This is a genomic window from Herminiimonas sp. Marseille-P9896 (assembly GCF_903993245.1).
In the GTDB taxonomy this organism is placed as follows: domain Bacteria; phylum Pseudomonadota; class Gammaproteobacteria; order Burkholderiales; family Burkholderiaceae_D; genus Oxalicibacterium; species Oxalicibacterium contaminans.
Map to the genome: position 1 here is coordinate 286,783 of NZ_CAJEVT010000003.1, position 57,671 is coordinate 344,453.

Genomic DNA, 57,671 nt, shown 5'->3' on the forward strand with positions numbered 1-57,671 from the left:
GCCCAGCTCATTATAAAAATAATGATTCAGCATACGCAGCTTTTGCAGTGTCGATGCGTCGTCCGGCAAACGTTGTTTCAGTTTGACAGCAAGCGTATCGACTTCCGCTTGCGATGCGGCCAAATCAAGATTCGGCTCGGCATCCTGTGCAATGGCGAGTGCAGCTTCGAACAAGGGAATGCTGTCGTCCTGCTGCACCAGCGTGGAGAAATACTCTAGAGATTGGATCGTCATATGCCTCCATCATAGCGATGATGCCGTGATTGTGCAGACCTTCGTTCCGACTCTGGCGATGAGTGTGGATCAGCGCGCGATGCGCTTGAAATCCCGAAAGCGAAATCCCATGGCTAATAATGCGCCGAAATAACTAATTCCGCACGCCGCCATGACAATTAATAATGCGCCTATCCGTATAAATGGTGTGGCATGCAGCGCAACCCAGTCGAACTGTCCTGCAGTCCAGAGCGCCACGCCAGCCATCAGGAAGAGCGCGCCGCTGAGGCGGATAAAGAAGGTGCGCCAGCCGGGCAGGGCGTTGTAGATGCCACGGCGTTTCAGGCCCCAGTACAGGAAACCTGCGTTCAGGCAAGCACCCAGTCCGATCGACAATGCCAGGCCGGCATGGGCGATCCACGGCACGAAGATCATGTTCATCAATTGCGTCGCAATCAATACGCCGATGGCAATCTTGACCGGGGTTTTGATATTTTGCTGTGCGTAAAAGCCAGGCGCCAGGATTTTCACCAGGATCAGGCCGATCAGGCCGACACCGTAAGCGACCAGTGCGCGCGATGTCATCTCGACCGACAGCTCATTGAATTTGCCGTAATGGAAGAGTGTCGCTGTCAGCGGTTCCGAGATGGTGGCCAGGCCGACCGCGCATGGCAGCGCCAGCAGGAAAGTCAGGCGCAGGCCCCAGTCCAGCAAGGATGAGTATTCTTCGGTATTGCCTTCGAAGTTGGCTTTCGACAGGCTAGGCAACAGGATGGTACCCAGTGCTACACCCAGCAGTGCGGTCGGGAATTCCATCAAGCGATCTGCATATGACAGCCAGGACACGCTACCGCTTTCGAGGCGTGATGCGATATTGGTATTGATCATCAGGCTGATCTGCGCTGCCGATACGGCAAAGACAGCAGGCCCCATTTTGCTCAGCACCTTGCGCACACCGGCATCACCGAGACTGGCGAGAGGATTGCGCGAGATACGTGGCAACATGCCTATCTTCAGCAAGGCAGGGATCTGGATTGCCATTTGCAGCAGGCCGCCGACGATGACCGCGATCGCCATCGCATAGATAGGCTGGTCCAGATGCGGCGCGAGGAACAGCGTCGCCACGATGAAGGACAGATTCAACAGAACAGGTGTAAACGCCGGAATCTTGAATTCGCGCCAGGTATTCAGGATGCCGCCACTGAGCGCGACGAAAGCCATGAAGCCGATGTAAGGGAACATTACGCGGGTCATCCAGACCGACGCGTCGAATGCTTCGGACTTGGCTTTTAGCCCGGTCGCGATCAGATAAACAATAAACGGCGAGGCGATCACGCCTATCAGGCAGGTCAGCAGCATGGTCCAGATCAGGACAGTTGCTACATGGTCAACCAGGCTTTTGGTCGCTTCTTCACCTTTCTGGCTTTTGTATTCCGCCAGGATGGGGACGAAGGCCTGCGAAAACGCACCTTCAGCGAATAAGCGGCGCAGCAGGTTGGGGATGCGGAATGCGATATTGAACGCATCGGTATAGGCGGATGCGCCAAATGCACGGGCAAACAGGATCTCGCGGATCAGTCCTGTCACACGAGAAACCATCGTCATGCCGGAGACCGCCGCAAGCGTTTTGTGCAAGTTCATGGAGCGGAATTATATCTGTTCAAGGTGAAACGATGGTGCATAGGAGGCCTGCATATAAGAGATAGCGCTTAGTACGTGCCGGCATGGGATAATTCCGTGCACGGCGATATTTATTAATATTCCTGCATCCCAGCCAGCACGTTTAAAAATATTGTTAAATAAACACATTTTCGCGATTGCAGTCAGCTTGCAACAATCTTGCAAGGGAGTCAGCATCTATTTGCCTGATTAGGAAAATACGGCTATAATCTGCAGCTTCACAGAATTCTGTCTCACTAACATGCGTGTTTGCGAATGCGCGTAGACCTGTTTTTAGGAAATAATATTCATGGCAAATACCGCACAAGCACGCAAACGCGCTCGTCAAGCAGTTAAGCAAAACGCTCACAATTCCAGCCAGCGTTCCACGCTGCGTACAGCTGTTAAAGCTGTTCGTAAGGCAATTGAAGCGGGCGACAAAGCTGCTGCAGCGCAAGTTTTCCTGGCTTCCGTGTCGACCATCGACCGTATCGCTGACAAGAAAATCATCCACAAAAACAAAGCAGCACGTCATAAAAGCCGCCTCGCAGCTGCTTTGAAAGCGCTGGCTTAATCGTTTTTGTCGGCTGCGCCCCGGCGCCGCACTGAGCAAGACATTAAAAACCCCGCACGATTCAGGTCGTGCGGGGTTTTTGCTTGTCTGCTTGATTAGTGCAGTTTAGGCAGGCCTTCTATGACGCTGCCCGGCTTCAGGTTCTTGTGCTTGAACCAGCCTTCATTCATTTCCAGTGCATACGGCACTGGTTTTTTCGAGCAGTGCGAATCCAGGGTTTGCGGCTTCATATCTTCTATATTCACAATCTTGCCGTCGGCATCAATAAAGGCGACGGACAAGGGGATCAGGGTATTTTTCATCCACATGCAGACGCCGGCCGGTGCGCCGAACAGGAACACCATGCCTTCATTTGGTCCCATGCTGGCGCGGTTCATCAAACCTTGCTGACGTTCGGCTTCATTCGATGCGACCTCGGCTTTGATGATATTCATCCCTGCGGTTAATGAAATGACTGGGAATTTTTTGTCTTGCTGCGCGTAGCTAACGCTTGCGGCGAGGGTGGTCGCGCAGGCAATGGCGATCGCGCAAGTGCTGAGGAATTTGTTCATGGGGTGGATTGAGTAAGTAATAAAGCTAAGAGGTGACGTCGGTCAGTGTAAATGAAAAAGAGAAAAGCGCGTGCCATGTCTGCTACGAGAACTCTGCTTGGATGATTTAGCCCAGGCCTAGTTCCTTGACTGAAATCTCGCGCCATTCACCCGGCCATAATGGATGGCTCTCCAGCGATACCGGTCCGATGGCGATGCGCACCAGGCGCAAAGTCGGATAACCGACCGCACCTGTCATACGCCGTACTTGCCGGTTTTTACCTTCTGACAGTGTGATGGTCAGCCAACTGGTGGGTGCGTTGGCGCGCTCACGTATCGGCGGATTGCGTGGCCATAACCAATCGGGTTCTGCTACGCGTTTGACTACACATGCGCGCGTGACGAAATCGCCGAGATCGAGTGGTGCGCGCAAGCGCTCCAGTGCATCGTTATCGGGTATGCCTTCAACCTGTACCAGATAAGTTTTGGTGTGCTCTCTATCCGGGTGGCTGATCGCGTGTTGCAGCTTGCCGTCGTCAGTCAGTAGCAACAAGCCTTCGCTGTCAGCATCCAGTCGTCCGGCAGGATAAATATTCGGTATGTCGATGTGGTCGGCCAGTGATTTGCGCGTAGGGTGCGGCGAAAACTGGCACATGGTCTGGAAGGGCTTGTTAAACAGAATCAGGGGCATGATGAAGTTGCGGTGACGTGGTGACGACTGAATTGCGATGGTAAAGAGATTTTGTCGAACGCGATATCAAAGTATTGCAAAAATATCGCAACGAAATAAGGTGCAGAAATATTTTCGGAGTGTTGCAAATTTGTCGCGCGGCGTGAAACCGGCGCTGCAACTGTATCCCATATATATGGGAGAAATGATTTTGCGTGCGAAAGTCGCTACGCAGTTATATGCGAGATAAAGCGCTTGCGATGAAGTTAAAACGTCGTAAAGATCGTCATAAAAAAGACAATAAAAAACCCCGCCGAAGCGGGGTTTTTCGCAAGTCCTTAAAAAATTAAGGAGCTTGAATGTTGGAAGCTTGCTTGCCTTTAGGGCCTTGCGTGACTTCGAACTGAACTTTCTGACCTTCTTTGAGGGTCTTGAAGCCGTTCATTTGGATTGCGGAAAAGTGTGCAAACAAATCCTCACCGCCGTCGTCCGGGGTGATAAAGCCGAAGCCTTTGGAGTCGTTGAACCACTTGACGGTACCTGTTGCCATAAAAAGCGTCTTTCTAATATAGACTTAATCACACGAGCCGCAAAAGAAAGAAGCCTCGTTTACGTTGCCCCTCCTAAAACCTGCTCACTTCGTATTGACAAGCCATTGTTGTCAAGCATGTCAATAAGATTCATTCTTTACGCAAAAAATACAAAAGTCAAGCGCTTTTCGTGAGGCCTGGAAAACTTTATTTTCAGGGGGAAAGTGGGTGACTCTTGAATTCTTACGTTTGATCGTCATCTGCGTATTCAGAAGAAAACGCGTAATATTAAATTAATTTGTTTCTCTGTTCTTCTGGGCATTGTGCACACGGTCGAACGTATTAGAATAGACCTATGGCAATTAAGCATGACGATGGTACGGTCCTTATGCGGCAAGAGCAAAAACTCAAGCCGCCGTCTATGTATCAGGTGTTATTGCTGAATGATGACTACACGCCGATGGAATTCGTCGTGATGATTCTTCAGGAATACTTTAGTAAAGATCGTGAGACAGCAACGCAAATCATGCTCATGGTTCACCGCGACGGAAAAGGTATTTGTGGCGTGTATCCGAAAGATATCGCGTCTACGAAAGTTGAGCTGGTTTTGAACCACGCCCGAAAAGCGGGGCATCCCCTGCAGTGCGTGATGGAGGAAGTATGATTGCGCAGGAATTAGAAGTCAGTTTGCATATGGCGTTTGTCGAAGCAAGACAGGCGCGCCATGAGTTTATCACCGTCGAGCATTTGCTCCTTGCGCTGCTGGATAATCCATCAGCTGCCGAGGTTCTGCGTGCTTGTGCGGTCAATATTGAAGACCTGCGTAAAACGTTGACCAATTTTATTGGCGACAATACGCCTACGGTGCCTGGTGCCGCTGAGGTCGATACCCAACCTACACTTGGTTTCCAACGCGTGATTCAACGCGCGATCATGCATGTCCAGTCTGCTTCCAACGGCAAGAAGGAAGTGACAGGCGCAAACGTGCTGGTTGCCATCTTTGGCGAAAAAGATTCACACGCTGTTTATTACTTGCACCAGCAAGGTGTGACACGTCTCGACGTAGTCAATTTCATTTCGCATGGCGTGCGCAAGGATCAACAAAGCGATGCGCAAAAAGCACCTGAAGGTGCCGAGGATGCGCCGTCGGCTGAAGGACAGCAAAAAGAAAGTGCGCTGGATCAGTTCACGCAAAATCTGAACAAGATGGCGAGCGAAGGCAAGATCGATCCGCTGATCGGCCGCGAAGGCGAGGTCGAGCGCGTGATCCAAACCTTGTGCCGTCGTCGCAAAAACAATCCGCTGCTGGTAGGTGAAGCTGGTGTCGGCAAAACCGCTATCGCGGAAGGCCTGGCATGGCGCATCACGCAAGGCGATGTCCCTGAAGTCCTGCAGAACGCTGTCGTCTATTCACTGGACATGGGCGCTTTGCTGGCCGGTACCAAATATCGCGGTGACTTCGAGCAACGCCTGAAAGCAGTGCTCAAGCAACTGAAAGATAACCCTAACGGCATCCTGTTCATCGACGAAATCCACACCATCATCGGTGCGGGTTCGGCTTCGGGCGGCACGCTGGACGCATCCAACTTGCTGAAACCGGCTTTGTCGAATGGTCAGTTGAAATGCATAGGCGCGACTACCTTTACCGAATTCCGCGGTGTCTTTGAAAAAGACCATGCCTTGTCACGTCGTTTCCAAAAGATCGATGTGAACGAGCCTACCGTCGAACAAACCATACAGATTCTGCGTGGCTTGAAATCGCGTTTCGAAGAACATCATGGCGTGAAGTATTCGGCTTCGGCGCTGACTTCAGCAGCTGAGTTGGCAGCACGCTTTATTAACGACCGTCACTTGCCGGACAAGGCAATCGACGTGATCGATGAGGCGGGTGCAGCACAACGCATCCTGCCGAAGTCCAAGCAAAAGAAAACCATCGGCAAATCCGAGATCGAGGACATCATTTCCAAGATCGCGCGTATTCCTGCGCAAACGGTCAATCAGGATGATCGATCCAAGTTGCAGACCATAGAGCGCGATCTGAAGAATGTCGTGTTTGGTCAGGATCCTGCGTTGGAAGCGTTGGGTTCGGCGATCAAGGTCGCACGCGCTGGCCTGGGTAAAGCAGACAAGCCTATCGGCTCCTTCCTGTTCTCCGGTCCTACCGGTGTCGGTAAAACCGAAGCAGCGAAACAGCTGGCTTTCCTGATGGGCATAGACCTGATTCGTTTCGATATGTCCGAGTATATGGAACGTCATGCGGTCAGCCGCCTGATCGGTGCGCCGCCGGGTTATGTCGGTTTCGATCAGGGTGGTTTGCTGACCGAAGCGATTACCAAGAAGCCGCATGCAGTCCTGCTGCTGGATGAAATCGAAAAGGCACATCCGGATATTTTCAATATCCTGTTGCAAGTGATGGATCACGGCACCTTGACTGATAACAATGGTCGTAAAGCGGATTTCCGCAATGTGATCATCATCATGACGACGAATGCTGGTGCTGAAAGCCTGCAGAAACGTACTATCGGTTTCACCGAGAAGAAAGAAACCGGCGACGAGATGGCGGATATCAAGCGCATGTTTACGCCTGAATTCCGCAATCGCCTGGATGCCATCATCAGCTTCCGTGCACTGGATGAAGAAATCATCCTGCGTGTGGTTGATAAATTCCTGATGCAGTTGGAAGAGCAACTGCACGAGAAGAAAGTAGAAGCCATCTTCACCGAGAAGCTGCGTACTTTCCTCGCGAAGAAAGGATTTGATCCGCTGATGGGTGCACGTCCGATGTCGCGTCTGATCCAGGACATGATACGCAAAGCACTGGCTGATGAGTTGCTGTTCGGTCGCCTGGTCACTGGTGGCAAGGTCACGGTTGATCTGGACGATAACGATCAGATCAAGCTGGACTTCAGTGAAGGTGATACGGCTCCTCCGGCTGCAACACCGGAGACAGTCGAAGTCGAATAAGCACTGCTTGCACGATAAAAAAAGCCCGAACCACTCAGTGGTCCGGGCTTTTTGATTTTGTGCGCGAGGATGCGCGGATTCAAATCAGGCGATCTGTCCTCAGGCGTGCAAGGCAGCGGCGCATTCCTTGACCAGCGCCGGGCCACGATAAATCAGGCCGGTATACAGTTGAACCAAGGAAGCACCCGCGGCAACCTTTGCTTGCGCATCGCTTCCTGACAGGATGCCGCCTACGCCTATGATAGGCAGCGCGTCACCGAGCTCGCTCTTGAGTGCACGTATGACTTTATTTGACGCTTCGAATACTGGCGCGCCGGACAAGCCACCGGTTTCCTGGGCATGTTTCAGATTCTTGACCGCGTCGCGGCTGACGGTTGTATTTGTCGCGATAACGCCATCCATCTTGTGACGCAACAAGGCTTGCGCGATCGTCTGGATTTGTTCCAGCTCCATATCAGGTGCGATTTTCAAGGCAATCGGGACGTAGCGCTTGTGTTGGTCGGACAGGCGTTGCTGTGCTTCTTTCAGTTGCGATAGCAAGGCGTCCAGTTCGGATGCTCCTTGCAACTGACGCAGGTTTTTGGTGTTGGGCGATGAGATGTTGACCGTCACGTAGCTGGCGTATGGGTACACCTTCTCCAGGCAGATCAGGTAATCATCGACTGCGCGCTCGATCGGTGTATCGGCGTTCTTGCCGATGTTCAGGCCAAGTACACCTTCCTTGTTTTGATAAAACTTCGAAGCCCTGACGTTGGCAACGAAAGCATCTGCGCCGCCATTGTTGAAGCCCATGCGGTTGATGATGGCGTTTGCCTGCGGCAGGCGGAACATGCGTGGCATCGCGTTGCCAGGTTGCGCGCGTGGAGTGACGGTGCCGACCTCGATCGAACCGAATCCCAGCGTCGCCAGGCCATCGATATAGGCGCCGTCCTTGTCCAGGCCAGCAGCCAGGCCGACTGGATTCGGAAAAGTGATGCCCATTACGGTACGTGGATCGTGCGCTGGTTTGACGATGGACGAAGTCAGGCCCAGTGCAGCGGCGCGGCGTAGTGCTGGCAGGGTCAGGTTGTGGGCGGCTTCCGGATCGATGGCGAACAGGAAAGGGCGCGCGAGGGCGTAGAGAAGTTTGTCGGACACGGTAAGGATCAGGTTGGTAGATCAAAGGGCTGGTCAACTGGGCGCAGGCATGCGAACAGCTGATTTGCGAACCCTGTATTTTACCGCGTGGACGAGGGATCGACGAGCGGAAGCGGGATCCATTCACCTTGTTGCAAGGCTTCCAGCGGCTGGAAATTGGTTTTATAGGACATTTTCGGGCTTTCCTTGATCCAGTAGCCCAGATAGATGTAGGGCATCTGCAGCGCCTGCGCCTGGGCGATTTGCCACAGGATGTTGTAGGTACCGTAGGAAGCGTTTTGTGGTGCCGGATCGTAGAAGGTGTAGACCGACGACAAACCGTCGTCCAGCACGTCGATGATGCTGACCATGCGCAGCGTGCCGTCGTCTTCGCGGAATTCCACCAGGCGTGTGTTGACTTTGCTTTGCAACAGGAACTGCGCGTATTGCTCGCGGCTGTCCTGGTCCATGCCGCCACCAGCATGCCGTGCGGTCTGATAGCGCAGATACAGGTCGTAGTGTTCAGCCAGATAGGTCAGCTTGGTGACGGACGTTTGCAAATCACTATGCTTGGTCTGCGCGCGGCGCTGGCTGCGGTTCGGTACGAATTCCGCGACTTTGATGCGCACTGGGGTGCAAGCCTGGCAGCCGTCACAGTAGGGGCGATAGGTGAAGATGCCGCTACGACGGAAGCCGTTCTTGACCAGTTCGGAATAAACGTCAGCGTTGATCAGATGGGAAGGAGTGGCGACTTGTGAGCGCGCCTGCCGTCCATCCAGATAGCTGCACGGGTAGGGTGCAGTTGCGTAGAACTGGAGCGTGGAGAACGGTAATTCCTTAGGGTGCGTCATGATTGCGTACTTAGTTAAGTTCCGAATTCGCTCGTTCCGAATTCGTAAGTTCCGAGTTCGCGACTTCGTCGGCTAAATCAATATCAGACAGCTGTTCTAACAATAATACTTCAGGAGTTCGGAAACAATGCAATTGGCTGCCAATCTTTTATTTGCGGGCCGCCTGCAGCCTGGCGCAAGCGTGAAATAAATTCCGTACGTGCGATCGGTGCTGCACCCAACGAGGCCAAATGCGCGGTCTCTTGCTGGCAGTCTATCATCGAAACCCCATGCTTACCCAGGAAGTGTACGAGGTAGCTCAATGCAATCTTGGATGCATCGGGTACCCGTGCAAACATGGACTCGCCATAGAACATATGTCCTATGCTGACGCCGTAAGCGCCACCGACCAGTTTCCCTTCCAGCCACAGTTCGGATGAATGTGCATAACCCAGCTTATGCAGACCGACATAACCGGCAACGATTTCATCAGAGATCCAGGTGCCGCCTTCGCCATCACGTGGCTCCGCGCAGGCACGCATGACTTCCTCAAATGCGTGATCGAAGCGGATTTCCCAACGGCCATCGTGACTGTTGATGCTGCGCTGGATTTGTTTGAGTTTCTTTTTAAGGCTGTGTGAGATCTTGAAGTCTTTGACGAACAAGACCATGCGCGGGTCTGTGCTCCACCAAAGTATGGGCTGGCCTTCCGAGAACCACGGGAAAATCCCGTTGCGATAAGCCTCCAGCAAACGCCCCGGGGACAGGTCGGCACCCGCCGCCAGTAAGCCAGCTGCGCCATCTGCTTCCGTTAAGGCGCTGGAAACATTCGGGAACGGATCATCCGCTTCCAGCCATGGAATCATGCGGCTTCCCTGTTTTGGCTCATTGCTTCGTTCATTTTTGGTGCGTTATCCGTGTTTCTTTGAGGTAAGTAAATATTATCTTTAAAAATCAATGCTTTATAAAAATCACCAAAATGGAACGATTTTTGCTTTTATGGTGCGTTCGATTATCCGCTACGCACACATATTGGGAGATTTTTGCATGGATGCACTCAAACACGGCACAGACGCATTATTCATCATGCTCGGTGCTGTCATGGTCCTGGCTATGCACGCCGGTTTTGCTTTTCTTGAGCTGGGGACAGTGCGCAAGAAAAACCAAGTCAATGCTTTGGTCAAAATATTAGTCGATTTTGCTGTTTCGACCATCGCCTATTTTTTTGTTGGTTACAGCATTGCGTATGGCGTGAGCTTTTTTGGCAGTGCCGAAGTGCTGACTGAGCGTAACGGATATGAACTGGTCAAATTCTTTTTCTTGCTGACGTTTGCCGCTGCGATCCCGGCGATTATTTCGGGCGGCATTGCTGAGCGTGCGCGCTTCCATCCACAGTTATTGGCGACCGCTTTAATCGTTGGTGTGGTGTATCCATTTTTTGAAGGCATCGCATGGAATCAGCACTTCGGCATACAAGCCTGGCTGAACAGTACTTTCGGTGCCAACTTCCATGATTTCGCCGGTTCCATCGTGGTGCATGCGGTGGGTGGCTGGATCGCTTTGCCTGCAGTGCTACTGCTGGGTGCGCGTCGCGGACGTTATACCAAGGAAGGCACGATCGCTGCGCATCCACCGTCCAGTATTCCTTTCCTCGCGCTGGGCGCATGGATACTGACAGTGGGCTGGTTTGGTTTCAATGTGATGAGTGCGCAGACCATGGAGCAGATGAATGGCCTGGTTGCAGTGAACTCATTGATGGCGATGGTGGGTGGTACGTTGGCCGCATTCCTGGCTGGTAAAAACGATCCGGGCTATGTGCACAACGGACCATTGGCGGGTCTGGTCGCTGTATGCGCAGGTTCTAACGTGATGCATCCGCTGGGTGCCTTGATAACAGGCGCTATCGCTGGTCTTATTTTTGTCTGGGCTTTTGCGCTGACACAAAACAAATGGAAGATCGATGACGTGCTCGGTGTCTGGCCTTTGCATGGTTTGTGCGGCGCATGGGGTGGTCTGGCAGCTGGTATCTTTGGTTTGAAATCACTGGGCGGCCTGGGTGGCGTTTCCTTCATGTCGCAACTGATCGGAACCGGCCTGGGTATTTCGATTGCACTGGCTGGTGGCTTCCTGATTTATGGCGCGTTGAAAATGACGGTAGGCATACGCCTTGATCCGGAGCAGGAATTCAATGGTGCTGATTTGTCGATACATAATGTCAGTGCGACACCGGAGCGCGAAACGTATTGGTGATAAAGCTGGGAATAAAAATCATCGTTAAGAAAATGGCGACTCATTTAGTGTGAGTCGCCATTTTTGTTTGCGCGCGAAATCAATCATGTATGAGTAAATGCTTCCGGACTCAACATGGGTTTCAGTATGTCCATCGTGTGGAAACCATAAGAGCCGCCATTCTTGCGGTTGGCATGATCCTGCAGGAAAAATTGCAGGGTGTGGTGCACGGTAGGGAAGGCGATGTCTTCCCATGGGATATCTTCCGGCGCGAATAATTTGACTTCGAGGCTTTCAATTCCCGCTTCGAAATTCAGGTCGAGCAGCGTGGCGCGGTAAAACATATGCACCTGATGTACATGCGGCACATTCAATAAAGAAAACAATTCATGCAGGTGGATATTTGCGCCAGCTTCCTCTGTGGTTTCGCGGATTGCAGCGTTGCTGGTGGTTTCATTGTTTTCCATGAAGCCGGCCGGGAGCGTCCAGTAACCGAGGCGTGGTTCGATCGCGCGCTTGCATAACAGTATGCGCATGTCACCGTCTTCATCCCAGACCGGGATGGAGCCTAATACCATCTTGGGGTTCTGGTAATGGATGGTGCCGCAACTGCTGCATACATAACGTGGACGGTTGTCACCCTCGGGAATCAATAAGGTTACTGGGTGCGCGCACTCGGAACAAAATTTCATAAGGATTACAAATCGTTGAAAAGCCTGGTTATCCGGATCATTACAGACATGATTACAAGGTGAGCAGTGTATCACTGCATAAAGAAGCTGCAATTAAGATTGCTTTGCTCGGCGATACCCTATATAATTCATATCTTCAGACGCGGGGTGGAGCAGTCTGGCAGCTCGTCGGGCTCATAACCCGAAGGTCGTAGGTTCAAATCCTGCCCCCGCAACCAAAGTCTTACAAGTCTTATCAAATCCCGCCCATCATTACATCTCCTCTAAAACGGGCGTCGGATAGCAGTATCAACTGGTTCTCTAACCGGACAATCGATTCCAAAGATGATTGTCGTTGAATATAATTTCTGCACATTGCAACTAAACAGTCGTAAATATCGTAAATGAATATTGCTGAGGCGAAGAAGGTCCTCGAAACAGCGCTACTTTGCGCTCACGAGCCCCTGTCCATAAACGACATGAAGAAGCTTTTTGTCGAAACGGGCGAGACTGACGGACAGATAGGCACAGATGAAATCAAGCAAATGCTTGAAGAGTTGCGTGACGACTGGATAGACAAGGGCATCGAAGTAGTCAGTCTGTCGACCGGCTGGCGCTTCCAGAGCCGTCCGGAGATGAAGATCTATCTGGAGCGTCTGAATCCTGAAAAGCCGCCGAAGTATTCGCGTGCGACGCTGGAGACGTTGGCCATCATTACTTATCGCCAGCCGGTTACGCGCGGCGATATTGAAGAAATCCGTGGTGTCACGGTCAATTCGCAAACCATCAAGATGCTGGAAGACCGTGGCTGGATAGAGTCCATCGGTCATCGCGACGTACCTGGTCGCCCGGCCTTGTTTGCAACCACTAAACATTTCCTTGATGATCTCGGCCTGACTTCGCTGGATCAATTGCCGCCTCTGCAGCAAGTAGAGAAGGGCGATATGCAGGGCAGTGCCTTGCTCGAGATGCAAGGGCTGGAAGCAGAATTGCAAGAACATCTGGATCAGACCGCGATCGATTTCGCTGGTGCTGATGCCGCCAACGCTGAAGTCGCTACAGAAGTGACAGCGGAAGCCGTCGCGACCGAGGTCGTGGCTGAGGCTGATATAGATACAGCAGAGATTGAATCAGTTGCTACTGAAACAGTCGAAGCTGAAGTAACCGATGCTGAAGAAGTCGAAACTGTCGCCGCAGAGCAGGCAGAAGGCGCTGAGGAAGCGGTAACAGAACCAACAGAATTGAATCCTTCGGAATCCGAAGCAGCTATTCCTACCGACGCAGCAGCGCCTGACTTGACGGTCGTTGACGACCCGAGTGAGCACAACCAAGAATTGAATAATGAATCGCCCAACGAAAAATAATACTTCTGATGCATCTGGTCATTATGCGTCTCCATCTGAGCATGCCGGTGAGCAGGCTCCTGCTGCGGCAGAAGGCAGTGGTACGAAACCCGTAAAACGTGGTTTGCGCGGCCCGCGTACATTGCGTCGCGCCCGTAATACGCCGCGTGAAACCAATGAGTCAACAGGCGTAAAAGCAGATGGCGTCGAAGTTGCACAAAATGCAGAGCAAGGCGCAGCGCCAGTTTCTGATGAGGCGCGTAAAGAACGTCCTGCTAATCGCCGCGGCGAGCGCCCACATGGTGCAAAAGGTGGTGCCAAGCAGCAAGGTCGCGGCAAGTCCGCTGGCGCACAACGTGGCGGCAAGCCACATGGCAAGGCAGATAATGCCGACGACGTATTTTCCTTTGTTACTTCGGATGATTTTGACTCGCTGGCGTCGGAAGACAGTGCTGGTGGCAAACGTCGCCATGAACAAAAAACCGTACGCCGCGATTTGACCGCGGATGACGATGCACCGAAATTGCATAAAGTACTGGCGGAAGCCGGTCTCGGTTCGCGTCGTGACATGGAAGAATTGATTATTGCCGGTCGTGTTTCGGTCAATGGCGAGCCTGCCCATATCGGTCAGCGTATCTTGCCGACCGACCAGGTGCGTATTAATGGCAAGCTGATCCAGCGCAAAGTAAGCAAGAAACCGCCGCGCGTACTGGTGTATCACAAGCCTGCCGGTGAAATCGTCAGCATGAACGATCCGGAAGGTCGCCCATCCGTATTTGATCGTCTGCCTTCGATGAAGGCGGCAAAATGGCTGGCCGTTGGTCGTCTCGATTTTAATACCGAAGGTTTGCTGCTGTTTACTACTTCCGGTGATCTGGCGAACCGCCTGATGCATCCACGTTACGGCATCGATCGTGAATACGCAGTGCGTACGCTGGGTGAGCTGGAAGAAGGAATGCGTCAGAAATTGCTGGCTGGCGTTGAGCTGGAAGACGGCATGGCGCAATTCTCCAAAATCGCTGACGGCGGTGGTGAAGGCGTCAATAAATGGTACCGCGTGACCATCGGTGAAGGTCGTAACCGCGAAGTGCGTCGTATGTTTGAAGCGATCGGCCTGACCGTATCGCGTCTGATCCGCACTCGCTATGGTTTGCTGACCTTGCCGAAAAACCTCAAGCGCGGTCGCTGGGAAGAAATGGAAGAACACGCAGTGCGCGGTTTGCTTGCACTCAGTGGTCTTGACAAGAATGCAGGTGAAGCAGGCTCATCCAATAAAGGGCGCTCCGGCAATAGCGGTGAGCGCGTAAACGGTAACCGTGCGCCGCGCAACGAAGCTGGACTCGGTCAGGCACGTGGCCCAGGTCAGTGGCAGGGTGCCGGACAGAACGCAGGGCAGGGCCGTACACAAGGACAAAATCCAGGCAAGCCTAACCGCCAGGGGCAGCAACGTAGCCGCCAGCCAGATCCATTGCAAACATCGTTGGGTTTTCCAGGCATGGGCCAGCCGCGTCGTAGCAACGGACCGCATCGTGGTCCGGGCGGTGGTAACGGTCCCGGCCGTGGTGGCAATGGCCCGCAAGGCGGCCAGCGTCGTCGCTCCAAAGTGTAATTAATTTACTTTTTGTCTCGTTCCATGGCACGTCGTTTGACGAGCCGGATTTAAAAAAGACTGATTTGTTAGCTGTCCGATGGGGCGCCGCGGGGATTCCAACATTGCGGTGCACCAGCTAATCGACTATAATTCGGCAGTTAACGAAGGTCGCCAGCCAAAAAATTATGTTTTTGGCATTGAATTCGGTGGTCAGAATGATAAAAAAGATGGGCAGATGCCCATTTTTTTTTTGTTAAACAGTTTGCATTGTTGTATTCAATTTCGACCTGGTCGTGATTGACGTTATTCGGAGAATTCTTTTGCAGTTGTCGGCACTCATTGAAAAAACCGTGGTTGGCATGGGCTATGAACTGGTCAATTTTGAACAGGCAGCCCGCGGTCTGGTGCGCGTGTTTATCGACTTTACTCCGGAAGATGCGGATAAAGGTTCGATCACGGTAGAGGACTGCGAAAAGGTAACGCACCAGTTGTTGCATGTATTGACGGTTGAAAACGCCAATTATGAGCGCCTGGAAGTGTCGTCACCCGGTCTCGACAGGCCGCTGAAGAAGTTGTCGGATTATGTGCGTTTTGCCGGTGCTGAAGCACTCGTCAAATTGCGCATGCCGATGCCGAATGCGGCGAATCGCAAATCGTTCCAGGGCATTTTGCAGGAACCGGTAGGCGAGACACTCGCGTTGGAATTTGAAGGAAACGATGGGCCGGCGAAGCTCGAATTTACGCTCGCTGATGTAGACAAGGCACATTTAGTGCCACAAGTGAATTTTAGGAGTCGCAAAGCATGAGTCGCGAAATTTTATTGTTGGTTGATGCGCTAGCGCGCGAAAAAAACGTCGATAAGGATATCGTTTTCGGAGCCTTGGAACACGCGCTCGCGCAAGCGACCAAGAAGCGCTATGAAGGCGATGTCGACATCCGTGTATCCATCGATCGCGAAAGCGGCGAATTCGAATCCTTCCGTCGCTGGCACGTCGTGCCTGATGAAGCGGGTCTGCAATTGCCTGATCAGGAAATCCTGCATTTCGAAGCCAAAGAACAAATCGGCGATATCGAAGTGGATGACTATATTGAAGAGCCGATTGAATCGGTCGAATTCGGTCGTCGTTTCGCGCAAGATACCAAACAAGTGGTATTGCAACGCATCCGTGATGCAGAGCGCGAACAAATCCTGGCAGACTTCCTGGAGCGTGGTGATTCGCTGGTTACCGGCACCATCAAGCGTATGGAACGCGGCGACGCGATCGTTGAATCCGGTCGTATCGAAGCACGTCTGCCACGTGACCAAACGATTCCTAAAGAGAACCTGCGTATCGGTGATCGCGTCCGTGCCTACATCCTGCGCATAGATCGCAATGCACGTGGCCCGCAAGTCATCCTGTCGCGCACCGCGCCGGAATTCATCATGAAATTGTTCGAACTGGAAGTTCCGGAAATCGAACAAGGTCTGCTGGAAATCAAATCGGCTGCACGTGATGCAGGTGTACGCGCCAAGATTGCAGTATTCACCAATGACAAGCGTATCGACCCTATCGGTACCTGCGTTGGTATGCGCGGTTCCCGCGTTCAGGCTGTCACCGGTGAACTCGGCGGCGAACGTGTAGATATCGTCTTGTGGTCGGAAGATCCGGCGCAGTTCGTCATTGGTGCGCTGGCTCCGGCCAACGTTTCGTCCATCGTTGTGGATGAAGAAAAGCACGCAATGGACGTCGTGGTCGACGAAGAAAACCTGGCGATCGCTATCGGTCGCGGCGGTCAAAACGTACGCCTGGCTTCGGAATTGACCGGCTGGCAAATCAACATCATGACTGCGGAAGAATCGGCTGATAAATCGCAACTGGAAACAGCTGCGATCCGTGCGCTGTTCATGGAAAAACTGGACGTTGATCAGGAAGTTGCTGACATCCTGGTGGATGAAGGTTTTGCGAGCCTGGAAGAAATTGCTTACGTACCTATCAGCGAAATGCTGGACATCGAATCGTTCGACGAAGATACCGTCAACGAACTGCGCAACCGCGCACGTGATGCACTGGTAACAGAAGCGATTGCTTCCGAAGAAGGTCTGGAAGGCATGGAAGATGCGCTGGCGAATCTGGAAGGTATGGATCGCGTGATGGCAGGCAAACTTGGTTTGGCTGGTGTCAAAACGCTGGCAGCATTCTCGGCCCTGGCCTATGACGAATTTGGCGCGATTCTGGCATTACCGACAGACCGTGCGCGTCAACTGATTGAAGATGAATTTAAAGATGTAACTGACGAAGAGATGAAGCTCATCGATGCTAAATACGATGACCACGCCAAGGCGCTGCAAGCCAAGGTATGGAGCCTCGCGGAAGCGAAGTAATCCCCGAAGCTTGAATTTCATCTAACGCGTTACATAGAAAAGAGGACTGAATGGCGAGTAACAATGTAGCCCAATTTGCCACCGAGCTGAAGATGCCAGCAGACGTATTGCTCACGCAACTGCGGGATGCTGGCGTCGAGAAAAGCTCAACGTCCGACGAATTATCCAAGGCCGACAAGGACAAACTCCTTGATCACCTGCGCCGCGCGCATGGTGTTGCACCAGACGGTGAGAAGAAAAAAATCACACTGACCCGTAAAGAAACGACTGAAATCAAGCAAGCGGATGCCACCGGCAAATCGCGCACGATCCAGGTCGAAGTGCGTAAAAAACGGACTTTCGTAAAACGTGACGAATCCACGCCTGAAGAAGCGCCAGTTAAAGCCGCTGCACCTGTCATCGATGAAGCTGAAGTTGAACGTCGTGCTGAAGAAGCACGTCGTCAGGCGGAGCTGATTGCACGTCAGGAAGCTGACCTGCGCGAAAAACAAGAGCGCCTGGCCAAGCTGGAAGCGGAAAAAGAAGCTCAGGCGCAAGCGTTGAAACAAGCTGAACAAGCTGAAGCAGAAGCACGCAAGGCAGACGCAGCCAAACCGCCGGTAGAAGCGAAAGCGGACGAATCGGCACAGGAAGAGAAAAAACGCGTCGCGGCTGAAGAGAGCAAAAAGAAAGCAGCACAGGCAGCAAAAGATGCAGCCAAGGAAGCGAACGAAAAAGCCGTAGCGACCGAAGCTGCGCGTAAAGCAGTGGCCGATGAAGTAGCGCAGATCAAAGCCATGATGAATGCGCCACGTCGCGCCATCAAAGCGCCTGAGCCTGCAGCACCGGCCGCAGCGAAACCTGCTGAAGGTACTTTGCACAAACCTGCTGATAAAAAAGCCGGTGAGAAAAAAGACGAGAAAAAACCAGCGGTAGCGGCAGACAAGAAGTCGATCAAATCGGCGAATGTCTCGTCCACCTGGCAAGATGACGCGAAAAAACGCGGTGCTGGTATCAAAACCCGTGGCAATACAGCGGGTGGCCGTGATGGCTGGCGTGCAGGCCCTAAAGGTCGCCGTCCTTCGCATCACGAAGAGCGCGAAAGCAATTTCCAGGCTCCAACCGAAGCGATCGTAAAAGACGTGCACGTACCGGAAACGATTACCGTTGCCGAACTCGCGCACAAAATGTCGGTCAAGGCATCCGAAGTCATCAAGCATTTGATGAAACTCGGTCAGATGTGCACCATCAACCAGGTTCTCGATCAGGAAACAGCAATGATTCTGGTCGAAGAAATGGGCCACACGGCGCACGCTGCCAAGCTGGATGATCCGGAAGCATTGCTGGAACAAGGTGCTGAACAGGTGAATGCCGAAGCCTTGCCACGCGCCCCGGTTGTGACCGTTATGGGTCACGTCGATCACGGTAAAACATCGTTGCTGGATTACATCCGTCGCGCCAAGGTTGCATCCGGCGAAGCGGGCGGCATTACCCAGCACATCGGTGCATACCACGTGGAAACACCGCGCGGCATGATTACCTTCCTCGATACACCGGGCCATGAAGCATTTACGGCAATGCGTGCACGCGGTGCGAAAGCAACCGATATCGTGATTCTGGTGGTAGCAGCGGACGACGGCGTGATGCCGCAAACCAAGGAAGCGATTGCACATGCGAAAGCAGCGGGCGTGCCTTTGGTGGTTGCTATCAACAAAATTGATAAACCGGCTGCCAATGCAGATCGTGTTACGCAAGAGCTGATCGCAGAACAAGTTGTGCCGGAAGAATACGGTGGCGATTCGCCTTTCGTTCCTGTCTCGGCAAAAACCGGCCAGGGCATAGACGCCTTGCTCGAACAAGTATTGCTGCAAGCTGAAGTGCTGGAATTGACAGCACCGGTAGATGCACCTGCACGTGGTCTGGTGGTTGAAGCCAAACTCGATAAAGGTCGCGGTCCGGTCGCTACCATCCTGGTGCAGTCCGGTACCCTCAAGCGCGGCGATGTCGTGCTGGCAGGTTCGGCCTACGGTCGCGTTCGTGCGATGCTGGATGAAAACGGCAAGAGCATTACCGAAGCAGGTCCTTCGATTCCTGTAGAGATCCAGGGTCTGACCGAAGTACCGAACGCCGGTGAAGAAGTCATGGTCATGGCTGACGAACGCAAAGCGCGTGAAATCGGTCTGTTCCGTCAAGGTAAATTCCGCGACGTGAAACTGGCGAAACAGCAGGCAGCGAAACTGGAAAACATGTTCGAGAACATGGGCGAAGGCGAAGTCAAAAACCTGCCTATGATTATCAAAACCGACGTACAAGGTTCGCAGGAAGCACTGGTTGGTTCCTTGCAGAAACTGTCGACCAGCGAAGTGCGTGTGCAGGTTGTGCATGCAGCGGTGGGTGGTATTTCCGAATCCGACGTCAACCTCGCGGTTGCCTCGAAAGCGGTCATCATCGGCTTTAATACTCGTGCAGATGCACAAGCACGCAAACTGGCAGAAGCCAACGGCGTTGACATTCGTTACTACAACATCATTTACGATGCAGTAGACGAAATCAAAGCGGCGATGTCGGGCATGCTGGCGCCAGAGAAGCGCGAACAGTCCCTGGGTCTGGTCGAGATTCGTCAGGTTATCCTGGTCAGCAAAGTCGGCGCGATTGCCGGTTGCTACGTACTCGAAGGCCTGGTACGACGCGGTTCGTCGGTACGCTTGCTGCGCGACAACGTCGTCGTGTGGACAGGCGAACTGGATTCGTTGAAACGCTTCAAGGACGATGCAAAAGAAGTCAAAGCTGGCTTCGAATGCGGTCTGACCCTGAAAAACTTCAACGACATCAAAGAAGGCGATCAACTCGAAGTCTTCGAAGTCCAGGAAATCGCGCGTACACTGTAAAGTACCTGCCGGGAAGGGATATTTCCCTTCCATGTATCACTTGATCGCATCGGCCGGCTTAGTTGCTAGCCGATGCGAAATTATTTTTGCAGCACCGTTTTATCGTTAGAATAGTTTATGGCCAAACACAGTAAATCCATTCCCGGACGCGGCTTGCGCGTCGCAGACCAGATCCAGCGCGATCTGTCTGAAATCATCGCGTTCGAGTTGAAAGACCCGCGCGTAGGGATGGTCACGATTACCGAAGTTCAGGTCACACCGGATTACGCCCATGCAAAAGTGTTCTTCACCATGCTGAGCGACAAGAAGGATGACATCAAGAACACGGTGTCGGGTTTGACTGCCGCCTCCGGTTTCATCCGTGGCCAGCTCGGTCGTCGCCTGACCATACATACTTTGCCGGAACTGCATTTCGTGCACGATACCTCGACTTCACGCGGGATAGAAATGTCCAAGCTGATCGATGAAGCCAATGCCAGCCGTGCCAAGGATGCGGAAGACTGATCTTCTGCTCCTGACTGTCCGTGTACATGCATAGGGCAGTCTCTCTTTTCATATTCTGTGGTCTGTTCCGGCGCGATGCCTGTAGCGGCCCTGACTTAGCTAAACGCATACCTGCTGATCCATCATGGCGACAAATCACATCAAGAAAAAGCGTGTGCCGGTTCACGGCGTACTGCTGCTCGATAAACAAGTTGGTGTCTCCAGCAATGATGCATTGATCAAGGCGAAATGGCTGTTGAGCGCGCTGAAAGCAGGGCATACCGGTACGCTGGATCCGTTTGCAACTGGACTGTTGCCTTTGTGTTTTGGCGAGGCCACCAAGTTTGCGCAAGACTTGCTGGATGCCGACAAGACTTACGAAACCGTAGTCCATCTCGGCATCACCACTAATACCGGTGACACCGAAGGTGAAGTACTCGAAACCAAACCGGTTGATATCACGCGTGAACAAATTGACGCGGTGCTGGCGCAATTCCGTGGCGACATCATGCAAGTGCCGCCTATGTACTCTGCGCTCAAACGCGACGGCAAGCCTTTGTACGAATATGCGCGCGCCGGGATTACGCTGGAACGTGAAGCGCGTCCGGTGACCATTCATTTGCTGGAATTCGTAACTTACCAGGCACCGTTCCTGACCTTGCGCGTACAGTGCAGCAAAGGCACTTACATCCGCGCACTGGGTGAGGACATCGGTGCAGCACTCGGTTGTGGTGCGCATTTGAATGCCTTGCGACGCGTACAGGTAGGCGATTTATTTATCGATAGAGCAATAACGATAGAACAACTGATCGCAACCGAAGAAGGCGCGCGTAGCGCATTGCTGGCTCCGGTTGATGCCTTGCTGACATCTTTCCCTGCGCTGTATCTGTCGGAAGAATTGGCCCGCCGTTTCCTGCATGGCCAGCGTCTGGCGCTGGGTAAGGAAAATGTTGTTGTCCCGGAACAGGAGGGACGGGTACGGGTCTATCGTGACGCGGATAAGGCCTTGCTCGGCACCGGCTTGTTGCAGGAATACAGCATTTTGGCACCAGAAAGATTGATCTCTACCAATCAAAACGTCCCGGCCTGACGCGGATTTTCAGCCGATTCCGGGCGATCTGTTTCTATTTTCTTAACGTGGCAGCGTCATTAATCTGTCACATAAAACGCAGCAAGCCATTGAAATATCAAGGGTTTCCAGGAATCGAACGGGGCTTGCTGTGCTATAATCTGCGGCTTTCCAAATTCAGCACCACCCAACCGTAAAAAACGACTATGTCAAACTCAAAACGCGCTATTCGTAACATTGCCATCATCGCCCACGTTGATCACGGCAAAACCACGCTTGTTGACCAATTATTGCGTCAGTCAGGCACTTTCCGTGACAACCAGCAGGTTGATGCACGCGTGATGGACTCGAACGACATCGAAAAAGAACGTGGTATCACGATTCTGTCGAAGAACTGCGCGGTTGAGTACAAAGGCACACACATCAACATCGTTGATACCCCAGGCCACGCCGACTTCGGTGGTGAAGTGGAACGTGTTTTGTCGATGGTAGACAGTGTGTTGTTGCTGGTGGATGCACAAGAAGGCCCGATGCCACAAACGCGTTTCGTTACGCGTAAAGCACTGGCACTCGGCCTGAAACCTATCGTTGTGTTGAACAAAATTGACCGTCCGGGCGCACGCGCTGAATGGGCGATCAACGCAACTTTCGAATTGTTCGACAAACTGGGCGCAACCGAAGAACAACTCGATTTCCCTATCGTTTATGCATCCGGCCTGAACGGCTATGCTGGCCTGACCCCGGACGTACGCGGTGGCGACATGGAACCATTGTTCGACGCGATCCTGGAACACGTTCCAGCGCGTGAAGATGATCCTGATGCACCTCTGCAACTGCAAATCACCTCGCTCGAATACTCGTCCTACGTCGGTAAAATCGGCGTTGGCCGTATCCTGGCTGGTCGTATCAAAGGCGGTCAAGACGTAGTCTGGATGAACGGTCCTGAAGACAAACCAACCAAAGCACGTATCAACCAGGTTCTGACTTTCAAAGGTCTGGATCGCGTACTGGTAGACGAAGCACTGGCAGGCGACATCGTCCTGATCAACGGTATCGAAGAAATCGGCATCGGTTCCACCATCTCGTCGCAAGACAACCCGGTTGGCTTGCCTATGTTGAAGGTCGACGAACCAACCCTGACCATGAACTTCATGGTTAACAGCTCGCCATTGGCTGGCCGCGAAGGTAAATTCGTGACCACACGTCAAATCCGCGATCGCCTGGAAAAAGAATTGAAAGCCAACATGGCGCTGCGCGTCGTGCAATCTGAAACTGATGATTCGACCTACGAAGTGTCGGGTCGCGGTGAATTGCACCTCACCATCCTGATCGAAAACATGCGTCGCGAAGGCTTCGAGCTGGCAGTATCGCGTCCACGCGTAGTTTTCAAAATGGTAGACGGTGTACGTCACGAGCCATATGAAAACCTGACCGTTGACGTCGAAGAAACCCATCAAGGTGGTGTGATGGAAGAACTCGGTCGTCGTCGTGGTGACCTGCAAAACATGGAACCGGACGGCAAAGGTCGTGTACGTCTGGAATACCATATTCCTGCACGTGGCCTGATCGGCTTCCAGGGCGAATTCATGACATTGACACGCGGTACCGGCTTGATGAGCCACGTGTTTGATGACTACGCACCAGTTGACGCTTCCAAGGGTGACCTGGGCGGCCGTCGCAACGGCGTGCTGATCTCGCAAGATGACGGCGCAGCAGTTGCATACGCAATCTGGAAACTGCAAGATCGCGGCCGTATGTTCGTGAACCACAACGATCCGGTCTACGAAGGCATGATCATCGGTATCCACTCGCGTGATAACGATCTGGTCGTCAATCCGATCAAAGGTAAGCAACTGACCAACGTTCGTTCGTCCGGTACAGATGAAGCGGTGCGCCTGGTACCACCTATCGAAATGTCGCTCGAATACGCTGTTGAGTTCATCGACGACGACGAATTGGTTGAAGTCACACCGAAGAGCATCCGTCTGCGCAAACGCTTCCTGAAAGAGCACGAGCGTAAAAAAGCAGGCCGTGACGCTGCGTAATAACTGAGTACGCGTTTCGTCATCGAAGCGCTGCCCGAAAAAAACCGCTGATTCCCTGGATCAGCGGTTTTTTTTCGCCTGTCATTCGCAAGGCGGGTGAGGGCTTTGTTGTATGGATTCCATAAATTACCAGGATGCTTGCAACAACTTCGATCGTTCAAATATAATTGAGAATAATTCCCATTTATATTTGGAGTGCTTCGCAGCTGCTCACCTCATGTCAACAGCCGATAACCCTGTGCCGACTATTGAAGTCCTCTACAGCGATCATCACGGATGGCTGCAGGGCTGGTTGCGTCGCAAGCTGGGGGATTCCTTTGCTGCCGCCGACCTGGCGCAGGATACTTTCGTCAGTGTGATTACGACCGGCACCGCTGCTGACATCCGTGAACCACGTCCTTTCCTGACTACTATCGCGCGTCGCCTGATGACACATCGCCATCGTCGCCAGTTGCTGGAAGATAGCTATTTGCAGGCACTGGCTGCGATGCCGGAAGAGTCGCTGCCTTCACCAGAAACACAGTTGCTGGCGCTGGAGGCAGTCAAGCAGATAGACGATGCGCTCGATGGTTTGGCATCCAGGGTCAGGGAAGCCTTCTTGCTGGCGCATCTGGAAGGGCTGAGTTACGCGCAGATTGCTGAACGTTTGCAAGTCTCGGCCAGCTCGGTCAAACAATATCTGTCGCTGGCCAACCGTCAGTGCCTGTTTGCGCTGGCGGCCTGACGCGATGACATCCATGAACATCGCCGCGAATACAAACAAGATGCCGCCGCTGGCGCACGGACGGGTAATCAGTGAAGATACGGCCAACGCTGCCGCCGATTGGCTGACCTTGTTGATGTCGGGCGAGGCGACTGATGCGGACCGACTGTGCTGGCTGCAATGGCGCAAGGAGCAGCCCGATCATGAATTGGCGTGGCAACACATAGAAGCGGTCACTGGGCGCTTCAAATCGCTGCCGACGCAGGCTGCATATCAAAGTCTTTCACCGCTGGCGAATCCGACACTGGCTGCACCGCAGCGACGCAAAGCGGTCCGTACCTTGCTGTGGTTTGCAGTCGTTGGCGTAAGCGGCACACTCGCTACCCGCACACAAACCTGGCAGCAGACAGTCGCCGACTATCGCACTGCGACTGGCGAACAGCGTAGCCTGACGCTGGATGACGGCACACGCATCACACTCAATACCGCCAGTGCCATCAATGTGCGCTTCGATAAGAAGCAACGCCTGGTGCGACTGGTCAGCGGCGAGATGATGATAGTGACCGGCCACGCCGGAACGGAAGAGCGCCCCTTCATTATTGAAACCGCTGAAGGTAGGGTGCGCGCCTTGGGTACTGAGTTCACAGTACGTCAGCGCGACGGCAGTACGACCGTAACCGTACTTGAAAGCCGGGTAGAGGTCACACCTGCACACGCCAGCAGTTATTTGCTGAACGCGGGTGAGGGCATCACTTTCACGGGTGATGGTTTGGGTGAGCAGGTCAGCATAGATGCACAGTCGGCTGCATGGACCCGGCAACAAATCATTGCTGATAACGTACGCCTGGCTGATTTTATCGCCGACCTGAGTCGCTATCGCGCGGGTGTGATGCGCTGTGATCCGGCGGTGGCCGATCTGCGTTTCTCGGGTGTGTTCCCGCTGGGTGATACCGATCGCATTCTCGCCATGTTGCCAAATACCCTGCCTATCCAGGTGCGTACACGCACGCGCTATTGGGTGACGCTGGAAGCGGCGTCATAAACGCTTCTTCAAATATTTTTAATTATTTTCATTATTGTTCTGCCCGATTTTGATTTTCAAGGCACCTACAAGTATGGGCTTCATTTTTAGCAAGCCACCTTAAGGGAATAGTATGTGTGCATATGAAAATCAAAAGAAGCAGCGTCACATCAAATCAGCAGCGCTAACGACTGCCGGTATTTATCCGCCGCGTATGACCATCCTTGCGATGGCAATCTGCGGCATGGTTTTGTACACGGCTGCGCCGCAGCAGGGTCATGCACAGATAGCGCCAGCATCGCAGGTTACGACCGAGCAGCAGACCTACAATATTCCGGCAGGCCCGCTCGCTGCCAGCCTGCGTAACCTCGCCAGTACCGCCAATGTGCCATTGTCATTTACCGCTGATCAGACGGATGGCAAGACAGGCAAGGCAGTGCGTGGTCAATTTACGCCGCAGGGCGCTTTTGCCGTGCTGTTGGCGAATAGTGGTTTGCAGGCAGTACGGCTGGATAGCGGTGCTTATGTACTGCGGACGACAACATCGATCAGTGGCGAAGCGGTGCTGCCTGCAGTAACTGCGACCGCCGACCACGCGGCACTGACAGACTCTGCCTATGGCTATGTTGCGAAACGCAGTGCAACGGGAACCAAGACCAACACGCCCCTAATTGAAATTCCGCAATCGATATCGGTGATTACCGAAGCGCAAATCCGCGAACAAAACCCGCAAACTTTGGGTGATGCCGTGCGCTATACCTCCGGGGTCGTGGTGCAGGAAGGTTTTAACCGCACCGATGATCCCTTCATCATTCGCGGCTTTGATGTGCGTACCAATCCTGGCGTGATGTATCGCGATGGTTTGAAATTACCGTTGCCGCATTACAGTGCCATGGCTGAACCCTATGCGCTGGAAAGCATAGAGATCGTCAAGGGACCCGCGTCCGTACTCTACGGCCAGGCTGCGCCGGGTGGTGTGGTCAATATTGTTTCGAAACGGCCGACGGATAAAGCATTACGCGAAATCCAGGTAAGCGGCGGCTCACATAACAACAAGCAAGTGGCGTTTGACCTCGGTGGCCCCATCGACAATGACGGCAAGCTTACATACCGGCTGACCGGCCTGGTGCGCGACAGTGGCACCATGATCGATTACATTCCGGATGACCGCTACTTCATTGCACCATCCCTGACCTGGCGTATTAGTCCCGACACCTCGCTGACGGTATTGTCCAGCTTCATGCGCAATAAAACCATTAATAGCGCAGGTTATCCGCTGGAAGGTACGGTGAAATACAACCCTAACGGACGTATTTCGACCAAGCTTTTTACTGGTGAGCCGGAATGGAGTAAATGGGATCAGGATGCGGGTACGCTTGGCTATCAGTTCGCACACCGCATCAATGAAACATGGCAATTCAAACAGAATCTCGTCTATGCGCAGTCCAGCAATCGTGTTAACCATGCTTACCTCGGAGGCTGGCAGGCAGGGAGCAATTTTTCCGTTGCGGAACGAGGAGCGTATCGCCGTGACGATGATGCCCACGGCACCAGTGTAGACAATCAAATTCACGGTAGCTGGAGCAGTGGCCGCTTCAAGCATAATGTCCTGCTGGGCCTGGACTACACGCGAACCTCGCTGACACGTGAACAATACGCGGCATTCAATAATCTCACGCCGCTTAATTTGTTCAGTCCGCAATACGGCTCTGCGGTTGTGTTGCCCGCTGACCCAAATACTTATACGGTGGAGACGCGCAACCAGACTGGTTTCTACGCGCAGGATCAGATCAAGATAGATGACAAGCTGGTGCTGCTTCTGAGTGGTCGTTACGACGATGCCAAGGGCAAGACCTTGAACAAGTTCACCAACAAGGCAACCGAGTCGGCGGATACGGCATTCACCTGGCGTGCCGGTATGTTGTATCAGGCGGATAACGGCGTGTCTCCATACATCAGTTATGCGACCTCGTTCCAGCCGCAAACCGGTACTACTTCACCTGCGCGCGGTACCACTCCGTTCGATCCGACCAAAGGGAAGCAGTGGGAGTTGGGCGTGAAGTATCAACCGGTCGGTTTCAACTCTTTCATGACAGCATCGCTGTTTGAGCTTACCCGTACCAATGTACCGACTACAGATCTGGCCAACCCTATCTACAATGTGCAGACCGGTGAGGTGCGTTCGCGTGGCCTGGAGTTATCAGCGACGGCAAGTCTTGCCTCGGGCTGGAACCTGATAGGGGCTTACACATACACTGATGCCGAGATCACCAAGAGCAACAACGCTACCAAGGGCAACACGCCAGAGGCAGTGCCGCGCAATATGCTGTCCTTATGGTCTGATTACACGGTACAGGGTGGTGGCCTGGCGGGTCTGAATGTGGGCGGCGGGGCGCGTTATATCGGCTCCTCCTTCAATACCGGTAACACTGTGAAAGTCGACGGTTACACGATATTTGATGCAGTGCTGCGCTACGATCTTGGTGCACATAATCCGGCTTTCAAGGGCATCAGCCTGGATCTCACCGCGCGCAATCTCTTTGACAAGGAATACGTTGCGTCTTGCACCTACGCCTGTTTCTATGGCGAGCGTCGTTCTATCCTGGGACGTATCACCTACAAATGGTAGGTCGTTAGTAGTGGCGGGCGGTATCGTGTGTATGCTGTTTTAAGGCATTCATTTTATCGCCCGCAAAATATCTGCAATGCTGCCAAACATGACATCTATCTGTGCCTTGTTGATGATCAGCGGCGGCGACAGTGCCACGATGTCACCGGTAACACGTGTCAGCAAATCCTTATCCCAAAACGCTTTAGTGAATAATTCATAAGCACGCGCACCGGGTTTGCCAGGAATGCTTTCCAGTTCTATGCCAGCGACCAGGCCCAGGTTGCGTATGTCTTTGACGTGGGGCAAGCCCCGCAGGCTGTGCGCCGCTTCTTCAAAGTAAGGAGTCAGTTCGGCAGCGCGCTGGAATAATTGCTCTTCCTTGTACACCTTCAAGGTCGCTATCGCGGCGGCTGCTGCCAGCGGATGACCGGAGTAGGTATAGCCGTGGAACAGTTCTATGCTATCGGCGGGGGCCATCTGCATGAAGCAGTCATGGATCTCCTGTTTGACGATGACGGCACCCATGGGAACGGCCGCATTCGTCAGTGCTTTCGCGCAGACGATCATGTCGGGCTGGACGCCGAAGTAGTCGGCGCCGAAGGCTGTACCCAGCCTGCCAAAGCCGGTAATGACTTCGTCGAAGATCAGCAGGATGCCGTGCTTGTCGCAGATGGCACGGATTTTTTCCAGATAGCCTTGCGGTGGCAGGATTACGCCGGTCGAACCTTGTAGCGGCTCGACGATGACGGCGGCGACGGTGGATGGATCATGCAGCGCTAAGAGGCGTTGTTCCAGCTCATCCGCCATTTCCGCACCGTGCAGCGGCAGGCCGCGCGAGTAAGCATTTTTTGCGATGTTGAGCGGATGACGCAGGTGATCCGCTGCTAGGCCGGGGCCGAATTGTTTGCGATTGCCAGCGATACCGCCGACTGCGATGCCGCCGAAGCCGACACCGTGATAGCCACGTTCACGGCCTATCAGGCGGGTGCGACCGGCATCGCCTCGGATGCGGTGGTAGGCCAGCGCTAACTTTAGTGCAGTATCCACACCTTCGGAACCGTCGTTACAGAAGAAGACGCGGTTCAGACCTGCGGGCGCTATCTCGGCCAGCGCACTGGCTGCTTCAAATGCAAGCGGATGTCCAATCTGGAATAGCGGTGCATAGTCCATTTGCGCAGCTTGTTGCTGGATGGCGGCCGTGATTCTGGGATGGCCGTGTCCGGCATTGACGCACCATAAACCTGAGGTGCCATCCAGTATCTGCCGTCCGTCATCGCTGGTGTAGTACATGCCGGACGCAGCGACCAGCATGCGTGGCCGGGCCTTGAACTGGCGATTGGCGGTGAAAGGCATCCACAAATGGGAGGTATCCAGCGACTGCGTCATATGCCGTGCTTTCAGTAAGGAGTTACAGCAATATTAGTACGTTTGCTGCGAGCACGGAAGATGGTCGGGCAGAGGACATTTATTTGCGGGCGATGCGTTTGAGCAGGCGCATGAAGCTGCCGACTACAGGGAGTTTTTCGTACAGTTCTTCTGCCGCATCCCAGTAATCACGGTGGTAGCTGACGCGGCCGTCGGGTGCGAAGCGGAAGTGGGTCGCGCCGCGTATGCATTGTTCTTCGCGCGCATAGCGTCGCATGTGGAACAGGAACTCCCAGGTCATGAACGCACTATCACCTTGCAATACCGTCGAGGTGATGACGAAGCGCGGGTTTTCGACCTGCGTGAACATGTGCACAAAGAGCGGCATGATGTCGGCCAGGCCGCGTACTTCGTTGAATGGGTCCTTGAAGTAGGCATCTGGTGCGTAGACCTGCTCGAGCTGTTCTTGCGCGGAAGCGACCGTCAGCGTTTCAAAGAAATGCACGACACGCTGCATATCAGTTGCGTAACTCAGTTCGCTGGTGGTGCCGTCATTCATAGTCCGGTTCCTTTATGGATGATCCAGAAGTACAGGCGATAAGGCAGCATGCGCAGTACGCGCAGCACATTACTCAGGCGCTTCGGGAAGTGTATATGGAATTCGCCGCGCTCCATGCCGCGCACAATTTCACGTGCTGCATCGGGCGCTTTCATCAGCGCTGGCATGGGGAAGTCGTTACCGGCGGTCAATGCCGTTGCAACAAAGCCGGGATTGATCATGTAGACACCTATGCCGCGCGGCCGCAAATCGAGGTATAGCGATTCGCACAGATTAATCAGCGCGGCCTTGCTCGGGCCGTAGATCAATGCCTTCGGCAAGCCGCTGTAACCAGCGACGGACGAGACTATGCCTATGCTGCCGTGCCCTTGTGCCAGCAGGCCGGGCAGCACGACATCCAGGCAATTCAGCGGGCCATGCAAATTGAGCTCCAGCATGTTTCTGGCGATGGCGAGGTCGAAGTTGTCGGCGCGCATTTCGTTATAAGAACCAGCGACGATCAGTACCATGTCCACGCCTTGCCATTCCATGGCTATCTGCGCATAGGCCGCCTGCACACTGGCAGGATCGGTGAGATCCAATCCGGCGACTACGGAGCGCGGATGGAAATTCGCAACTGCCTGCAGCAAGTCGACGCGCCGGGCGGAGAGTGCAACGCGCGCACCTCGTTGCAGTAATAGCTTGGCCGTTTCTGCCCCTATGCCGCTGGATGCGCCTATGATCCATACGCGTTGTTCGGCCCAGTTGCTAATGACGGGATTCATTTTGTTCTCCCTGGTGGCGAGTGGTTAGAACGCACTAATAGTTTCATGGACGTTTGGTGAATGAGAGCGTTACCTGTCCCAATGCAAAGCCAAATTTGCTCATCGCTGCGCGATTTAGCATGACGCGATCGTCCATTTGATACATCCAGTCATCAAAATTGACTTCATATACTTTGCCATCCACCGGCAGCGCCAGTACATAGTTCCAGTGCAGAGTATTGCCTGCGGTGACGCCGACTGCTTCACCGACCACATCCGGTGCAGTACCGATAAAGCGGTTGGCCGCGACTTTACGCAGCGTCCAGACGCGTTTTTGTTTGTTGCCGTCCGAGTAGGTGAAGTCTTCGTCCAGCGTGCCGATATTGCCGTCCCATTTGCAGCGCATGACGACTGTGAAGCGCTTGATGACTTTGCCTGACCTGTCCTGGAACATGCCCCATGCATCCAGCGTGCCGTTGAAGTATTGCTGCAAGTCCAGTGTTGGTCGCTCGTTGGCATAGTCGGCGATATTGCTGTGGCTGGCGCAGGATGAGAGCAGTACCAGAGATAGTACTGCGCAGAATTTTTTCCAGTGTTTCATGTTGGTCTCCTTGATTCGTTCCGCTTTATATGTCGCGCAAAGGCGCACGCCACAGGATGGCTGCGGCGCTGAGCTTCAGTGCGCAGGGCAGCAGTGCATAGCCGACGGCCAGTGCATGCGCCCCTGCGCTATTGACCACGCCGGGTACATAGCCGAGTTGCTGCAGCAAGGGCAGCGAAATGCCCGCCGCCAGCGCCAGGTTCATTTTGGTGGCCCAGCTCCATGCACCGAAGTAAGCCCCTTCACGCTGGCCGCTGTGTCCTGCCTGATGGATAACGGCCGCTAGCAATGCGGGCGGCAAGGCCAGATCGGCGCCCAGTGTTAAGCCGGACAATATGCAAATCAGGCCGAAGGGCAGGGCAGCACCTGCCGACAAGCCATAGGCCCAGACAAATGCCACGGCTGCAAGCAGCATCGCCAACAGCCAGATGCGCGCTTCACCGTGTCGTTTGGCGAGCGCTACCCATAGCGGCATGGAACAGGCCGCAGCAACAAAGTAGAGCATCAGGAACAGACCGGCGTACTGTGGGAGTTGCAACTGGTCTTTGGCGTAGAACAGGAAAAGGGTAGCGGGTATCGCGGCGGCAATACCGTTTACGATCAGCACTGCGAATAGCCAGCGAAAGCGTAGCGTCTGGAACGGCGTCAGCATCATGCGCCAGTTGTGATGCTGCGATGGCTGGCGAGCTGGTTCAGGTGCCAGCTTCAGTAAGACGGCACTGCATAGCAACAGGCTGATGATGAAGGTGATGCTGAGCCAGCCCAGGCCGAGCCAGCCTGTCAACGATGCGGCGATGATTACACCGACTAAACCACAGCCTTCGCGCGTCGCCGTCAGGGACGAACGTTCGTTCAATTTCTGCGTCAGCGCAGCGCCCCAGCTTTGATGGGCGATGGTGGCCAGGCTGAAGCCCAGATATACCAGTAGCAGGGTAGTGATAAACCATGCGAGCGCTGCAGCCAAGCCGACTGATGGCGGATGGAATAGCGCAAGAAAGCCGCAGGCCAGCAAAGGCAGCGAGAGGATGATGAAGCGTCGGTAGCCGTGTTTGCTGCGATCTATCCACATGCCCAGCAAGGGATCTATGCATGCATCAGAGACACGTGCAAACAGCAAGGTCGCGCCTATCAGTGTCAGCGACAGGCCGAAACGTTCGGCATAGAACTGCGGTACGTAGACGTAGATTGGTAGCGCAACCAGTGCCAGCGGCAAGCCGAACAAGCCGTAAGCAAAATAGGAAGGGGCCGCGAGCCTGTCCATCAGCGTGCAGCCGCGCCTGCCAGCAATGCGGTGCGCAATTGCGGCGCGGTCGTTTTTGGGGCTAGCCAGATCGCAAAGAAGGCCTGCGCGAACGCGGCATCCATGATTTCACCTATGGCTTTGCCGTCCAGGTAGAAGCGCGCTCCGCTGTTCGGCAAGTAGACGCCGGTGAGATGCGTACCTTCACTCACATCGGGGAATATCTGCTCCATCTTGCTCTGCCATTCCGCCAGTTGTTGCGCGGTACCGAGGCCTAGCTTTTGTATTTCATCGCGGCTGGCTTCAGCTATCTTGCGTCCTTGCAGTGCGCGCGCATAGCGCAGGTCGAGCGCGAATTTGCTGCTCTCTGGCGTGGCGCTGTTATAGCCTTGCTCACCTACCCAGAGCTGCGCATCGTAGATCTTCAGGCCAAACCAGCGGAAACTGCCTAGTCCGGACAAGTAGGCTGGTGCCAACTCTTTTTGTATATGCGCAGGAGCCGTATCGGCGGCGTAGTTGTTGTTCGTAATGACGCAGGCAGCAAACAGCCACAGCACGACTACGCGCAGGTAGTGGTAGCGTGCTCCGGCCGGCGGTGTCTGTTTCATGGTTTTTCCAGCGTGAACTGGGCTACGTCTATGCTGCCTGCGCAGAAACCTGCTTCACAATAGGCCAGGTAAAAGTCCCAGGTACGCATAAAGCGTTCATCGAAGCCAAGCGCACGCACACGCTGTGCTTGCTCACGGAACGAGGTACGCCATGCTTGCAGCGTATGAGCATAGTCGAGACCAAACTTGAATTCATTGACCACGCGCAAACCATATTTCTCGGCTTGCTGACGGAATACTTCAGGCGAGGGCAGCATGCCGCCGGGGAAGATGTATTGCTGGATGAAGTCCGTACCTTTGCGATAACGTGCAAACAAGGCATCGTCTATCACTATGCTTTGGATGCAGGCGCGGCCACCGCTTTTCAAATTGCGCTTGATACATGCAAAGTAGCTCGGCCAATATGCCTCACCGACTGCTTCAAACATTTCTATCGATGCGATTGCATCGTACTGGCCATTCGCATCGCGGTAGTCCTGCAGGCGTAAATCGGCTTGTGCCTGCAATCCGGCGGTGGTCATACGTTGTTGTGCGTAGATGAGTTGCTCGGACGAGAGTGTCAGTCCGGTCACATGCGCCGCCTGGTCGCGCGCTGCCATTTCGGCAAAACCGCCCCAGCCGCAACCGATTTCCAGTACACGCGCTTGTGGCACGAGTCGCAGCTCATCCAGGATGCGGCGGTACTTGACGTTTTGGGCTTGCGTCAGGTCCTCGCCGGTTTGTTCGTTGTACAAGGCACTCGAGTAGGTCATGGACGGGTCCAGCCACAAGGTATAGAAGTCGTTGCCTATGTCGTAGTGCGCATGGATGTTTTTACGACTGCCGGTACGGGAGTTGCGATTAAACAGATGTTTGATGCGATAAAAGAGATTGCCGAACCAGCTGCCGTAGATGACGGATTCGACTGCGGCGCGGTTGCGTACAAATAGTTCTATCAGCCCGGGCAGGTTGTCGGTACTCCAATCACCATTGATATAGGTTTCGGCAAAGCCGATGTCCCCAGATTTCAATGCAGCGCTAAACAAGTCAAAGTTTTTCAGTGTCAACGTGACCGGATGTGAGTGATCACCGAAGTGCATGCACTCGCCATTTGGAAATTCCATACGCAGTGCGCCATATTCCAGCTTGCGCAATAGTTGCAGGATGAATTTGACTTGCGATGGCAAGCCGTCCGTAGCGCTGGCTTGCGTGTCGAACCGGAGCGATTCCGGATTAATGGATTTGCTGGTCATCTGCTTAACTCGCTGGTAGGTGGGGTGGGTTTGCTGAAAAATGGCATGCGCTTGCGCCAGAGCTTGAGTGCCTGCCAATGAATTCGGACAATCACGCCCAGTGTCATGAGCGGATAGGTGAAAAAGGCGCGCGCGACGCTGGCATCCGACAACGGCTGTGCTGTACCGGAGATGCTGGTCAGGATCAACGGGCCATCTGCATCGTCATGGTCTATGCAGGCGATGTGACGTTCTACCGTTGCGCCATTTTCTTCTCTGGTGACGTGCATGAAGTGAAAGCGATACAGACCTTCAACTGCACAGAACGGCGAGACATGGAAAATTTTGCGGGCGATCAGTTCCACGCCATATGGCATCGCGGTTCCGGTATCGAGCAGATAGCAATGCTTTTCACCGAAGGTATTACGCACTTCGGCCAGCACCGCACGCAGGCTGCCATCCTTTTTGTGGCAAAACCAGAAGGACACCGGATTGAACACATAGCCGAGCACACGCGGAAAGGCTTGTAGCCAGATCTCGCCATCGGCATCGTGTATGCCTTCCTGTTTCAGCAGGGTTTCTATCCATGGCAACAAGGCCTGCTTGCCATTGCCGTGATCCTGCGCATGGAAGGACAGCAGATTGAATTTATCCAGCGAAAAGAAACGTGGCGTCGTGTGCTTTTGCTGCGCCATCGCGCGCAATGGCAGGCGCACGAAATACACCTCATAGCCGAACGCATGGCGGGTCGGGCGCAGACGCGTGTGCAGCACCTTGCCGAAGCAGAGTTGAGCGGGAAGTGTGCCGGTATCCATGATGGTTTCAGGCTGCTTGTGATCTGTGGGTGCGCATACCGCTGATGCGCATGATGTCGGTGGCAACCGCAAGGCCGGACTTCAGACCATCTTCGTGGAAACCGTAACCAGTCCAGGCACCGGCGAACCAAGTGTTTTGTAGTCCTTGTATGCCAGGCAGCTGGTACTGGGCAGTGATGGCGGCGGCGTCAAATATCGGGTGCGCGTAGTCATAGCTACCCAGCACGCTATCTGCGGGTGGTTCATCGATAGGGTTGAGCGAGACCAGTAGCGCTTGTTTAAACGGCAGCGGCTGTAGCTGATTTAGCAGGTAGTGCACGCAAACGCGGGCTTCATCACAGGTGGCACTTTGATAGTTCCAGGCCGACCAGGTTTTGCGATTTTCTGGCAGACAGCTGGTATCCAGGTGCAGTACTGCGCGATTGGGCTGGTACTGCACGGCGGCGAGGATTTCATGCTCCGCTTCGTTGGCATCTTGCAGCAAACGCAGTGACTGGTCACTATGCCCGGCCAGTACGACTTGGTGGAACATATGTGTGCCATTGCTGGCTTCGACCCGGATCAGCCCTGTATTGGTCAACGTGCTGCGATTGATGGAAAAGACAGGTGTATGCAGATGCTTGTGCGGGATCTCGGCCAGCATCTTTTCCACGTAATGGCGTGCGCCACCCATCACGGTATGCCATTGCGGGCGGTCATTTACCTGCAGCAAGCCGTGGTTGTGGCAAAAGCGTATGAAGGAGAGAACCGGGAAATCCAGCATTTGCCCGGTCGGGCAAGACCAGATGCAACCCGCCATGGGTAAGAGATACCAGTCGCGGAATTCTTTGCTGTAGTGATGACGTTCCAGGTAGGCTCCCAGAGATTCGTTAACACCCGCCTCATTTTGCCCCAGGGCCAGCGCCGTGGCATGGCGATTGAAGCGCAGGATATCGCGCAGCATGCCGAGGAAGCGTGGGCTCAGCAGATTGCGTCGTTGCGCAAATACCGCATCCAGATCGCCACCGGCCCATTCCAGCGTGCGGCCGGGGAGCGGCAGTTTGACCGAGAAGGACATATCGGTTGCCGCTGTAGCTACATCCAGTTCATCGAAGAGCTTGACCAGTTGAGGATAAGTTTGGTGGTTGAATACCAGGAAACCGGTATCTACCCCATGCGTCACGCCATCCAGTGTGACGTTCACCGTATGTGTATGGCCGCCGTAGTAATCGTTGGCCTCAAACAGGGTCACATCGTAGCCGGAACTGGCCAGACGCCAGGCACAAGACAGGCCTGCGATTCCTGATCCTATGACGGCGATTTTCATGTTGACTCCTGTTATTTTGCTGTGAGTAAGGGCCGGATTGTTTGGCTCCGGCTTGCACTTTTGCATGCCTTATCACTAATACGCAGGGCAGCCTTGATTGGATTCAGCCGGATTGCTGTTTTTCAACTATGGTCTTGTTGACGCAGGTTGACGCTAGTGCAGCCCGCTCTGCTATGGGGTTGGCCGGGTGAGGTGGGGGTGTAAGGTGTAAAATTGCGGACTACGAAAAAAGGCAGCTCAGCATTAATAATGGATTTCAATAAAGACAACACAGCCAAGGGTAAATACAAGGGGCGTCGCCTCAGCGTGGCCCCGATGATGGACTGGACAGACCGGCACTGCCGCATGTTCCACCGCCAGATCACACGTCATACCTGGCTGTACACGGAAATGGTGACCACCGGCGCCTTGCTGCACGGTGATGTGCCGCGCCATCTGGATTTCAATGAAGAAGAACATCCGGTTGCCTTGCAACTGGGTGGCAGCGAACCGGCCGACCTGGCCAAGAGTGCGAAGCTGGGCGAGCAGTGGGGCTATGACGAGATTAACCTGAATTGCGGTTGTCCGTCCGAGCGCGTGCAAAAAGGCGCTTTCGGTGCCTGCCTAATGAATGAAACGCCATTGGTCGCTGATTGCGTCAAAGCGATGCGTGATGCGGTGTCTATCGATGTGACGGTCAAGCACCGTATCGGCATAGATGACGTCACTTCTTATGATTTCGTACGTGACTTTGTCGGCACCATTGCTGATGCTGGCTGCAATACTTTTATCGTGCACGCGCGTAACGCCATCCTCAAAGGCTTGAGCCCGAAAGAGAATCGCGAAATCCCGCCTTTGCGTTATGAGTTTGCTTATCAGCTCAAAAAGGATTTCCCTGCATTGGAAATCATCATCAACGGCGGCACCAAAACCATCGCCGAAATTGACACGCACCTGCAGCACGTCGATGGCGTGATGCTGGGTCGTGAGGCATATCACAATCCGTTTTTGATGAGTACTTTCGATGCGCGCTACTATGGTGACGACAGCACACCGAAGACACGCGCAGAAGTTGTGCAGGCGATGATCCCTTACATCCGCGCGCAATTGCAGTTGCACGGCAAGAGCGAAAAAGGTGGCGGCCTGAAGGTAAATACCGTCACGCGTCACATGCTGGGTTTGATGGCGGGTTTGCCGAACGCACGCGGTTTCCGCCAGACCTTGTCTGATTCCAAGAAACTGGCCTTGGGTGATCCGGATTTGCTGTTGCAGGCACTCGCGCGCATGCAACCACTGGCCGCATAGTAGTCTCCGCTGTCCAGATGCAGCGCAGATAAAAGAGTTGTCGCATTGCCGTGTGACAGCTCTTTTTTGTTTTTTCGCGTGTAAATTTTTCAAACACGTGTAAAGGTTGCCGATGTTTTCCCTCTGGCAGCACATCATTTTATTTATTCCGAACCTTCGTGTTAAAGCATGGTCAAGAAGATAACTGGTTTGTTTTAGGCATATTGCGTTGAAACAAGTCGGGGCTTCAGTCCACGAGAATTCTTTGCTTCCGATTGCACGATTGGAGTATTTGAATACTTATTCCATGAAAGGGAAAAATGATGAAGACACTGTCAAATAATTCTAAGGTAGCGATCGCAGCCTCGTTGTTGACCGTATTGTTTGCGGCAGGTTGTGAGCGTCGTACGCCACCTGAAGAAAGCAGCAGCACGCCTACGCCGACCGCGCCGAGTGAGTCGCCAGCAGCTGCTGGTGTGACACCGCCTACTCCGGTTCCGGAAACTGCACCTGCAGCGCCAGGCGCACCTGCTGATGCCAACGCAGGTAAAAGTGCAGGGCAGATAGTGGATGACACCGTCATTACGACCAAAGTGAAATCAGCCTTGCTGGCCGACTCTGACGTCAAAGGCCTGGATGTCGTGGTGGAAACCTCCAAGGGTATTGTTAGCCTGAGCGGCGCGGTGAATAACCAGACCCAGATTGACCGTGCAGCAAAAATTACCGGTGAGGTTGAAGGTGTGAATTCCGTATTGAATAATCTGACGATTAAAAAGCAGTAAGCAAGCGTAGCGACAACCGGGCAAGATGATCCGGTTCGGTTGTCAGCTGTAATCAGCTTGCAGAATGCGGGCAAAAAAAGAGCGTGTATGACTACACGCTCTTTTTTATGCCTTGCTATCAGATGGATTACTTACCTGATGCTGCATCCTGAATTTTTTCACCACCGCGTTGCACGTCTTGTCCTACGCCTTTGAATGTGTTGCAGGCACTGAGACCGATACTCATGGCGAGAACACAGACAATCGAAATAATTTTTTTCATGATGATCTTCCTTTCAGGTTGAACAGTTATGCGTAGGAACGCCTCCATGACTTCCCAGGACAGCCCTCAGGGTTGGCCCCGGAACGTTCTGGCAGCCTCGCTATCATCAGCGATAGCGGCTTACTTATTGGACACTAAATTGCTATAAAGTTCACTAAATAAATGCTGTGTAGTAATGGAACAACGGCCGCATTAAGGTGTGACAGTGGCCGTTTTTTACGATATGAGAAGCTCTGAAAACCTTGAAACAAAACCGTTTCAAGGCCAGGGCGCCGGATTGCTATTGACGTATTGCGGACCGTTTTCCGACGGTTCCGGCACGGCGGCATTGCGTTTTCCTAAGTCTATTCCTTCCCGCGTCAGGCGTGCAATCTGTTTCCAGCTGTCATCAAAATCGGTCGGTTTCAGGCTGGCACCGGTATACGGCCGGTTGCGTACTGCCCACAGTACAAGTTCGTCAAAGCGTTGCTTCAATTCATTTTCAAAATAAGTCGCTTCATCCTGGCTGGCCATGGTTTGCTCCTTTTGAACTGGTTATGTTCAGACTGCATCCACGGCAAATGATTCTTGGGTTCGTGCCAACAATTTCCGATTTTGCATATACAGTTTTATTCGTATTCAGGTGCGGGACGCGACTTCTATAATCAAAACCATCTTATAGAGCGCTCTCCATGTCCAAACTACGCCCCTCATTAGAACTTGTCGTCCCTGTTCCCGTTGGTACCTGGGGGCTGGACGGTGTTGTTAAATCCCTGCGCCAGTCGCGCGAAGAAACACATAACATCCGTTACCGTGGCCAGATACGTGAATTGCCGTCACGCGAAGCATTGCAGCGTATCCTCGACGGCCTTTCCGCCGCCTTGTTCCCTACGCATTACGGGCAGCCGGTGCTGACAGATGAAAGCATCGATTACTTTGTCGGCGACAAACTTAATACTGCTTTGAATGACCTGGCTGAACAGGTGCGACGTGGTTTGCTATTCGTATCGCGCCAGGGCGATGAAGACGATGCACAGCCTGTCGTTAAATCAGGTCATGATGCATCCGACCTGGATCGGGAAGCGATAGAGATTACGCGTAACTTTGCCAGCCAGCTGCGCTATATTCGCGACGTGCTGGTAACTGATTTACAGGCGGCGTATCACGGTGATCCGGCAGCGCACAGTGTGTCGGAGATCCTGGTTTGCTATCCCGGCATGACGGCGATTATTTATCATCGCTTTGCGCATGCCTTGCATAATCTCGGTGCGCCTTTCCTGGCGCGCCTGATTTCGCGCATCGCGCATTCGGGTACCGGCATTGATATCCATCCGGGTGCGGAGATAGGCAGCAGCTTCTTCATTGATCACGGTACCGGTGTCGTCATCGGCGAAACCGCAGTGATCGGTAATCGCGTGCGTCTGTATCAGGCCGTGACGCTGGGTGCCAAACGTTTCCCGGCAGATGAAAGCGGTTCTTTGATCAAAGGCAATCCACGTCATCCTATCGTTGAAGATGATGTCGTTATCTATGCTGGTGCAACTGTGCTGGGACGTATCACCATAGGCAAGGGTACGACCATAGGTGGTGGCGTCTGGCTCACACATAGTGTGGCAGCGGATAGCAATATCACGCAGGCACAAAGCCGGAACAGCTAGGCGATACAGACGGACGAACGCAGACGTATGTTTTCTGCGGCCTGTTTGTGTTTGCAGATGAAGGGTTGAAGTCATCCACTAAAAACCGCATATAGTTAAGCGGAATGATTCGTTTGAGACAGCAGGTACGGCAGATAAACTTATTTCCATTATCTGCTAAGTACATGGTTTTTAATTATGTCCGCCGTTCCTGTTTCTGCAGCCAGCCCATCCGCCGCTGCTTCCTTCAAGATCCAGTTATTTGACGCACCGCTAGGTGCCGAATTACTCGGGCTGGATCTGACGACTCGCCTCAATGATGCTGATTTTTCACGCGTGCACCAGGCGCATCTGGATCATCACTTGCTGGTGTTCCGCGACCAAAAAATTACACCTGCACAGCAAATAGAATTCAGCCGCCGTTTCGGTGCACTGCAGATTCACGTGTTGCATCAATTCCAGCTGCCGGGTCATCCGGAAATCCTGATCATCTCGAATATCAAGGAGAACGGCGAGCCTATCGGTCTCGGCGATGCCGGTCACTTCTGGCATTCGGATCTGTCGTATGTGGAAGTGCCCAGCCTCGGCTCCATGCTGCATGCGCAGGAGCTCCCTGCCGAAGGCGGCGATACCCTGTTCGCGAATATGCACCTGGCGTGGGATACGCTGGATGTACATCTGCGTAACAAGGTCGCCAACCTGCAAGCAGAACATAGCTATCTGGCGCAGTACGCCGAGCTGCAGCGTCGCAATCCATGGCGTCCGAATCTCACGGCTGAACAAATCGCCAAGGTCAAACCAGTGCTGCAACCGGTGGTACGTACACATCCGGAAACCGGTCGTAAAGCCTTGTTCGTCAGCGAACACTTCACCACGCGTATCGCTGGCTTGCCGGCCGATGAAAGCCGCGATCTGCTGCAGCAATTATTTGACCACAGCGTCAAACCTGAACACGTCTATCGCCATCGCTGGCAACCGCATGACTTGATCTTCTGGGATAACCGCTCGCTGATGCATCTGGCAGCAGGTTGCCCGGAGCATCTGCGTCGCAAGCTGTATCGCACCACGATAGAAGGCGATGTGCCGTTCTAAATCAGAATTTCATCTTCATCATTCATTCAATATTGCGGAGTTTCTATGTCTTATTTGAATCGCACGTATCGTGCGCCACGCCGTCGCTGGATCGGCGCTGCTTTTAGTGTTATTGCTGTTGCTACTGCCTTGCTGTCGGCTTTGCCCGCACGCGCAGAGGGAAAGATCAGTATCGCGCAGCAATTCGGTATCGGTTACCTCATCCTCGACGTGGTGCGTGATCGCCAGTTGATCGAAAAACACGGCAAGCAACAAGGGATAGACATCCAGGTTGACTGGGCCAGCATCTCCGGCGCGACGGCGATGAATGAAGCCTTGCTGGCGGGGGCACTGGATGTGGTGTCGGCCGGCGTGCCGCCTATGCTGACGATGTGGGATCGCACCCGCGGCAAGCAAAATGTGAAAGCGGTCGCGGCGCTGGGTTCCTTGCCCAACTATCTGCTGTCGAACAATCCTGCGGTGAAAACACTGAAAGACTTGAGCGACAAGGACCGCATTGCGGTTCCTGCTGCAGGCGTCGGCTTCCAGTCGCGTACCCTTCAAATCGAAACAGCACGTCAGTTCGGTAAAGACAATTTCAAGAAGTTCGACAATATCTCTGTCAGCCTGCCGCATCCGGATGCGACTGCTGCACTGATTGCCGGTGGTTCGGAAATCAATACGCATTTCTCCAGCGCACCTTTCTACTACCAGGCACTGGCCGCCAACAGCAATGTACATAAAGTCATCAGCTCCTATGACATCCTCGGCGGCCCTGCGACTTTCAACGTGCTGTACACCACGCAGAAATTCCATGATGAAAATCCGAAGACCTACAAGGCTTTCTACAACGCACTGGTCGAAGCAGCACAACTGATCAAGGCGGATAAAGCGAAAGCGGCGGACACCTTCATTCGTATCCAGAAATCCAAGCTGTCGCCGGAACTGGTACGCAAGATCGTCGAAGATCCGGAAAATGATTTCACCGTGTCGCCGCACCGCACCTTCGTTTATGCCGATGAGCTGCAGAAACTGGGCGTGATTAAAAACAAGGCGGCTTCGTGGAAGGATTACTTCTTCGAAGAAGCCTACGCACAACCAGGTAGCTGATCGTCATGACCGCACGTTTTCTGTTGATTATCGCTGGTGCATTGCTGAGGAGCTCCTATGAATAGTACGGCTATCCTGCGGGGTGCTTCGGGCTTCATCTCCGACGCACCGGCACTACGCGAGAGCGGAAAGCGTGATGCTGAAATCGCGCCGGGCTTGGCGCCCTTGTTGCAGGTGGATGACGTCAGCCTGGAATACCGCACTCGTGAACGTGTGGTGCGTGCCACGCATCGCGTCAGCTTCGATGTGCATCAGGCAGATCGCTTCGTCTTGCTGGGGCCATCCGGCTGCGGCAAGTCGACCTTGCTGAAAGCGGTCGCTGGCTTTATTCCGCCGGTGGGTGGCGAGATACGTCTGGACGGCAAGGCAGTGACGGCACCGGGTCCGGATCGTATTGTCGTGTTCCAGGAGTTTGACCAGTTATCGCCGTGGAAGACGGTCAGGCAAAACGTCATGTTTCCCTTGCTGGCCTCGCGTACGCTGGGGCGCAAGGAGGCGGAAGAGCGCGCCTTGCATTACTTGGCCAAGGTCGGCCTGAGTAAATTCTCTGATGTTCATCCGCACCAACTTTCCGGCGGCATGAAGCAGCGCGTGGCGATTGCCCGTGCACTGGCGATGCAACCGCGTGTGCTGCTAATGGATGAACCATTCGCCGCACTCGATGCGCTCACACGCCGCAAGATGCAGGAAGAACTGCTGCAACTGTGGGATGAAGTGCGCTTCACCTTGCTGTTCGTCACGCATTCAATAGAAGAGGCGCTGGTGGTTGGTAATCGCATTGCCTTGCTGTCACCGCATCCGGGACGCATGCGTGCGGAGATCAATAGCCATGATTTTTCATTGGCGAGCTCCGGCAGTACCGAATTCCAGAACACGGCACAGCGCATCCATCACATGTTGTTTGAAGAAGAAGCGGGCATCCCATCATGAGTAGCACCTTATACCCTCCGGTGCGGCCGGAATACGAACGCAAGCTGGAGGCATTTACCGAATTGCCGGTAGAGCGTGCCTTGCCGTGGACCGCACGTTTGTGGGCGCAGGGCTGGTTGCGCAAAAGCGTGATCCTGGTCGTGCTGGCGCTGATCTGGGAAGTAACGGCGCGCTGGCAAAACAATGAATTGCTGTTGCCGACCTTTGCTGCGACGGCACAAGCGCTGGTCGAAGGCATCAGCAGCGGCGAGTTGATCGATAAGGTGGCGATCTCCTTATCGGTGCTGTTGCAGGGCTATGCGATAGGCGTGCTGGCCGCTTTCATCCTGACTACGCTGGCGGTTTCGACGCAACTGGGGCGTGACTTGCTGGATACCCTTACGTCCATGCTCAATCCCTTACCGGCAATTGCCTTGCTGCCTTTAGCCTTGCTGTGGTTTGGCATAGGGCGCGGTAGCCTGGTATTCGTGCTGGTGCATTCTGTGCTGTGGCCGATGGTGCTGAATACTTATGCTGGCTTCCAGGGTGTGCCGGAAACCTTGCGCATGGCCGGACGCAACTATGGCTTGCGCGGTATTCCTTATGTCTTGCAGATATTGGTACCGGCCGCCTTGCCTGCCATCCTGTCGGGTTTGAAGATAGGCTGGGCTTTCGCCTGGCGTACCCTGATTGCCGCCGAGCTGGTGTTCGGGGCATCGTCAGGCAAAGGCGGGCTGGGCTGGTACATCTTCCAGAATCGCAATGAGTTGTACACGGACAAGGTATTTGCCGGGTTGGCGACCGTCATCCTGATCGGCTTGCTGGTCGAGAATATCGTGTTCCGCACCCTGGAAAAAGCGACGGTGCAACGTTGGGGTATGCAACGCTAGGAATTCAGATCATTCAAATAAAAAATCGCCTTTCGGCGGTTTTTTATTTGCTGGTGACTTCCTTGCCAAAGCCGGCGTCCTGCGATATTTGCAGGGTGCGCTCAGTGTTTTGACCTTACCCTCATCGAAGATGAATTTTTTCATGATCAGAACATCCACTTCGCCCGCACTGAAGCAGACTGGTTCAAATAGTCACTGCGGCCTTCCGCATCGTAGCGCAAGCTGACCTCAGTGCCATTGGCTGTGGTGTGGGTGTAGCCGATACCGCCACGTACCAGCCACGGCGATAGTTCTATGCCGTTGGTGACAAACGATAATCCTGCGGCGCCCGCATAAGCTGCCACGATCGCACCGGGTTTATTGATGGTGTCGTAGCCTACGCCCAAATACGCATCCAGGCGCGAGGTGGGTGAGTAGCGGTGTTGCAGGTATGTATCCGCACCTAACACCAGGGCATCGGTCTTTTGCGAAGCGACATGCAGGTTCAAGGCATCGGCACCGGTTTCCTGATAGCTTTGTGATTTGAGCCAGGTATAGTCGGCACGCAGTGCTGGTGTCAGACTCGTTGTTTCGCTCAAGGCAAACTGTTGCTTGAGAGTCGCACCGACATGGGCGCTGTAAGTACGGTAATCGGCACGGGCAGTGCGGTTCAAGCCGCCGAAGTTGAGCTGGCGCCTGCTGTCGTTATCACTCACACCAAGGTCGGCTTGCCAGGAAAGACTACGTTCCTGGCCCAATTCCTTGCTGCCATACGCAGAGAATAGATGGGAAGAAATGTTGGAATCTTGTGCGGCGCCTGCCAGATCGGTATTGCCGTTGACGGATGTTTTTGCGTAGCCATAGGCCAGGCCAACACGATTACCTGCTGCCACTTCCGCATCAGCACCGAAACCCAATCCCCAGCTATCTGCACTGAAACCGGCTGATCCCTTGCGGTCATCCTGGTCGGCGCGTGAACCAAATACACGGCCCCAGATTTGTTTATCCTTCAACGTATCACCGGAAGATAGCCCCGTATTGCCGCCGATACGATTCTGGATCACATTCTGGAAAGAACTCAAAGCCCCTTGTATGGCTTGATGACCGGAAGCCAGTGGCAGCGTTTGTGTCGCGGCACGCGCTACAGCACGATTGTCTGGCAGTTGACCGAAGGCATTGATGACATTGCCCATATCGCCTGTGACACCATTGTTCAACTGGGTATCGAGCACGCGTGCGGCATCCAGCGCTGACCATGTACGCTGTTCGATGACGGCATCGCGTATACCGGTTCCCATGCTGTTATTGGCGACGACACGCAAATCAATATCGTTGCCATTGCGGACTTGCCGGAAGTTGAAGAGGGCGGAGTTGTCGCTGATATTGAAGGTCGAAGCATTCAACGTCCCGGCGCTGATCACACGGGCCAGTACCTGGTTGATGCCTAATGTATTGACAGTGGCGACATCGACATTGATGCGGGCACCGGGCGCGAAGTTGGCGGTGCCTGTGACTAGCAGCTTGCCGTAGTTGCTATCGCTGCTCGCACCGATTTGCAACAAGCCGGTAGCGCTTTGCGTATAGTTGGCAGTCGTCAACGTGACGCCGGGTGTTGCCGCTGTGCCGATTACTACGCTGCCGTTATTGCTAAAAGCATTGCTGCCACTCCAGTTTTGGTTGCTTACAAAATTGAGTGTGGCAGCATTGTTGACTGTGATGGTGCCGACATTGGCTGCGGCTTCTGCCGTAAAGTTGCCGTCTATCGTGATGGAAGAGGTGCCACCGCCGCTAATGTCGCCGCTAACGCGCGCCGTCGTACCGGTGATGCGCAAGCTGGCGCTATCGAGTGCGATTTTGCCATCCAGTATCCCGCTATTACTGATGCCACCATTGATGGTGCCGCCGCGGTTGTCGATAGCGTAGCCATCTGTGTTGCTGGATATCGTTCCGCTGTTGAGTATGCCGGCTTGATTACCACTAATGGTACCGCTATTGACGATGCCCTGACTGATCAAGCCATTGTTCGTAATGCCGGCACCATTCGCATCGATAGCCGCTATCACGCCACCACTGGTATTGCGGATCCCACCGATGGTGCTAGTCGCGCGCTCATTTGTAATACCTGAAGTTTTGCCACGAATAGTGCCGCTATTGTCTATGCCATTTGTAATCTGGAAAAGATTGAAAATTGCCCGCGATGTAGTGCCGCCGACCGATTCGATTAAACCGGTGTTGGTGATCCGGTTGAGTACGCCAAAACCATTGAGGGTGCCGATTGCCGCATTATTTTGCGTCGTCGCGTCGTTACGGATTGTTCCATGATTAATGATGTCAGCCGTAGTCACCCCGCCAACAAACACGGAAGTGGCATTGGGGAAGGTCCCGGAAATGGTTCCTTCATTTGTTACATTTCCTGCTCCTGCGTTCATATCAAGGGCATTACTAGAAGAGAATGTGAGCGAACCGATGGATGTGATGTTGACGCTTTCCCCGGCATTCAGCGTGCATCTATCATTTGTTGCTGAGTTGATAGTGGTGGCGGGCGAGGTGCAACTATCCGCCCAACTGCTGGCTGGTATGCCGGCCAATGCCAGTGCACACGCGGAGGCAAATAGGCGGTAGTCGACATGACGTTTGCCAGCGACTGCTTCCGGTAGCAATTGATGGGAGCCGAGGTTAAGGTAGGAGAGGCGATAATCAGTGCTCATGGCGGTGGTCCCGGAACGTATCGAAGGTGGCGTGATGTGTCGAGCATAGATAAATACGTATAGGGAAATCTTGTACGATAGTCTCAGTTTTGGATCATCGTTCTACCTGTTCCAGCCATCAAAAAGCCCACTTCGCTCGCACAGAAGCAGACTGGTGCAGATAATCGCTGCGGCTTTCCGCGTCATAGCGCAAGCTGACTTCGGTGTCATTGTCTGTGCGATGGGTATAGCCGATACCGCCACGCAGCAGCCACGGAGTATGATCTATTCCATTGTTCAAAAAGCGACAAGCCGGGTGCGTGAGTGCGTACGGTGCGGCCAGGGACAGGGCCATACCGGTAGCGGCGCGGAGGACGTGCTTGACGGGTTGGGCCTTGCATGACGCATTCCTTGAATGGGGCCGCGAGCCGCGTTGCAGTGGCGGCTTTTTGATTTTTTGGATGGTTCCCCTGATGGCAGGAATGTTAAAAATAGTGAGAGGAAAAGTAAATAATGCAAATGCAGTAGACGGGATGCAGGTTGGCCGGTGTTTTTATGCATCGGATTGTGTCTTTGTCGATGTGGGCTGGTTAAATCGCGCATGTAGCTTGAATACAGGCATGCAAGCATGCGTGTGATTCCGTAAAATGCTTTCACTCAGCTATGTTCGATGCCGGATACGAATGGTGACGGAGAGTTTTTACAAGCTGATCAAGTGGCCCGTCACTTGCTTATGTTTAGCCATCTAAAGTTTCAAACCGATTACCTGATATGACGAACGACGCCGGGCAGAAATTGTTGAATGAGCATGAGATGCATACAGAAGTAAAAAGCAGCCCCCCGAAAAGCGATTACGGTGATCTGGTATTGGATGCAATTTGCGCGGTAGATGCAGACAGCAAATGCCTGTCGGTGAAAGGTGCGTGTGAACGCATCTTTGGTTATACGGCGGAAGAGATGGTCGGCAAGTACATGCTGGACCTGGTGCATCCGGAAGACAGGAACCGCACCGAGCAATCGATAGATCGCGTCATGGGTGGTTACCTGCAGCGATACTTTGAAAATCGCTACATCCGCAAGGATGGCAGCGTCGTCTACATCAGCTGGTCCGCTTCCTGGTCCGAAGAACATCAGGTCAGGATAGGCGTGGCACGGGATATCACTGACCGCAAGTTCGATCACGGCGAAGTGGTCGCACCGCAGCTCATTCCTGAATACACCAAGTACTGGCAATTATCCGCTTCGCCACGTCGCCTGATTTCACCGAACGGCATCAGTATTGCGCTGTCCGAACAGGATCACATAGTATTGCTGGCGCTGATGAGCGGCGGTGAATGCGTGACGCGCAGAAGCATAGTCGATGCGTTGGGTGAGGATTACATCGAGTATGACCAGCGCCGTCTGGATACCCAAATGAATCGCCTGCGCCGCAAAGTCGAAGAAGCATCCGGTCAATCCCTGCCTGTCAGTACCTTGCGCGCCATCGGTTATCGCTTTCACGAGCAAAGCAAAATTTGCGTTTAAGTTGTACCCTGCAGCCATCCGGCACGGTCCGCTCTCGTCATCTTCCCGTCATAAAACCACATCTGCCAACGGGTCTGCGCGACCCGGCATGGTGCAGTTCGCGCTCGTTTGTGTGCAGCGCGAGAAGTCGTCGCATTTTGCTCAGAGTTGCTCATGAAGTTTCTACCTGGAAATGTCTACACTCTTGCCATTCTTGGTGAACAGGGTAGTAAACATGGCCTCTTCCGTAACTGCAGCGCGCTTTTCGGTTTCTCGCATTCTCAAAAAAACCTTCACTCTTGCCAGTTTTTTGCTGGTAGCCAGTCTGGCGATTCAGCAATCAGCACACGCCAGTGATGCACCTAATATCAAACCGGCACTGAAAAAAATGTTGGGTGGCCTGGCGCTGGACGTCAAGGATGACCTGCAGAAAATGGTCAGTGACTTGAAAAAGACCAGCTGTGGTGGTGGCCTGAGTGGTTGCTACTCCACCAGCAAGGGTAAGGTTCAGCTGTATTTCTTCACCAGCAACAGTGCACAACAAACCTTCATCATCGTGGTCGACAAACAGATCTCGATGCCTAAGCTGTTTGGCAACAAGGTGCAGAACGTGATGGGGCAAACCTCGTTGCGTTCGCTGATGATTTCGATTTCAACTGCCGAGTTCGACCTGACCACGGCACGCATGCCGCCCGACCTGAAGAAGGTCGTCGACGAAAGCTATTTTGGTGTGAGCTCGCTGAACTTCGCGGCTGGTGCACAGATGGCAGCACGCGCGAACCTGGGTGGACCGATCAAGCTGACGATGGAATCGCTGGGCGTGCGTGCTGATCAGTTGACGATGCGTGCGGCGATCGTGATGCCTATCCCTATGGATATTTCCAGTGGTGCAGGTACCGGCATAGACGTTGCCAGTGAGATGGCAGATGGCGCGACCATGAAGCAGGCTGGCGCCAAAGCGGCCATGCCGGAAGCCTTCGTCGAGTTCCAGTTCGCGCCCGGCTCCCGACTGCCTATGCTGCTGCCGCCGGTCACGTTGACGGATGCAACCTTCTTCATTAATAACAGCCTGACTTTCGGTTACAAGGGTAATGCCCAGTTCCAGGGTGTAGGCGACAAGAAGATCCTGCTGCAATTCCAGACCCCATTGACACCGGAAGGTGCGATGGACTTCCTGGACTTCAATTTCCGCATGGCGACTCCGGCTTCGTTCACGATGGAAGATGCGGCACGCGTCATCGTTGCGATGGCATCGCCTGATGCGCGCCTTGCTAAATACGGCGGCGGCTTCATCCGTGGCGTTGGTTCGTTCAAGGAACCATTGCTGGCGATGGCCAAGCCTCTGGCCATGTTCAAGATGAAAAATCCGAACCCGCCGCCTGAATACAAATTCGGCGATGCGACCAAGCCATGGCCGGAGAATGACAAGTACTTCAACATTATCGTGCTGGGTCCATTGGCAGACGGCGGTCCCTACTACGCTTCGGGTGGTCAGGTTGCGGCCTTCGGCCAGACCCTGGGATGGACCGACGTGTCGGCAGGTGTCAATGGCTACTACAACGGAGCCGGTGCCGATGTATCGCTGCGACTGGGACCATTGGGCAAGGTACCGTTCCGCCTGTCGCAGGAAACCCGCATTGACATGAAACGTCAGGACATGGCTTTCAGAGGCAATCTGGCCGGGCAAAAAATCGGGATCGTGATGGGGCCGACCAAGATGAGCATCGAAGTGAATGCCAGCTGTATCAACCCGTTTGAAATCAAAACTTCACTTGAAATCAAACCGACCACCGATCTGGCGCAGATTTTTGATGCAGAAGGTGGCGTCAACGTCGATCCGTCGAAAATCACCGGTTGTATCGGCAAGGAACTGGAAGCTGCTTATCGCAAGATCGCGGGTGAGTACAAGAACCTGAGCGGCTACACGGCTGACATGGCGAATGCAGAATTGAAGAAAATCTCCGATGCTGCTTTGATCGCGACCAAGGCCGCTGAAGATGCCGCGAAAAAGGCCGCAGCAGAATCGCAGAAAGCAGCCGAAGACGCTGCCAAGGCATCGCAAAAAGCCGCTGAAGATGCAGCCAAGGCTGCACAGAAAGCAGCCGATGACGCACGTAAGCAATACGAGCAAACCAAAAATGCAGCCCGCGACGTTGCGAACAAGGCGACCAATGCTGCGAGTAATGCATTCCGTGACGCAGGGAATGCCTTCAAGCGTCTCGGCAAGAAAAAGAAACATAAGAAAGGCCCGGATCCGAAATTTGCTGCTTCTGTATTTGACTGGGACTACTACTACGATAAGTACCCGGACGTCGTGAATGCCAAAGTTGATCTGAAAGAACACTGGATGAACAATGGCTTTAACGAAGGTCGTCAGGGCAGCCCGGAATTTAGCGCCACTTACTACTGGAACCGTTACCTCGACGTGCAGGCTGCATGTCCGACACCGAGCAACAAATTGCAGTGTGCATTGCAGAACTGGCTGGATGAAGGCATTGCACTGGGTCGCCAGGGTAGTGCAGATGTCAGCATGCAGAGCTACCTGAATCGTTATTCAGATTTGCAAAATGCATTTGGCGTAGACAATTACGACGATGCACTTGACCATTGGATGAATTACGGTGAAGACGAGAATCGCAATGCCCGTCCTGATTCTGACTACGCAGGCCCGGTTGCAGGTCCACGCCGTGCCGGTGGTGGTGGCGGCGGCCAGTGGAGCGATGCCGCACAATGCCGTAATACATATGTAATCGGATTCAAGACCAGCTCAGGTAAACGTCTCGATGGCGTGCAATTCCTGTATGCGAATGGTCAGTGGGGTGGTGTGCATGGCAAGTTGAAGAATACACAGACCGTGATGCTGGCAGCTGGCGAATACATTACACGTGTGGACTACCGCAGCGGCGGAAGCATGGATGCCGTAACCTTTATCAGTAACCAGGGCAGAACCTTCGGCAGGTATGGTGGCACCGGTGGTGGGGCGAACTCCTACTCCGTTACCCCCGGACAAAAACTTGGTTGCATGGCCGGACGTTCCGGATCAGAGGTTGATCAACTCATCTTCTCTTCTACCGGGCCGCGCTAAAACCTGAAATGAATGGCCTCGGCACTCCGGGGCCATTCGTCGTTTACACCACATCAATTATTTTGTTTTACCAGGCTGTTTGATTGCATATGAAAAAAATCCATCACAAATCCGGTTTGCGCAAAATCTGCGCGGCCGTGGCTCTCGCACTCACGGTAATACCAGCAGTTGCCGCCACCGCACCAGCAAAATCTTTTGTGGACATGGTGCGCGAATTGCCATTGGTTCCGGCAGGCATGCAGGACACCGAGGTATTGGCCAAGGTCACTGCCACTGTTGATGCGATCAAGCAGATGGAACTGGGTAGAGCTAATCAGACCATCAATGAAGCCTTGCAGCTGGACCCGCGCAATTCCTATCTGCACTTCCTGAATGGTTTTGTCTATCACTTGCAAGCGCGCCAAGGTGATACGCAAAAGGGCGAGATGGCACTGGAAGGCTACCAGCAAGCCCTGCGCATCGATCCGAGCAACTGGATCGCACAGGAATTCCTCGGTCTCACCTATATGGATCTCAAGCAATTCGACCGTGCCAAGCTGGCTTTCTCGGATGTCTTGCTGATGACGCCGGAGAGTTCGGTATCTATCTACGGCTTGATGGTGGCGTCTTACCTGACTGGTGATGCGAAGACGGCTTGTGCGATGGCTGACCAGTTCCAGAAAACCTCAACTGAAAGCAATCGCCTGTTTGTGCGCTCCAGCATTTCGGTCTACGCCTCATGCGGCAACTTTGCCCAGGCGGAACAAATGCGCGATGCCTTGAGCAAGATAGACGGCGGTGGTCTGGAAGCAGAACGTGCGGATAGACGTTTGTCGCAGTGGAAGGCTTTTTACCTCAAGCAGGCACCAACGGTGGCGGCTGCCAAGAACCAGCCTGCGGCAGGCATGATCAAGGCAGGCTGGACGCCAAGCGCCTCGGACGAGCGTCCGCTGCAATTGGCACAAGCATTCAACGTACCGTCGCGACCTGCGCCGCGTCCTCCCAGCGATAATCCGACCGATGCGAATCCGGTAGGACCTGCAACGCCGGGGGCGACACCTCTAGGCGACGGCACGTCAGTCGAAGCTCCTGCAAATGCCGCAGGCGGGAGTGGAGGTAGTAGTGGCCCGCGCATGTTGTTGATCGACGTAGTGCTTTTGTCCACGCAAGAACTGATCACGACTTCCAAAGGCATCAACCTGCTGAGTGCGCTGACGCTACAACTGGGGTCGGCGACTAATAACGCGCCTGCGTATTCACGTGTCATCACTTCGAGTAGCACGACTGGCGGTGCATCCACAGTCATTACTCCGCCAACCGTCAGTACCGCTATCACGCGTGCAGTGAGCATACCGGCGCTGACCTATTCGCTGAATATCGCGAATGCAAACAGCTCGGTCAACGAAGTACTGGCCAGGCCTACGCTGGCTGCAATCGAAGGTTTGCCATCGGAATTTTTCTCAGGCACCAATCTGAGCGCGGGTGTGGTCTCGACCAGCTTCAATGGCGGCACCACCATCGTGCCATTGGATAAACGCTTTGGTATCAAGCTGGCGATTACGCCGGTGTTCCTGCAACAGGGACGGGTGCAAATGAAAGTTGAGGCGCAACGAACTGCGCTGAATGCGAGTTCAGATAATCCGCGCGTGGCCTACCAGATCGAAATCGGCGAGATTACCGCGAATGCCAATGTTGTGATGAATATGGGCGATACCCTGATCCTGAGCGGTTTGAGCGAGAAGTCGAGTTCGAATACACGCGACGGCGTACCTGGGCTACAGGATGTGCCAGGCCTGCAGTATCTGTTCTCGAACAAAAAGACCAATGACTTAATGCGCTCGGCCCTGATCCTGGTCACACCGAGATCGCCGATACAAGTCTCGGAGTCGCCGCAAGAGGGTGATTCGATGGCCAGTCGTATGAAGGCTTTACGCGAAAGATTTGGCTTCGCCAATAGCAGCGCAAATAATATCGATGCAGTCATGAATCAGCTGCAAACAAATGATTACTTCCGTGAATTCCGTCAGGGGGATGTATCGATAGAACGCTGGGATCGCATGCGCACTACCGGTGACCGCTTGCGTGAGGCTTTGGGCTTCCTCTATTACTGACGCGGGTGTATTGCTACCGGGGAAAATTGCAGATTAATACATAGATGGGCTGGATCGGTCTGCTGCCGCCTGGCCCTTCAGATAACAGGTAAGGCACTCCCGTGCCTTACAGCTGATGTTGGCATTGCGACCTTGTTTATGGATTCACGTACAAGGAAATCGCTGTGACGCCAATTACGAATATCGTAACGATGATTCTCCACTTGGTATTCATATCTTCTCCACAGGCATCATGGCGTGCCTCTTCGCCTTCAATAATTGAACCCGCAGTATACATGAGCCGTCCTCTAGCGCGGATTTTCCTCGGTATTGCACAACTAATATCTGTTTCAAAACGGAGGCATGTCCCTTGGGCATGCACGATTTTCGTCATATGGATATCGAAAAACATTCGTTGGTTTTCCCTTGGTAATTCGTAAGATGAGACATCCGGCAAACGTCATCAGATGCATAGCCGCAAGTTGTTCAATACCGAAAAACAAAGGACAAAAATGGCGACGCATGACCTGGCTTTACTCCCCCGCATAACGCCTTCCGCCGACCGAAAAATCTTCCGCCGTCGCGCCATCCTCAACCTGGGTCGGGATCACTACTCGCACGCCAGGACTATAGACATTTCACCGCATGACATGAGCATCATGGTGGAGTCGCCATTGTCGGTAGGGCACACCGCCAGTCTTGCGTTCAACATCACTGTGGATCAGCGTACCTTGCCGCTCGAGTTCAAGGGTCGGGTCAGTTATTGCGTGCTGGTTGGCACCGAGGGATTCAGGGTGGGATTTGAACTGGCGGCTGCGCGTGGTGATGAATCGCATAAGAAGCGTATCGCGCAGATTATGCAGACTTTGCCTTGCTGATGCTGCTGGCCTGCTACATAGTTTGATGTGAGAGCCGGTGTTTGCTTATACTTAAGTGACTTCGCAAGGAGCTAAGCTGTAGCGCTGATATTACTCACATCACATGGAGCAGGCATGAAATCGACAGAAACGAAATCACCATCTCATTACGAAACATATAAAGGCTGGAGTGTAGCGGTACAGGTATCCGCACATATGTCGCGTATCGATACCGAACGTAAAGAAGGCGCATACATTCCACGCATCATCGTGACCGAGCATATTGGTACTGACTTCAAGGACAAGGAAGTGCCGGATGGCCATTCCTACCCAACGCCTGAAGCTTGCATAGCGCAAGGCATACTGACTGCACGTGAGTATATCGATAGAAAAACAGAGAAGATCGCAGCCTGATTGCCGTTGATATCGATCAGATATAAAAATCGCAAATAGTCGGCTGTTGTGGCCATCATGCTGCATGGATGATTATTTGCGAAACAGATCGACATCTGTAAAGCTGTGTGGAGGGCATGAAGACGGCTTCATGTTTTCAGATTCCAGAAACACGAAAGGGTCTAGATTTTCATCTAGACCCTTGTGAATTCGTGGTAGGCCGTGCGGGATTCGAACCTGCGACCAACGGATTAAAAGTCCGCTGCTCTACCAGCTGAGCTAACGACCCGAAAGACAGCTATTATAGGAACGTTTATTACCCCTGTCAATCACATCTCTGCTTTTTCTCTAAGGTTTTTTCTATCCCGTGATTTGGCACGGGCATAGCCTGCACTTCCCTCTGTATTTCCCTCGGTCTGTAGCCACATGATGCCGGTCTTGCACTAGTGGCGCGGACTTATTGCGGGCAAAAAAAATCGCCCGACTGGCGGGCGAGGGGGCAATCGTTAAAACATATTTACTGGCGACTATAAGCAGATCGTCCCCTGTATATATGAGTGCTGATTATTTAAAGTTTGCCAGGCGTTCTTTTGCGGTTTGCGCGGCCGGAGCATTCGGAAATTTTGCGACCAGGGATTCCAAGGTTTTCTTGGCTGCCGAACGGTCTTTCAATTCCACTTGCGAACTGGCGATGTTGAGCAATGCGTCAGCAGCTTTTGGATTGTCCGGATATTTTTTCAACAGTGCCTGCTGCGCAGCGATCGCATTTTTGTAGTCACGTTGCGCATAGTAGGCATTGCCTATCCAGTACTGGGCCGAAGGTGCGTAGGCAGATTCAGGATAGCGTTGGATGAAGTCTGCAAACGAGGTGCCGGACTTTTTGTAGTCACCCGCTTTGAATAAGGCGAGGGCGTTGTCGTAGGCGCTCTGTTCTGATTGCCCGACCATCGCATCCTTGCCGTCAACTGCAACGACTTGCGGTTCCAGCTTGCGCAGGCGATTGTCGAGATCGACGTAGAAGTCTTTTTGTCTTTGCTGCAGGTTCTGCACTTCATTCGACAAGACTTCGATCTGGCCATTGAGGCGGGAGATTTCCTGCTTCAATGCGTCGTTCTGGTTGGAGAGCGTAAGCACTGCGGATGTTTCCGCTTTGCTTTGCTGGATACCGTCGACTTTGCTGCGCAGATCAATGATCGCTTTGCGAGCCTCATCGTCGCCGAACAACGCAGCATGCGCTGACAGCGACGCACAAGAAAATGCGGCCATCAAGGCCGCAATAAGAGTCTTTTTAATCATTGGCTAGCAAAGATTAATAAACGATATCGGCACGGCGGTTTTCTGCCCATGCTGCTTCGTCGCTACCCAGTGCTTTTGGTTTTTCTTTGCCCAGGGAGACAGCTTCCATTTGCGATTCAGGTACGCCTAACAGGGACAAGGACTTACGTACTGCTTCTGCACGTTTTTGGCCGAGTGCCAGGTTGTACTCTGCGCCGCCGCGATCATCGGTGTTACCTTGGATGATGATTTTGCGACCCTGGTTGCTCTTCAGGTATTTAGCGTGGTTTTCAACGACTTGCTGGAATTCCGGTTTGACGATGTAGCTGTCGAAGTCAAAGTAGATGCTGCGTTTTGCCAGTACACCTTGTGGGTCGTTCAATGGATCGCTGGATGCATTGACGGTACCAACCGAGCGTGGATCAGCTGTTGCGCTTGAGCCAGTACGATCTTCTACTGGTGCTTTGTCGTCCAGTTTGGTTGACGAGCAAGCTGCCATCAGCAGTGCACTTGATAAGATAAAAACGGATGTTAAGGCGCGCATGTTATTCCCCTGTTTGTGTAAGTTAAGCGTTGGGTGTTAAAAATCGATATGGTGTGCATTATTTCATAAACGGGCCCCATGTGGGCTCACGTATATCGCCTGCCTGCGTGGTCAGGCGTTGTTTTACCTGACCATCAACCGAAACCACTGCCAGGGTGCCGCGACGGCCGGACTCGGTTGCATACATCAAATATTTACCGTTAGGCGAAAAGCTCGGTGATTCGTCTTTGACGGTATCCGACAAGCGTTGTTCCTGACCATTGGTCAAATCCAGCAGAAATAGTTGGAATTTGCCTTCGCGACGCGAAATATAGGCCAAATATTTGCCATCTGGCGAAATACGCGGGCTGATGTTGTAGCTGCCGCTGAAGGTGACGCGACGCGCTTCACCACCATTTGCGCCCATTTTGTAGATTTGCGGGCCGCCGCTGCGGTCACTGGTGAAGTAGATGCTTTGACCGTCAGCCGAGAATTGCGGCTCGGTGTCGATGCCGTTCGAGTTGCTCAGGCGGCGCAGGCCGGTACCGTCGGCGTTGACGACGAAGACCTGGGTCAGGCCGTCACGCGAGAGTGCGACTGCCAGGCGATTGCCGTCCGGTGCCCACGATGGTGCCGAGTTGCTACCCTTGAAGTTGGCGGCGACGGTACGTTTGCGGCTCACCAGATCCTGGATGTAGACGACAGGTTTTTTGTTTTCAAATGAAACATAGGCAACTTTGGTGCCGTCTGGCGACCATGAAGGCGAGATGATAGGTTCATTCGAGCGCAGTGCGACCTGGGTGCCTTCACCGTCGGAGTCAGCGATTTCGAGGCGGAATTCCTTGGCCGATTTGGTGACGTAAGCAAT

At 53.6% G+C, this 57,671-nt stretch carries 52 protein-coding genes and 2 tRNA genes (2 of these 54 only partly in view); 28 read left to right on the top strand and 26 right to left on the bottom strand.

Annotation, left to right across the window (positions count from 1 at the left end; genetic code table 11):
* Window positions 1-234: the 5' portion of a SirB1 family protein gene (locus H7U06_RS11730; RefSeq protein ID WP_175626346.1), read on the bottom strand. It extends 606 nt beyond the left edge of the window; 234 of the gene's 840 nt are visible here — the first part of the coding sequence; its start codon is at window positions 232-234; the stop codon falls past the left edge of the window.
* Window positions 235-303: 69 nt separating this feature from the next.
* The gene (gene murJ / locus H7U06_RS11735) at window positions 304-1,854 is read right to left on the bottom strand and encodes a murein biosynthesis integral membrane protein MurJ (protein WP_175626347.1); all 1,551 of its coding nucleotides are present in this window, start codon (window positions 1,852-1,854) and stop codon (window positions 304-306) included.
* 328 nt (window positions 1,855-2,182) lie between these two features.
* Between murJ and rpsT the strand changes: the two genes are divergently transcribed.
* Window positions 2,183-2,446, top strand: a complete 264-nt coding sequence (rpsT, locus tag H7U06_RS11740; RefSeq protein ID WP_012080371.1) for a 30S ribosomal protein S20 — start codon at window positions 2,183-2,185, stop codon at window positions 2,444-2,446.
* A 95-nt stretch (window positions 2,447-2,541) separates the two neighbouring features.
* Here the strand turns inward: rpsT and H7U06_RS11745 are convergent, their stop codons facing one another.
* The 3 genes from H7U06_RS11745 to H7U06_RS11755 all read right to left on the bottom strand — a co-directional run bounded on the left by H7U06_RS11745 (window position 2,542) and on the right by H7U06_RS11755 (window position 4,196).
* Entirely contained in the window at window positions 2,542-2,997 is a 456-nt protein-coding gene (locus tag H7U06_RS11745; RefSeq protein WP_175626348.1) for a DUF192 domain-containing protein, read from the bottom strand.
* A 106-nt stretch (window positions 2,998-3,103) separates the two neighbouring features.
* The gene (locus H7U06_RS11750) at window positions 3,104-3,667 is read right to left on the bottom strand and encodes a pseudouridine synthase (protein WP_175626349.1); all 564 of its coding nucleotides are present in this window, start codon (window positions 3,665-3,667) and stop codon (window positions 3,104-3,106) included.
* 325 nt (window positions 3,668-3,992) lie between these two features.
* On the bottom strand, window positions 3,993-4,196 hold the full coding sequence (locus H7U06_RS11755; RefSeq protein WP_009665919.1) for a cold-shock protein: 204 nt from the start codon (window positions 4,194-4,196) through the stop codon (window positions 3,993-3,995).
* Between the two features lie 335 nt (window positions 4,197-4,531).
* Between H7U06_RS11755 and clpS the strand changes: the two genes are divergently transcribed.
* Both clpS and clpA read left to right on the top strand, forming a co-directional pair.
* The gene (clpS, locus tag H7U06_RS11760; protein ID WP_011871837.1) at window positions 4,532-4,840 is read left to right on the top strand and encodes an ATP-dependent Clp protease adapter ClpS; all 309 of its coding nucleotides are present in this window, start codon (window positions 4,532-4,534) and stop codon (window positions 4,838-4,840) included.
* Window positions 4,837-7,140 carry an ATP-dependent Clp protease ATP-binding subunit ClpA gene (gene clpA, locus H7U06_RS11765; protein ID WP_175626350.1) on the top strand — a complete coding sequence of 768 codons (2,304 nt, stop codon included), beginning with the start codon at window positions 4,837-4,839 and terminating at the stop codon, window positions 7,138-7,140. The genes clpS and clpA overlap by 4 nt, the downstream gene beginning before the upstream one ends.
* A 99-nt stretch (window positions 7,141-7,239) precedes the next feature.
* Here the strand turns inward: clpA and H7U06_RS11770 are convergent, their stop codons facing one another.
* The 3 genes from H7U06_RS11770 to aat all read right to left on the bottom strand — a co-directional run bounded on the left by H7U06_RS11770 (window position 7,240) and on the right by aat (window position 9,952).
* A complete protein-coding gene (locus H7U06_RS11770) occupies window positions 7,240-8,277 on the bottom strand; it encodes a quinone-dependent dihydroorotate dehydrogenase (RefSeq protein ID WP_175626351.1) in 1,038 nt (345 codons plus the stop codon).
* Between the two features lie 80 nt (window positions 8,278-8,357).
* Window positions 8,358-9,107 (bottom strand): arginyltransferase, encoded by a 750-nt coding sequence (locus tag H7U06_RS11775; protein ID WP_175626352.1) that lies wholly within the window; start codon window positions 9,105-9,107, stop codon window positions 8,358-8,360.
* A gap of 110 nt (window positions 9,108-9,217) precedes the next feature.
* Window positions 9,218-9,952, bottom strand: coding sequence for a leucyl/phenylalanyl-tRNA--protein transferase (gene aat, locus H7U06_RS11780; protein WP_175626353.1), 735 nt, complete (start codon window positions 9,950-9,952; stop codon window positions 9,218-9,220).
* 181 nt (window positions 9,953-10,133) lie between these two features.
* Here aat and H7U06_RS11785 point away from each other — a divergent pair, with 181 nt between their 5' ends.
* Window positions 10,134-11,336: an ammonium transporter gene (locus tag H7U06_RS11785; protein WP_175626354.1), complete on the top strand. Its 1,203-nt coding sequence runs from the start codon at window positions 10,134-10,136 to the stop codon at window positions 11,334-11,336.
* An 83-nt stretch (window positions 11,337-11,419) separates the two neighbouring features.
* On the opposite strand, the gene H7U06_RS11790 is transcribed toward H7U06_RS11785, so the two are convergent.
* Window positions 11,420-12,007 carry an NUDIX hydrolase gene (locus H7U06_RS11790; RefSeq protein WP_175626355.1) on the bottom strand — a complete coding sequence of 196 codons (588 nt, stop codon included), beginning with the start codon at window positions 12,005-12,007 and terminating at the stop codon, window positions 11,420-11,422.
* Window positions 12,008-12,148: 141 nt separating this feature from the next.
* Between H7U06_RS11790 and H7U06_RS11795 the strand changes: the two genes are divergently transcribed.
* The 12 genes from H7U06_RS11795 to H7U06_RS11850 all read left to right on the top strand — a co-directional run bounded on the left by H7U06_RS11795 (window position 12,149) and on the right by H7U06_RS11850 (window position 28,099).
* Window positions 12,149-12,225 (top strand) — tRNA-Met (locus H7U06_RS11795).
* Between the two features lie 165 nt (window positions 12,226-12,390).
* On the top strand, window positions 12,391-13,350 hold the full coding sequence (scpB, locus tag H7U06_RS11800) for an SMC-Scp complex subunit ScpB (protein ID WP_175626356.1): 960 nt from the start codon (window positions 12,391-12,393) through the stop codon (window positions 13,348-13,350).
* Window positions 13,328-14,938: a 23S rRNA pseudouridine(2605) synthase RluB gene (gene rluB, locus H7U06_RS11805; protein ID WP_175626357.1), complete on the top strand. Its 1,611-nt coding sequence runs from the start codon at window positions 13,328-13,330 to the stop codon at window positions 14,936-14,938. Before scpB ends, rluB begins: the two co-directional genes overlap by 23 nt.
* Before the next feature lie 302 nt (window positions 14,939-15,240).
* Window positions 15,241-15,726 carry a ribosome maturation factor RimP gene (gene rimP, locus H7U06_RS11810; protein ID WP_124575364.1) on the top strand — a complete coding sequence of 162 codons (486 nt, stop codon included), beginning with the start codon at window positions 15,241-15,243 and terminating at the stop codon, window positions 15,724-15,726.
* Window positions 15,723-17,282, top strand: a complete 1,560-nt coding sequence (gene nusA, locus H7U06_RS11815; RefSeq protein WP_175626358.1) for a transcription termination factor NusA — start codon at window positions 15,723-15,725, stop codon at window positions 17,280-17,282. Before rimP ends, nusA begins: the two co-directional genes overlap by 4 nt.
* Before the next feature lie 50 nt (window positions 17,283-17,332).
* The gene (infB, locus tag H7U06_RS11820; RefSeq protein ID WP_175626359.1) at window positions 17,333-20,149 is read left to right on the top strand and encodes a translation initiation factor IF-2; all 2,817 of its coding nucleotides are present in this window, start codon (window positions 17,333-17,335) and stop codon (window positions 20,147-20,149) included.
* 117 nt (window positions 20,150-20,266) lie between these two features.
* A complete protein-coding gene (gene rbfA, locus H7U06_RS11825; RefSeq protein ID WP_175626360.1) occupies window positions 20,267-20,653 on the top strand; it encodes a 30S ribosome-binding factor RbfA in 387 nt (128 codons plus the stop codon).
* Window positions 20,654-20,777: 124 nt separating this feature from the next.
* Window positions 20,778-21,722 (top strand): tRNA pseudouridine(55) synthase TruB, encoded by a 945-nt coding sequence (gene truB / locus H7U06_RS11830; protein WP_175626361.1) that lies wholly within the window; start codon window positions 20,778-20,780, stop codon window positions 21,720-21,722.
* A 185-nt stretch (window positions 21,723-21,907) separates the two neighbouring features.
* Window positions 21,908-23,746, top strand: coding sequence for a translational GTPase TypA (gene typA / locus H7U06_RS11835; protein WP_175626362.1), 1,839 nt, complete (start codon window positions 21,908-21,910; stop codon window positions 23,744-23,746).
* A gap of 217 nt (window positions 23,747-23,963) precedes the next feature.
* The gene (locus H7U06_RS11840; protein ID WP_175626363.1) at window positions 23,964-24,470 is read left to right on the top strand and encodes a sigma-70 family RNA polymerase sigma factor; all 507 of its coding nucleotides are present in this window, start codon (window positions 23,964-23,966) and stop codon (window positions 24,468-24,470) included.
* A 4-nt stretch (window positions 24,471-24,474) separates the two neighbouring features.
* A complete protein-coding gene (locus H7U06_RS11845; RefSeq protein ID WP_254873228.1) occupies window positions 24,475-25,491 on the top strand; it encodes a FecR domain-containing protein in 1,017 nt (338 codons plus the stop codon).
* 112 nt (window positions 25,492-25,603) lie between these two features.
* The gene (locus H7U06_RS11850) at window positions 25,604-28,099 is read left to right on the top strand and encodes a TonB-dependent siderophore receptor (protein ID WP_254873229.1); all 2,496 of its coding nucleotides are present in this window, start codon (window positions 25,604-25,606) and stop codon (window positions 28,097-28,099) included.
* Between the two features lie 48 nt (window positions 28,100-28,147).
* Here the strand turns inward: H7U06_RS11850 and H7U06_RS11855 are convergent, their stop codons facing one another.
* The 9 genes from H7U06_RS11855 to H7U06_RS11895 all read right to left on the bottom strand — a co-directional run bounded on the left by H7U06_RS11855 (window position 28,148) and on the right by H7U06_RS11895 (window position 36,529).
* Window positions 28,148-29,467: an aspartate aminotransferase family protein gene (locus tag H7U06_RS11855; RefSeq protein WP_175626364.1), complete on the bottom strand. Its 1,320-nt coding sequence runs from the start codon at window positions 29,465-29,467 to the stop codon at window positions 28,148-28,150.
* A 79-nt stretch (window positions 29,468-29,546) separates the two neighbouring features.
* Window positions 29,547-30,005 (bottom strand): nuclear transport factor 2 family protein, encoded by a 459-nt coding sequence (locus H7U06_RS11860; RefSeq protein ID WP_175626365.1) that lies wholly within the window; start codon window positions 30,003-30,005, stop codon window positions 29,547-29,549.
* A complete protein-coding gene (locus H7U06_RS11865) occupies window positions 30,002-30,769 on the bottom strand; it encodes an SDR family oxidoreductase (protein WP_175626366.1) in 768 nt (255 codons plus the stop codon). The genes H7U06_RS11860 and H7U06_RS11865 overlap by 4 nt, the downstream gene beginning before the upstream one ends.
* 43 nt (window positions 30,770-30,812) lie before the next feature.
* Entirely contained in the window at window positions 30,813-31,349 is a 537-nt protein-coding gene (locus H7U06_RS11870) for a DUF3833 domain-containing protein (RefSeq protein WP_175626367.1), read from the bottom strand.
* Between the two features lie 25 nt (window positions 31,350-31,374).
* The gene (locus H7U06_RS11875) at window positions 31,375-32,610 is read right to left on the bottom strand and encodes an MFS transporter (protein ID WP_175626368.1); all 1,236 of its coding nucleotides are present in this window, start codon (window positions 32,608-32,610) and stop codon (window positions 31,375-31,377) included.
* The gene (locus H7U06_RS11880) at window positions 32,610-33,197 is read right to left on the bottom strand and encodes a chalcone isomerase family protein (protein WP_175626369.1); all 588 of its coding nucleotides are present in this window, start codon (window positions 33,195-33,197) and stop codon (window positions 32,610-32,612) included. Before H7U06_RS11880 ends, H7U06_RS11875 begins: the two co-directional genes overlap by 1 nt.
* Window positions 33,194-34,429, bottom strand: a complete 1,236-nt coding sequence (locus H7U06_RS11885; RefSeq protein WP_175626370.1) for a cyclopropane-fatty-acyl-phospholipid synthase family protein — start codon at window positions 34,427-34,429, stop codon at window positions 33,194-33,196. The genes H7U06_RS11880 and H7U06_RS11885 overlap by 4 nt, the downstream gene beginning before the upstream one ends.
* Window positions 34,426-35,223 carry a DUF1365 domain-containing protein gene (locus tag H7U06_RS11890; RefSeq protein WP_175626371.1) on the bottom strand — a complete coding sequence of 266 codons (798 nt, stop codon included), beginning with the start codon at window positions 35,221-35,223 and terminating at the stop codon, window positions 34,426-34,428. The genes H7U06_RS11885 and H7U06_RS11890 overlap by 4 nt, the downstream gene beginning before the upstream one ends.
* Before the next feature lie 7 nt (window positions 35,224-35,230).
* Entirely contained in the window at window positions 35,231-36,529 is a 1,299-nt protein-coding gene (locus tag H7U06_RS11895) for an NAD(P)/FAD-dependent oxidoreductase (RefSeq protein WP_175626372.1), read from the bottom strand.
* 249 nt (window positions 36,530-36,778) lie between these two features.
* Between H7U06_RS11895 and dusA the strand changes: the two genes are divergently transcribed.
* Together dusA and H7U06_RS11905 are read left to right on the top strand one after the other, a co-directional pair.
* Window positions 36,779-37,813, top strand: a complete 1,035-nt coding sequence (gene dusA / locus H7U06_RS11900) for a tRNA dihydrouridine(20/20a) synthase DusA (RefSeq protein WP_175626373.1) — start codon at window positions 36,779-36,781, stop codon at window positions 37,811-37,813.
* 302 nt (window positions 37,814-38,115) lie between these two features.
* Complete coding sequence (locus H7U06_RS11905) at window positions 38,116-38,574, top strand: BON domain-containing protein (RefSeq protein ID WP_175626374.1); 459 nt, start codon at window positions 38,116-38,118, stop codon at window positions 38,572-38,574.
* Window positions 38,575-38,701: 127 nt separating this feature from the next.
* Here the strand turns inward: H7U06_RS11905 and H7U06_RS11910 are convergent, their stop codons facing one another.
* Window positions 38,702-38,836: an entericidin A/B family lipoprotein gene (locus H7U06_RS11910; protein ID WP_124575348.1), complete on the bottom strand. Its 135-nt coding sequence runs from the start codon at window positions 38,834-38,836 to the stop codon at window positions 38,702-38,704.
* 258 nt (window positions 38,837-39,094) lie between these two features.
* Window positions 39,095-39,349: a hypothetical protein gene (locus tag H7U06_RS11915; protein WP_175626375.1), complete on the bottom strand. Its 255-nt coding sequence runs from the start codon at window positions 39,347-39,349 to the stop codon at window positions 39,095-39,097.
* 158 nt (window positions 39,350-39,507) lie between these two features.
* Here H7U06_RS11915 and epsC point away from each other — a divergent pair, with 158 nt between their 5' ends.
* From epsC to H7U06_RS11940, 5 genes are all read left to right on the top strand, one after another.
* Entirely contained in the window at window positions 39,508-40,473 is a 966-nt protein-coding gene (gene epsC, locus H7U06_RS11920) for a serine O-acetyltransferase EpsC (RefSeq protein WP_175626376.1), read from the top strand.
* Between the two features lie 177 nt (window positions 40,474-40,650).
* Window positions 40,651-41,544, top strand: coding sequence for a TauD/TfdA family dioxygenase (locus H7U06_RS11925; protein WP_175626377.1), 894 nt, complete (start codon window positions 40,651-40,653; stop codon window positions 41,542-41,544).
* Window positions 41,545-41,589: 45 nt separating this feature from the next.
* Window positions 41,590-42,633 (top strand): ABC transporter substrate-binding protein, encoded by a 1,044-nt coding sequence (locus tag H7U06_RS11930; RefSeq protein ID WP_175626378.1) that lies wholly within the window; start codon window positions 41,590-41,592, stop codon window positions 42,631-42,633.
* A 57-nt stretch (window positions 42,634-42,690) separates the two neighbouring features.
* The gene (locus H7U06_RS11935) at window positions 42,691-43,563 is read left to right on the top strand and encodes an ABC transporter ATP-binding protein (RefSeq protein WP_254873230.1); all 873 of its coding nucleotides are present in this window, start codon (window positions 42,691-42,693) and stop codon (window positions 43,561-43,563) included.
* Window positions 43,560-44,432: an ABC transporter permease gene (locus H7U06_RS11940; protein ID WP_175626379.1), complete on the top strand. Its 873-nt coding sequence runs from the start codon at window positions 43,560-43,562 to the stop codon at window positions 44,430-44,432. The genes H7U06_RS11935 and H7U06_RS11940 overlap by 4 nt, the downstream gene beginning before the upstream one ends.
* Before the next feature lie 146 nt (window positions 44,433-44,578).
* On the opposite strand, the gene H7U06_RS11945 is transcribed toward H7U06_RS11940, so the two are convergent.
* Both H7U06_RS11945 and H7U06_RS11950 read right to left on the bottom strand, forming a co-directional pair.
* On the bottom strand, window positions 44,579-47,119 hold the full coding sequence (locus tag H7U06_RS11945; RefSeq protein WP_175626380.1) for an autotransporter domain-containing protein: 2,541 nt from the start codon (window positions 47,117-47,119) through the stop codon (window positions 44,579-44,581).
* A gap of 118 nt (window positions 47,120-47,237) precedes the next feature.
* The gene (locus tag H7U06_RS11950; protein ID WP_175626381.1) at window positions 47,238-47,453 is read right to left on the bottom strand and encodes a hypothetical protein; all 216 of its coding nucleotides are present in this window, start codon (window positions 47,451-47,453) and stop codon (window positions 47,238-47,240) included.
* 416 nt (window positions 47,454-47,869) lie between these two features.
* Here H7U06_RS11950 and H7U06_RS11955 point away from each other — a divergent pair, with 416 nt between their 5' ends.
* The 5 genes from H7U06_RS11955 to H7U06_RS11975 all read left to right on the top strand — a co-directional run bounded on the left by H7U06_RS11955 (window position 47,870) and on the right by H7U06_RS11975 (window position 55,026).
* On the top strand, window positions 47,870-48,622 hold the full coding sequence (locus H7U06_RS11955) for a PAS domain S-box protein (RefSeq protein ID WP_254873231.1): 753 nt from the start codon (window positions 47,870-47,872) through the stop codon (window positions 48,620-48,622).
* A 214-nt stretch (window positions 48,623-48,836) separates the two neighbouring features.
* The gene (locus tag H7U06_RS11960; protein ID WP_175626382.1) at window positions 48,837-51,686 is read left to right on the top strand and encodes a lectin; all 2,850 of its coding nucleotides are present in this window, start codon (window positions 48,837-48,839) and stop codon (window positions 51,684-51,686) included.
* 89 nt (window positions 51,687-51,775) lie between these two features.
* Window positions 51,776-53,776 carry a secretion protein gene (locus tag H7U06_RS11965; protein ID WP_175626383.1) on the top strand — a complete coding sequence of 667 codons (2,001 nt, stop codon included), beginning with the start codon at window positions 51,776-51,778 and terminating at the stop codon, window positions 53,774-53,776.
* 491 nt (window positions 53,777-54,267) lie between these two features.
* Window positions 54,268-54,633: a hypothetical protein gene (locus H7U06_RS11970; RefSeq protein WP_175626384.1), complete on the top strand. Its 366-nt coding sequence runs from the start codon at window positions 54,268-54,270 to the stop codon at window positions 54,631-54,633.
* Between the two features lie 114 nt (window positions 54,634-54,747).
* Window positions 54,748-55,026, top strand: coding sequence for a hypothetical protein (locus H7U06_RS11975; RefSeq protein WP_175626385.1), 279 nt, complete (start codon window positions 54,748-54,750; stop codon window positions 55,024-55,026).
* A gap of 192 nt (window positions 55,027-55,218) precedes the next feature.
* Here the strand turns inward: H7U06_RS11975 and H7U06_RS11980 are convergent.
* The 4 genes from H7U06_RS11980 to tolB all read right to left on the bottom strand — a co-directional run.
* Window positions 55,219-55,294: transfer RNA gene (locus H7U06_RS11980), tRNA-Lys, on the bottom strand.
* Between the two features lie 275 nt (window positions 55,295-55,569).
* Window positions 55,570-56,301, bottom strand: coding sequence for a tol-pal system protein YbgF (gene ybgF, locus H7U06_RS11985; protein ID WP_175626386.1), 732 nt, complete (start codon window positions 56,299-56,301; stop codon window positions 55,570-55,572).
* 13 nt (window positions 56,302-56,314) lie between these two features.
* On the bottom strand, window positions 56,315-56,824 hold the full coding sequence (gene pal / locus H7U06_RS11990; protein ID WP_175626387.1) for a peptidoglycan-associated lipoprotein Pal: 510 nt from the start codon (window positions 56,822-56,824) through the stop codon (window positions 56,315-56,317).
* A 58-nt stretch (window positions 56,825-56,882) separates the two neighbouring features.
* A protein-coding gene (gene tolB / locus H7U06_RS11995; RefSeq protein ID WP_175626388.1) for a Tol-Pal system beta propeller repeat protein TolB crosses the window boundary here: on the bottom strand, window positions 56,883-57,671 show its 3' portion. Its footprint extends 483 nt past the window's final position; only the last 789 of its 1,272 coding nucleotides appear in the window; its start codon lies beyond the right edge, outside the window; the stop codon is at window positions 56,883-56,885.

Bases quoted from the DNA above. Each gene is read 5' to 3' on its own strand.
- murJ (WP_175626347.1), bottom strand. From the start codon at position 1,854: ATGAACTTGCACAAAACGCTTGCGGCGGTCTCCGGCATGACGATGGTT.
- rpsT (WP_012080371.1), top strand. From the start codon at position 2,183: ATGGCAAATACCGCACAAGCACGCAAACGCGCTCGTCAAGCAGTTAAG.
- H7U06_RS11745 (WP_175626348.1), bottom strand. From the start codon at position 2,997: ATGAACAAATTCCTCAGCACTTGCGCGATCGCCATTGCCTGCGCGACC.
- H7U06_RS11750 (WP_175626349.1), bottom strand. From the start codon at position 3,667: ATGCCCCTGATTCTGTTTAACAAGCCCTTCCAGACCATGTGCCAGTTT.
- H7U06_RS11755 (WP_009665919.1), bottom strand. From the start codon at position 4,196: ATGGCAACAGGTACCGTCAAGTGGTTCAACGACTCCAAAGGCTTCGGC.
- clpS (WP_011871837.1), top strand. From the start codon at position 4,532: ATGGCAATTAAGCATGACGATGGTACGGTCCTTATGCGGCAAGAGCAA.
- clpA (WP_175626350.1), top strand. From the start codon at position 4,837: ATGATTGCGCAGGAATTAGAAGTCAGTTTGCATATGGCGTTTGTCGAA.
- H7U06_RS11775 (WP_175626352.1), bottom strand. From the start codon at position 9,107: ATGACGCACCCTAAGGAATTACCGTTCTCCACGCTCCAGTTCTACGCA.
- aat (WP_175626353.1), bottom strand. From the start codon at position 9,952: ATGATTCCATGGCTGGAAGCGGATGATCCGTTCCCGAATGTTTCCAGC.
- H7U06_RS11785 (WP_175626354.1), top strand. From the start codon at position 10,134: ATGGATGCACTCAAACACGGCACAGACGCATTATTCATCATGCTCGGT.
- H7U06_RS11790 (WP_175626355.1), bottom strand. From the start codon at position 12,007: ATGAAATTTTGTTCCGAGTGCGCGCACCCAGTAACCTTATTGATTCCC.
- scpB (WP_175626356.1), top strand. From the start codon at position 12,391: ATGAATATTGCTGAGGCGAAGAAGGTCCTCGAAACAGCGCTACTTTGC.
- rluB (WP_175626357.1), top strand. From the start codon at position 13,328: ATGAATCGCCCAACGAAAAATAATACTTCTGATGCATCTGGTCATTAT.
- nusA (WP_175626358.1), top strand. From the start codon at position 15,723: ATGAGTCGCGAAATTTTATTGTTGGTTGATGCGCTAGCGCGCGAAAAA.
- infB (WP_175626359.1), top strand. From the start codon at position 17,333: ATGGCGAGTAACAATGTAGCCCAATTTGCCACCGAGCTGAAGATGCCA.
- rbfA (WP_175626360.1), top strand. From the start codon at position 20,267: ATGGCCAAACACAGTAAATCCATTCCCGGACGCGGCTTGCGCGTCGCA.
- truB (WP_175626361.1), top strand. From the start codon at position 20,778: ATGGCGACAAATCACATCAAGAAAAAGCGTGTGCCGGTTCACGGCGTA.
- typA (WP_175626362.1), top strand. From the start codon at position 21,908: ATGTCAAACTCAAAACGCGCTATTCGTAACATTGCCATCATCGCCCAC.
- H7U06_RS11840 (WP_175626363.1), top strand. From the start codon at position 23,964: ATGTCAACAGCCGATAACCCTGTGCCGACTATTGAAGTCCTCTACAGC.
- H7U06_RS11845 (WP_254873228.1), top strand. From the start codon at position 24,475: ATGACATCCATGAACATCGCCGCGAATACAAACAAGATGCCGCCGCTG.
- H7U06_RS11850 (WP_254873229.1), top strand. From the start codon at position 25,604: ATGTGTGCATATGAAAATCAAAAGAAGCAGCGTCACATCAAATCAGCA.
- H7U06_RS11855 (WP_175626364.1), bottom strand. From the start codon at position 29,467: ATGACGCAGTCGCTGGATACCTCCCATTTGTGGATGCCTTTCACCGCC.
- H7U06_RS11860 (WP_175626365.1), bottom strand. From the start codon at position 30,005: ATGAATGACGGCACCACCAGCGAACTGAGTTACGCAACTGATATGCAG.
- H7U06_RS11865 (WP_175626366.1), bottom strand. From the start codon at position 30,769: ATGAATCCCGTCATTAGCAACTGGGCCGAACAACGCGTATGGATCATA.
- H7U06_RS11870 (WP_175626367.1), bottom strand. From the start codon at position 31,349: ATGAAACACTGGAAAAAATTCTGCGCAGTACTATCTCTGGTACTGCTC.
- H7U06_RS11875 (WP_175626368.1), bottom strand. From the start codon at position 32,610: ATGGACAGGCTCGCGGCCCCTTCCTATTTTGCTTACGGCTTGTTCGGC.
- H7U06_RS11880 (WP_175626369.1), bottom strand. From the start codon at position 33,197: ATGAAACAGACACCGCCGGCCGGAGCACGCTACCACTACCTGCGCGTA.
- H7U06_RS11885 (WP_175626370.1), bottom strand. From the start codon at position 34,429: ATGACCAGCAAATCCATTAATCCGGAATCGCTCCGGTTCGACACGCAA.
- H7U06_RS11890 (WP_175626371.1), bottom strand. From the start codon at position 35,223: ATGGATACCGGCACACTTCCCGCTCAACTCTGCTTCGGCAAGGTGCTG.
- H7U06_RS11895 (WP_175626372.1), bottom strand. From the start codon at position 36,529: ATGAAAATCGCCGTCATAGGATCAGGAATCGCAGGCCTGTCTTGTGCC.
- dusA (WP_175626373.1), top strand. From the start codon at position 36,779: ATGGATTTCAATAAAGACAACACAGCCAAGGGTAAATACAAGGGGCGT.
- H7U06_RS11905 (WP_175626374.1), top strand. From the start codon at position 38,116: ATGAAGACACTGTCAAATAATTCTAAGGTAGCGATCGCAGCCTCGTTG.
- H7U06_RS11910 (WP_124575348.1), bottom strand. From the start codon at position 38,836: ATGAAAAAAATTATTTCGATTGTCTGTGTTCTCGCCATGAGTATCGGT.
- H7U06_RS11915 (WP_175626375.1), bottom strand. From the start codon at position 39,349: ATGGCCAGCCAGGATGAAGCGACTTATTTTGAAAATGAATTGAAGCAA.
- epsC (WP_175626376.1), top strand. From the start codon at position 39,508: ATGTCCAAACTACGCCCCTCATTAGAACTTGTCGTCCCTGTTCCCGTT.
- H7U06_RS11925 (WP_175626377.1), top strand. From the start codon at position 40,651: ATGTCCGCCGTTCCTGTTTCTGCAGCCAGCCCATCCGCCGCTGCTTCC.
- H7U06_RS11930 (WP_175626378.1), top strand. From the start codon at position 41,590: ATGTCTTATTTGAATCGCACGTATCGTGCGCCACGCCGTCGCTGGATC.
- H7U06_RS11935 (WP_254873230.1), top strand. From the start codon at position 42,691: ATGAATAGTACGGCTATCCTGCGGGGTGCTTCGGGCTTCATCTCCGAC.
- H7U06_RS11940 (WP_175626379.1), top strand. From the start codon at position 43,560: ATGAGTAGCACCTTATACCCTCCGGTGCGGCCGGAATACGAACGCAAG.
- H7U06_RS11945 (WP_175626380.1), bottom strand. From the start codon at position 47,119: ATGAGCACTGATTATCGCCTCTCCTACCTTAACCTCGGCTCCCATCAA.
- H7U06_RS11950 (WP_175626381.1), bottom strand. From the start codon at position 47,453: ATGGCCCTGTCCCTGGCCGCACCGTACGCACTCACGCACCCGGCTTGT.
- H7U06_RS11955 (WP_254873231.1), top strand. From the start codon at position 47,870: ATGACGAACGACGCCGGGCAGAAATTGTTGAATGAGCATGAGATGCAT.
- H7U06_RS11960 (WP_175626382.1), top strand. From the start codon at position 48,837: ATGGCCTCTTCCGTAACTGCAGCGCGCTTTTCGGTTTCTCGCATTCTC.
- H7U06_RS11965 (WP_175626383.1), top strand. From the start codon at position 51,776: ATGAAAAAAATCCATCACAAATCCGGTTTGCGCAAAATCTGCGCGGCC.
- H7U06_RS11970 (WP_175626384.1), top strand. From the start codon at position 54,268: ATGGCGACGCATGACCTGGCTTTACTCCCCCGCATAACGCCTTCCGCC.
- H7U06_RS11975 (WP_175626385.1), top strand. From the start codon at position 54,748: ATGAAATCGACAGAAACGAAATCACCATCTCATTACGAAACATATAAA.
- ybgF (WP_175626386.1), bottom strand. From the start codon at position 56,301: ATGATTAAAAAGACTCTTATTGCGGCCTTGATGGCCGCATTTTCTTGT.
- pal (WP_175626387.1), bottom strand. From the start codon at position 56,824: ATGCGCGCCTTAACATCCGTTTTTATCTTATCAAGTGCACTGCTGATG.